59 protein-coding genes and 1 rRNA gene (1 of these 60 cut by a window edge) are annotated in these 54,286 nt (G+C 70.3%); 35 read left to right on the top strand and 25 right to left on the bottom strand.

Going from position 1 to position 54,286, the window contains the following annotated elements; translation table 11 throughout:
* The 3 genes from AB0E78_RS00300 to AB0E78_RS00290 all read left to right on the top strand — a co-directional run.
* Positions 1-125, top strand: partial view of an ABC-F family ATP-binding cassette domain-containing protein gene (locus AB0E78_RS00300; RefSeq protein ID WP_361826162.1) — the 3' portion only. Its footprint begins 1,474 nt before the window's first position; 125 of the gene's 1,599 nt are visible here — the last part of the coding sequence; its start codon lies beyond the left edge, outside the window; the stop codon is at positions 123-125.
* Positions 126-496: 371 nt separating this feature from the next.
* A complete protein-coding gene (locus tag AB0E78_RS00295; RefSeq protein WP_249590717.1) occupies positions 497-718 on the top strand; it encodes a helix-turn-helix domain-containing protein in 222 nt (73 codons plus the stop codon).
* A 134-nt stretch (positions 719-852) separates the two neighbouring features.
* On the top strand, positions 853-1,665 hold the full coding sequence (locus tag AB0E78_RS00290; RefSeq protein ID WP_361826160.1) for an enoyl-CoA hydratase/isomerase family protein: 813 nt from the start codon (positions 853-855) through the stop codon (positions 1,663-1,665).
* Between the two features lie 4 nt (positions 1,666-1,669).
* Here the strand turns inward: AB0E78_RS00290 and AB0E78_RS00285 are convergent, their stop codons facing one another.
* A complete protein-coding gene (locus tag AB0E78_RS00285; RefSeq protein ID WP_361826157.1) occupies positions 1,670-2,407 on the bottom strand; it encodes a nucleopolyhedrovirus P10 family protein in 738 nt (245 codons plus the stop codon).
* Positions 2,408-2,500: 93 nt separating this feature from the next.
* Between AB0E78_RS00285 and AB0E78_RS00280 the strand changes: the two genes are divergently transcribed.
* From AB0E78_RS00280 to amaP, 5 genes are read left to right on the top strand one after another with little or no spacing between them, the layout of a single operon-like run.
* Entirely contained in the window at positions 2,501-2,998 is a 498-nt protein-coding gene (locus tag AB0E78_RS00280; RefSeq protein ID WP_361826154.1) for an Asp23/Gls24 family envelope stress response protein, read from the top strand.
* A 54-nt stretch (positions 2,999-3,052) separates the two neighbouring features.
* On the top strand, positions 3,053-3,241 hold the full coding sequence (locus AB0E78_RS00275) for a hypothetical protein (protein WP_361826151.1): 189 nt from the start codon (positions 3,053-3,055) through the stop codon (positions 3,239-3,241).
* Between the two features lie 3 nt (positions 3,242-3,244).
* Positions 3,245-3,589 (top strand): hypothetical protein, encoded by a 345-nt coding sequence (locus AB0E78_RS00270; protein ID WP_361826149.1) that lies wholly within the window; start codon positions 3,245-3,247, stop codon positions 3,587-3,589.
* Positions 3,586-4,272, top strand: coding sequence for a DUF6286 domain-containing protein (locus tag AB0E78_RS00265; protein ID WP_361826146.1), 687 nt, complete (start codon positions 3,586-3,588; stop codon positions 4,270-4,272). Before AB0E78_RS00270 ends, AB0E78_RS00265 begins: the two co-directional genes overlap by 4 nt.
* Before the next feature lie 5 nt (positions 4,273-4,277).
* Positions 4,278-4,856, top strand: coding sequence for an alkaline shock response membrane anchor protein AmaP (gene amaP / locus AB0E78_RS00260; RefSeq protein WP_361826143.1), 579 nt, complete (start codon positions 4,278-4,280; stop codon positions 4,854-4,856).
* A 58-nt stretch (positions 4,857-4,914) separates the two neighbouring features.
* On the opposite strand, the gene AB0E78_RS00255 is transcribed toward amaP, so the two are convergent.
* The 5 genes from AB0E78_RS00255 to AB0E78_RS00235 all read right to left on the bottom strand — a co-directional run bounded on the left by AB0E78_RS00255 (position 4,915) and on the right by AB0E78_RS00235 (position 8,715).
* Positions 4,915-5,670 carry an SDR family oxidoreductase gene (locus tag AB0E78_RS00255; protein WP_361826140.1) on the bottom strand — a complete coding sequence of 252 codons (756 nt, stop codon included), beginning with the start codon at positions 5,668-5,670 and terminating at the stop codon, positions 4,915-4,917.
* Positions 5,671-5,712: 42 nt separating this feature from the next.
* Positions 5,713-6,507 carry an SURF1 family protein gene (locus tag AB0E78_RS00250; RefSeq protein ID WP_361828405.1) on the bottom strand — a complete coding sequence of 265 codons (795 nt, stop codon included), beginning with the start codon at positions 6,505-6,507 and terminating at the stop codon, positions 5,713-5,715.
* Between the two features lie 123 nt (positions 6,508-6,630).
* Entirely contained in the window at positions 6,631-6,864 is a 234-nt protein-coding gene (locus tag AB0E78_RS00245) for a hypothetical protein (RefSeq protein ID WP_361826137.1), read from the bottom strand.
* Positions 6,865-6,953: 89 nt separating this feature from the next.
* Positions 6,954-7,961 carry a DEDDh family exonuclease gene (locus AB0E78_RS00240; protein WP_361826134.1) on the bottom strand — a complete coding sequence of 336 codons (1,008 nt, stop codon included), beginning with the start codon at positions 7,959-7,961 and terminating at the stop codon, positions 6,954-6,956.
* Between the two features lie 31 nt (positions 7,962-7,992).
* Positions 7,993-8,715 (bottom strand): TetR/AcrR family transcriptional regulator, encoded by a 723-nt coding sequence (locus AB0E78_RS00235; RefSeq protein WP_361826131.1) that lies wholly within the window; start codon positions 8,713-8,715, stop codon positions 7,993-7,995.
* 71 nt (positions 8,716-8,786) lie between these two features.
* Here AB0E78_RS00235 and AB0E78_RS00230 point away from each other — a divergent pair, with 71 nt between their 5' ends.
* From AB0E78_RS00230 to AB0E78_RS00200, 7 genes are all read left to right on the top strand, one after another.
* Positions 8,787-9,584: an acetoacetate decarboxylase family protein gene (locus AB0E78_RS00230; protein WP_361826128.1), complete on the top strand. Its 798-nt coding sequence runs from the start codon at positions 8,787-8,789 to the stop codon at positions 9,582-9,584.
* Position 9,585: 1 nt separating this feature from the next.
* Positions 9,586-10,470 (top strand): SDR family NAD(P)-dependent oxidoreductase, encoded by an 885-nt coding sequence (locus AB0E78_RS00225; RefSeq protein ID WP_361826125.1) that lies wholly within the window; start codon positions 9,586-9,588, stop codon positions 10,468-10,470.
* 10 nt (positions 10,471-10,480) lie between these two features.
* A complete protein-coding gene (locus AB0E78_RS00220; protein ID WP_361826123.1) occupies positions 10,481-11,773 on the top strand; it encodes an amidohydrolase family protein in 1,293 nt (430 codons plus the stop codon).
* 26 nt (positions 11,774-11,799) lie between these two features.
* Positions 11,800-13,029 carry an amidohydrolase family protein gene (locus AB0E78_RS00215; RefSeq protein WP_361828402.1) on the top strand — a complete coding sequence of 410 codons (1,230 nt, stop codon included), beginning with the start codon at positions 11,800-11,802 and terminating at the stop codon, positions 13,027-13,029.
* Between the two features lie 49 nt (positions 13,030-13,078).
* Positions 13,079-13,795, top strand: coding sequence for a VIT family protein (locus AB0E78_RS00210; RefSeq protein ID WP_361826120.1), 717 nt, complete (start codon positions 13,079-13,081; stop codon positions 13,793-13,795).
* Between the two features lie 118 nt (positions 13,796-13,913).
* Positions 13,914-14,828: a sterol desaturase family protein gene (locus AB0E78_RS00205; RefSeq protein WP_361826118.1), complete on the top strand. Its 915-nt coding sequence runs from the start codon at positions 13,914-13,916 to the stop codon at positions 14,826-14,828.
* On the top strand, positions 14,825-15,556 hold the full coding sequence (locus AB0E78_RS00200) for a lysoplasmalogenase (RefSeq protein ID WP_361826115.1): 732 nt from the start codon (positions 14,825-14,827) through the stop codon (positions 15,554-15,556). Before AB0E78_RS00205 ends, AB0E78_RS00200 begins: the two co-directional genes overlap by 4 nt.
* Here AB0E78_RS00200 and AB0E78_RS00195 read toward each other — a convergent pair.
* From AB0E78_RS00195 to AB0E78_RS00180, 4 genes are all read right to left on the bottom strand, one after another.
* Positions 15,486-16,556 carry a CopD family protein gene (locus tag AB0E78_RS00195; RefSeq protein WP_361826113.1) on the bottom strand — a complete coding sequence of 357 codons (1,071 nt, stop codon included), beginning with the start codon at positions 16,554-16,556 and terminating at the stop codon, positions 15,486-15,488. The two genes, AB0E78_RS00200 and AB0E78_RS00195, sit on opposite strands and share 71 nt — an antisense overlap.
* 106 nt (positions 16,557-16,662) lie before the next feature.
* The gene (locus tag AB0E78_RS00190) at positions 16,663-17,214 is read right to left on the bottom strand and encodes a hypothetical protein (RefSeq protein ID WP_361826110.1); all 552 of its coding nucleotides are present in this window, start codon (positions 17,212-17,214) and stop codon (positions 16,663-16,665) included.
* A gap of 99 nt (positions 17,215-17,313) precedes the next feature.
* The gene (locus AB0E78_RS00185; protein WP_361826107.1) at positions 17,314-18,888 is read right to left on the bottom strand and encodes a S8 family serine peptidase; all 1,575 of its coding nucleotides are present in this window, start codon (positions 18,886-18,888) and stop codon (positions 17,314-17,316) included.
* Positions 18,889-18,902: 14 nt separating this feature from the next.
* Positions 18,903-20,435, bottom strand: coding sequence for a S8 family serine peptidase (locus AB0E78_RS00180; RefSeq protein WP_361826105.1), 1,533 nt, complete (start codon positions 20,433-20,435; stop codon positions 18,903-18,905).
* A 328-nt stretch (positions 20,436-20,763) separates the two neighbouring features.
* Here AB0E78_RS00180 and AB0E78_RS00175 point away from each other — a divergent pair, with 328 nt between their 5' ends.
* From AB0E78_RS00175 to moaA, 3 genes are all read left to right on the top strand, one after another.
* Positions 20,764-21,132 (top strand): DUF485 domain-containing protein, encoded by a 369-nt coding sequence (locus tag AB0E78_RS00175; protein WP_361826102.1) that lies wholly within the window; start codon positions 20,764-20,766, stop codon positions 21,130-21,132.
* Positions 21,129-22,760 carry a cation acetate symporter gene (locus AB0E78_RS00170; RefSeq protein WP_361826099.1) on the top strand — a complete coding sequence of 544 codons (1,632 nt, stop codon included), beginning with the start codon at positions 21,129-21,131 and terminating at the stop codon, positions 22,758-22,760. Before AB0E78_RS00175 ends, AB0E78_RS00170 begins: the two co-directional genes overlap by 4 nt.
* 171 nt (positions 22,761-22,931) lie before the next feature.
* Positions 22,932-23,939 (top strand): GTP 3',8-cyclase MoaA, encoded by a 1,008-nt coding sequence (moaA, locus tag AB0E78_RS00165; protein ID WP_361826096.1) that lies wholly within the window; start codon positions 22,932-22,934, stop codon positions 23,937-23,939.
* A gap of 572 nt (positions 23,940-24,511) precedes the next feature.
* On the opposite strand, the gene AB0E78_RS00160 is transcribed toward moaA, so the two are convergent.
* Together AB0E78_RS00160 and AB0E78_RS00155 are read right to left on the bottom strand one after the other, a co-directional pair.
* Complete coding sequence (locus AB0E78_RS00160; RefSeq protein ID WP_361826093.1) at positions 24,512-24,742, bottom strand: hypothetical protein; 231 nt, start codon at positions 24,740-24,742, stop codon at positions 24,512-24,514.
* Between the two features lie 189 nt (positions 24,743-24,931).
* Positions 24,932-25,321 carry a DUF3099 domain-containing protein gene (locus tag AB0E78_RS00155; protein WP_361826090.1) on the bottom strand — a complete coding sequence of 130 codons (390 nt, stop codon included), beginning with the start codon at positions 25,319-25,321 and terminating at the stop codon, positions 24,932-24,934.
* 215 nt (positions 25,322-25,536) lie between these two features.
* Here AB0E78_RS00155 and AB0E78_RS00150 point away from each other — a divergent pair, with 215 nt between their 5' ends.
* Positions 25,537-25,812, top strand: a complete 276-nt coding sequence (locus AB0E78_RS00150) for a GlsB/YeaQ/YmgE family stress response membrane protein (protein WP_361826088.1) — start codon at positions 25,537-25,539, stop codon at positions 25,810-25,812.
* A gap of 75 nt (positions 25,813-25,887) precedes the next feature.
* On the opposite strand, the gene tyrS is transcribed toward AB0E78_RS00150, so the two are convergent.
* The 3 genes from tyrS to AB0E78_RS00135 all read right to left on the bottom strand — a co-directional run bounded on the left by tyrS (position 25,888) and on the right by AB0E78_RS00135 (position 30,158).
* Positions 25,888-27,156, bottom strand: coding sequence for a tyrosine--tRNA ligase (gene tyrS, locus AB0E78_RS00145; RefSeq protein WP_361826086.1), 1,269 nt, complete (start codon positions 27,154-27,156; stop codon positions 25,888-25,890).
* 90 nt (positions 27,157-27,246) lie between these two features.
* A complete protein-coding gene (locus tag AB0E78_RS00140) occupies positions 27,247-28,638 on the bottom strand; it encodes a TldD/PmbA family protein (protein WP_361826084.1) in 1,392 nt (463 codons plus the stop codon).
* Positions 28,635-30,158, bottom strand: coding sequence for a TldD/PmbA family protein (locus AB0E78_RS00135; protein WP_361826082.1), 1,524 nt, complete (start codon positions 30,156-30,158; stop codon positions 28,635-28,637). Before AB0E78_RS00135 ends, AB0E78_RS00140 begins: the two co-directional genes overlap by 4 nt.
* A 185-nt stretch (positions 30,159-30,343) precedes the next feature.
* Here AB0E78_RS00135 and fabG point away from each other — a divergent pair, with 185 nt between their 5' ends.
* The 3 genes from fabG (at position 30,344) to AB0E78_RS00120 (ending at position 32,319) form a co-directional block, all read left to right on the top strand.
* The gene (fabG, locus tag AB0E78_RS00130) at positions 30,344-31,063 is read left to right on the top strand and encodes a 3-oxoacyl-[acyl-carrier-protein] reductase (RefSeq protein WP_361826080.1); all 720 of its coding nucleotides are present in this window, start codon (positions 30,344-30,346) and stop codon (positions 31,061-31,063) included.
* A gap of 5 nt (positions 31,064-31,068) precedes the next feature.
* Entirely contained in the window at positions 31,069-31,830 is a 762-nt protein-coding gene (fabI, locus tag AB0E78_RS00125) for an enoyl-ACP reductase FabI (RefSeq protein ID WP_361826077.1), read from the top strand.
* 135 nt (positions 31,831-31,965) lie between these two features.
* Positions 31,966-32,319, top strand: coding sequence for a hypothetical protein (locus AB0E78_RS00120; RefSeq protein ID WP_361826075.1), 354 nt, complete (start codon positions 31,966-31,968; stop codon positions 32,317-32,319).
* A 3-nt stretch (positions 32,320-32,322) separates the two neighbouring features.
* On the opposite strand, the gene AB0E78_RS00115 is transcribed toward AB0E78_RS00120, so the two are convergent.
* Positions 32,323-33,015, bottom strand: a complete 693-nt coding sequence (locus tag AB0E78_RS00115; protein WP_361826073.1) for a FadR/GntR family transcriptional regulator — start codon at positions 33,013-33,015, stop codon at positions 32,323-32,325.
* A 131-nt stretch (positions 33,016-33,146) separates the two neighbouring features.
* Between AB0E78_RS00115 and AB0E78_RS00110 the strand changes: the two genes are divergently transcribed.
* The 4 genes from AB0E78_RS00110 to AB0E78_RS00095 all read left to right on the top strand — a co-directional run bounded on the left by AB0E78_RS00110 (position 33,147) and on the right by AB0E78_RS00095 (position 35,628).
* Positions 33,147-34,457, top strand: a complete 1,311-nt coding sequence (locus AB0E78_RS00110; protein WP_361826071.1) for a CynX/NimT family MFS transporter — start codon at positions 33,147-33,149, stop codon at positions 34,455-34,457.
* Positions 34,458-34,500: 43 nt separating this feature from the next.
* On the top strand, positions 34,501-34,617 hold the full coding sequence (locus tag AB0E78_RS00105; RefSeq protein ID WP_107065829.1) for an SGM_5486 family transporter-associated protein: 117 nt from the start codon (positions 34,501-34,503) through the stop codon (positions 34,615-34,617).
* 179 nt (positions 34,618-34,796) lie between these two features.
* Complete coding sequence (locus tag AB0E78_RS00100) at positions 34,797-35,021, top strand: hypothetical protein (protein WP_361826068.1); 225 nt, start codon at positions 34,797-34,799, stop codon at positions 35,019-35,021.
* 88 nt (positions 35,022-35,109) lie between these two features.
* Positions 35,110-35,628: a histidine phosphatase family protein gene (locus tag AB0E78_RS00095; protein WP_361826066.1), complete on the top strand. Its 519-nt coding sequence runs from the start codon at positions 35,110-35,112 to the stop codon at positions 35,626-35,628.
* A gap of 125 nt (positions 35,629-35,753) precedes the next feature.
* Here the strand turns inward: AB0E78_RS00095 and serB are convergent, their stop codons facing one another.
* The gene (gene serB / locus AB0E78_RS00090; RefSeq protein ID WP_361826063.1) at positions 35,754-36,968 is read right to left on the bottom strand and encodes a phosphoserine phosphatase SerB; all 1,215 of its coding nucleotides are present in this window, start codon (positions 36,966-36,968) and stop codon (positions 35,754-35,756) included.
* Positions 36,969-37,266: 298 nt separating this feature from the next.
* Positions 37,267-39,105 (bottom strand): streptophobe family protein, encoded by a 1,839-nt coding sequence (locus AB0E78_RS00085; RefSeq protein WP_361828399.1) that lies wholly within the window; start codon positions 39,103-39,105, stop codon positions 37,267-37,269.
* 262 nt (positions 39,106-39,367) lie between these two features.
* Between AB0E78_RS00085 and AB0E78_RS00080 the strand changes: the two genes are divergently transcribed.
* Entirely contained in the window at positions 39,368-41,971 is a 2,604-nt protein-coding gene (locus tag AB0E78_RS00080) for an FHA domain-containing protein (protein WP_361826061.1), read from the top strand.
* Between the two features lie 114 nt (positions 41,972-42,085).
* Here the strand turns inward: AB0E78_RS00080 and AB0E78_RS00075 are convergent, their stop codons facing one another.
* The 3 genes from AB0E78_RS00075 to AB0E78_RS00065 form a co-directional block, all read right to left on the bottom strand.
* Positions 42,086-42,814 carry a transglycosylase SLT domain-containing protein gene (locus AB0E78_RS00075; protein ID WP_361826058.1) on the bottom strand — a complete coding sequence of 243 codons (729 nt, stop codon included), beginning with the start codon at positions 42,812-42,814 and terminating at the stop codon, positions 42,086-42,088.
* Between the two features lie 294 nt (positions 42,815-43,108).
* Entirely contained in the window at positions 43,109-44,191 is a 1,083-nt protein-coding gene (locus AB0E78_RS00070; protein WP_361826055.1) for an S-adenosylmethionine:tRNA ribosyltransferase-isomerase, read from the bottom strand.
* Complete coding sequence (locus AB0E78_RS00065; protein WP_361826052.1) at positions 44,188-44,907, bottom strand: SDR family oxidoreductase; 720 nt, start codon at positions 44,905-44,907, stop codon at positions 44,188-44,190. The genes AB0E78_RS00070 and AB0E78_RS00065 overlap by 4 nt, the downstream gene beginning before the upstream one ends.
* 193 nt (positions 44,908-45,100) lie before the next feature.
* Between AB0E78_RS00065 and AB0E78_RS00060 the strand changes: the two genes are divergently transcribed.
* The 3 genes from AB0E78_RS00060 to AB0E78_RS00050 all read left to right on the top strand — a co-directional run bounded on the left by AB0E78_RS00060 (position 45,101) and on the right by AB0E78_RS00050 (position 47,314).
* The gene (locus tag AB0E78_RS00060) at positions 45,101-46,246 is read left to right on the top strand and encodes a GAF domain-containing sensor histidine kinase (protein WP_361826049.1); all 1,146 of its coding nucleotides are present in this window, start codon (positions 45,101-45,103) and stop codon (positions 46,244-46,246) included.
* A complete protein-coding gene (locus AB0E78_RS00055; RefSeq protein WP_361826046.1) occupies positions 46,239-46,898 on the top strand; it encodes a response regulator transcription factor in 660 nt (219 codons plus the stop codon). The genes AB0E78_RS00060 and AB0E78_RS00055 overlap by 8 nt, the downstream gene beginning before the upstream one ends.
* Positions 46,899-47,068: 170 nt before the next feature.
* Positions 47,069-47,314, top strand: a complete 246-nt coding sequence (locus tag AB0E78_RS00050) for a chaplin (protein ID WP_361826043.1) — start codon at positions 47,069-47,071, stop codon at positions 47,312-47,314.
* 188 nt (positions 47,315-47,502) lie between these two features.
* Here AB0E78_RS00050 and AB0E78_RS00045 read toward each other — a convergent pair whose 3' ends face one another.
* The gene (locus AB0E78_RS00045; protein WP_361826040.1) at positions 47,503-48,282 is read right to left on the bottom strand and encodes a hypothetical protein; all 780 of its coding nucleotides are present in this window, start codon (positions 48,280-48,282) and stop codon (positions 47,503-47,505) included.
* Positions 48,283-48,405: 123 nt separating this feature from the next.
* Here AB0E78_RS00045 and AB0E78_RS00040 point away from each other — a divergent pair, with 123 nt between their 5' ends.
* The 3 genes from AB0E78_RS00040 (at position 48,406) to AB0E78_RS00030 (ending at position 50,766) form a co-directional block, all read left to right on the top strand.
* Entirely contained in the window at positions 48,406-49,203 is a 798-nt protein-coding gene (locus tag AB0E78_RS00040) for an ABC transporter ATP-binding protein (protein ID WP_361826038.1), read from the top strand.
* Positions 49,204-49,286: 83 nt separating this feature from the next.
* A complete protein-coding gene (locus AB0E78_RS00035) occupies positions 49,287-49,715 on the top strand; it encodes an NfeD family protein (protein WP_361826035.1) in 429 nt (142 codons plus the stop codon).
* 118 nt (positions 49,716-49,833) lie between these two features.
* On the top strand, positions 49,834-50,766 hold the full coding sequence (locus AB0E78_RS00030; protein WP_361826033.1) for an SPFH domain-containing protein: 933 nt from the start codon (positions 49,834-49,836) through the stop codon (positions 50,764-50,766).
* Between the two features lie 57 nt (positions 50,767-50,823).
* Here the strand turns inward: AB0E78_RS00030 and AB0E78_RS00025 are convergent, their stop codons facing one another.
* From AB0E78_RS00025 to AB0E78_RS00015, 3 genes are all read right to left on the bottom strand, one after another.
* Positions 50,824-51,330, bottom strand: a complete 507-nt coding sequence (locus AB0E78_RS00025) for an HNH endonuclease (RefSeq protein ID WP_361826030.1) — start codon at positions 51,328-51,330, stop codon at positions 50,824-50,826.
* Between the two features lie 147 nt (positions 51,331-51,477).
* A complete protein-coding gene (locus AB0E78_RS00020) occupies positions 51,478-52,017 on the bottom strand; it encodes a YbhB/YbcL family Raf kinase inhibitor-like protein (RefSeq protein ID WP_361826027.1) in 540 nt (179 codons plus the stop codon).
* A 60-nt stretch (positions 52,018-52,077) separates the two neighbouring features.
* Positions 52,078-52,860: a sporulation protein gene (locus AB0E78_RS00015; RefSeq protein ID WP_361826024.1), complete on the bottom strand. Its 783-nt coding sequence runs from the start codon at positions 52,858-52,860 to the stop codon at positions 52,078-52,080.
* Positions 52,861-53,021: 161 nt separating this feature from the next.
* Here AB0E78_RS00015 and AB0E78_RS00010 point away from each other — a divergent pair, with 161 nt between their 5' ends.
* Together AB0E78_RS00010 and AB0E78_RS00005 are read left to right on the top strand one after the other, a co-directional pair.
* On the top strand, positions 53,022-53,663 hold the full coding sequence (locus AB0E78_RS00010) for a DNA-3-methyladenine glycosylase (RefSeq protein WP_361826021.1): 642 nt from the start codon (positions 53,022-53,024) through the stop codon (positions 53,661-53,663).
* Positions 53,664-54,196: 533 nt separating this feature from the next.
* Positions 54,197-54,286, top strand: a 16S ribosomal RNA gene (locus AB0E78_RS00005); the annotation flags it as partial.

Raw genomic sequence — 54,286 nt, 5'->3', positions numbered from 1 at the left:
TCGTCCTCGTCACGCACGATGAAGGTGCCGTGGAGGCGCTCCAGCCGGAGCGGATCATCCTGCTGCCCGACGGCGTCGAGGACCTGTGGGGCCAGGACTACGCGGATCTGGTCGCTCTCGCCTGATCCCCGGGCTCCCGCCAGGGCGTCCACATTGGTTGATCGAATAACTGATCCACTGCGTATGGATCATTCGGCCGAGCCGTGATCCTTCATCTGTGTGAGGTCTCCTCGTACCGAAGTGCCGGATACACGGATTTCATCGGCGCCACGGGCGTACGACCCGATTCTCGCCCGGCACCCCGCTGACCTGGCAATTCCTCCCGCAACCCATTCGGCCGCACGGAATTCGACGAGCGGAATCGTTAATTCCGCTCGTGGTGTCGCCTTCCCTGACGGGAAAGCTCGTCGTACGGACCTTGCCGAATGGGTGGCCAGGAAGCCCGGGAGGGGTGATCATGAGAAGTCCAGAGCGCACTTCCTATGAGGAGGCACGGGTGGCCGAGACTCTGAAGAAGGGCAGCCGGGTAACCGGCGCCGCGCGTGACAAGCTCGCGGCAGACCTGAAGAAGAAGTACGACAGCGGTGCGAGCATCCGGGCGTTGGCCGAGGAGACGGGCCGTTCGTACGGTTTCGTGCACCGCATGCTCAGCGAGTCCGGAGTCACGCTGCGGGGACGCGGCGGGGCGACGCGAGGCAAGAAGGCCGCAGCCGGCTGACGGCTGCGGGCGGTTCACCGGCTTCGACGGTGGCCACCCGGTCGATCGACTGATCGGCCGGGTGGTTACTGTGCAGTCACTTACGGGCGCGTACCTGCGTCCGGACCGACTGCACACCACCATCGGAGGCTCCTATGGTTTCGCCCGGCAGTGAACTCGGCGGATCCGCACCGGTACTCGACAAGGACGGCGTACGCCTGACTGTCGACGAGGCCGTCGCCACGGTGACGTTGGCCAACCCGGCCAAGCGCAACGCCCAATCTCCCGCGCTGTGGAGGGCGTTGGCCGAGGCAGGCCGGATGTTGCCGGGCAGTGTCCGTGTCGTCGTGCTCCGCGGTGAGGGCAAGTCCTTCTCCGCGGGCCTCGACCGACAGGCGTTCACGCCCGAGGGCTTCGACGGTGAGCCGTCATTCATCGATTTGGCGCGCGGCGACGACGACGTCCTCGACGCGACGATCGCCGAATACCAGGAGGCGTTCACCTGGTGGCGGCGCAGCGACATCGTGTCCATCGCTGCCGTCCAGGGGCATGCCATCGGTGCGGGCTTCCAGCTCGCGCTCGCCTGTGACCTGCGGATCGCCGCCGACGACGTGCAGTTCGCCATGCGCGAGACCAGCCTGGGCCTGGTGCCCGACCTCACCGGCACGCACCCCCTCGTGGGTCTTGTCGGCTACGCCCGCGCGCTGGAGATCTGCGCCACCGGGCGGTTCGTCCACGCCGCCGAGGCCGAGCGCGTCGGCCTGGCCAACCTCGTCGTGCCCGCCGACCAGCTCGACGCGTCCGTGAGCGACCTCGCGGCGGCGCTCCTGACCGCCCCGCGCGACGCCGTCATCGAGACCAAGGCCCTGCTGCAGGGCGTCGCCGGTCGTACGTACGAGGAGCAGCGCACCGCCGAGCGCGCCGCGCAGGGACGCCGACTGCGCGACCTGGCGGGCCTCGGCGACTGACGCCTCACTCCACCGCGGTGACCAGGACGGTCACCGAAGGGCGGTCCGGCAGCGCCGCACCGACCGCCGTACGGACCGCGAGCGCCACGTCCAGGGCGCGGTGTTCGCGGTCCGTGGCCAGCTCCACGCGCGCGTGCCGGTGCGGCAGCGAGGCGTCCGCCGCCCGGAACTCCGCCAGGTGGACGGCGCGGCCGAAGCCGCCGAGGGCGCCGGTCAGCCGCCGCACGCCCGGCACGTCGAGCGCGGCGCTCGCCACCCGGGCCTCCTCCCCGCTCCCGGGGGCCGCCCCCGCCCCGTCCTGCGGTGCCTTCTCCGGGTCCGCCGGTACGTCGACCGGGGCCTGCCCCGCGTCCAGCAGCGTCGTCACGCTGAGGTCCACCTCGTCGACCACCAGGCCGAGCCGCTCCCCGGCGGCCGCGAACAGGGCCTCCCGGAGCCGGGCCGCCGCCGCGGGCAGCGGCTCGGCGGGCTCGGCCGCGAACTCCGCTGTGATCCGCAGCGGCCCCGGCGGCAGCGCGCTCGGCGGCGCAGGCACGCAGGGCGCGTACGCCGTCGAAGGGTCGGCGAGCGCCACCCGCAGACCGCCGAGACGCACACCGCTCACCCGATCCGCCGCATGGCGCAGCACCCCGTCCGCGCACGCCTCGGTCAGCCAGGAGCCGTCACCCGGTCCGCCCAGGGGGAGCACCCGCCCCAGGCCGAGCTGCCGCCGTACCGCCTCGGTCCATCCGTCACCGGTCATTGCCCCAGCCTGCCGCATCCCTGGCGCGCGAGGACGTAACCGCACTTAGTGTGGGCGAAGGAGTAGATCCCCTTTCGAAAGGGACAGACGGTCATGAGCGACACCGGACAGCGGAACCTGTCTCAGGAGGCCCTCACCAAGGGGTCCCCGGACGAGGCGGTGGGGAAGAGCGGCACGACCAAGAGGGGCGGCGGCGATCCCGCCACCCGGGGGCGCACGACCATCGCGGACGGCGTGGTCGAGAAGATCGCCGGGCTCGCGGCCCGCGACGTCGACGGTGTGCACGCGATGGGCGGCGGACTCGCGAGGACCTTCGGGGCCGTGCGTGACCGGGTGCCCGGCGGCTCCGGCTCCAAGTCCGTGTCACGCGGCGTGAAGGCCGAGGTCGGCGAGGTGCAGACGGCGCTCGACCTGGAGATCGTCGTCGAGTACGGGGTGTCGATCGCGGACGTCGCGCGCGATGTCCGGGAGAACGTCATCGGGGCCGTCGAGCGCATGACCGGTCTTGAGGTCGTCGAGGTCAACATCGCGGTGAGCGATGTGAAGCTCCCGGACGAGGAAGACGATGAGCCGCAAGGCCGCCTCCAGTGACACTCCCGTACGGGATCAGCCCCACCTCAGCCGCGTCTTGCTAAGGAGCGCACGATGAGCATGGCCGTGATCGGCATGGTGGCCGGAATGGCGCTCGGCTTCGCCGGGTACTTCGGCGGGTTCGGGGCCTTTTTGCTGGTGGCCGCCCTGGGAGCCATAGGGTTTGTCGCCGGCCGGTTCCTTGAGGGGGACCTCGAGGTCGGCGACTTCTTCCGTACGCGTGGCGACGACCGGCGGCGGTGAGCCGTGGCGGCTCAGGTCGGGCCCGGGGAGCGCGGCGCGACCGTGATCGCCGACCGGGTGGTCGCGAAGATCGCGGCGCAGGCGGCCCGTGAGGCGCTGACGGAGGCGCCCGCGGACTGCTCGCCGCCGCACGCGACCGTCACCGTCCGCCATGACGTCGCCCGCGTCCGGGTCAGCGTCGAGCTCGACTACCCCTCGGACATCGGCGGGCAGTGCGGTGCGGTGCGTCACCAAGTCACCCAGCGGGTAAAGGCGTTGGCGGGGATGGAAGTGCCCGAGGTCGCGGTCCAGGTCGAGCGGCTGCACTCGGCGCACGTGCGCGCCGCGAGGCAGGGGAGGACGCGATGAGCGAGGCTCAGGGGCCTCAGGGAGCGGGCGGCGGCGGTGGCACGCAGCCGCTGCCCGTCGTCGAACGCGCCGAGAGCGAACTCGACCAGTCGGCCTCCGCGGCGGCCTACGATCCGCCGCCCACGCTGGCCGACGAGACCAGGGCGACCCGCTTCTGGTCACCGCGGCGGGTGCCCGCCACCGTCCTCGCGCTGCTGGTTCTCGGCGGTGCGGGGCTGCTGCTGTACGACGTCGCGGCGGTGCGGGCCGGACACCACGCCATGGCCTGGCGGCGCGACCTCGCCCGCGAACTCTCCGAACGGCCCCTGGACGACACGGCGGTGCTCGTCGGCGCCGGGGTGGCCGTGGCCGCCGGGCTCTGGCTGCTCGTGCTCGCCGCGACACCCGGGCTCCGGGCGGTCCTCGCCATGCGGCGCGCGGACGCGGACGTACGGGCCGGGCTGCACCGGGGCGCCGCCGCCACGGTCCTGCGGGACCGTGCGATGGACGTGTCCGGGGTGCAGTCGGTGCGGGTCCGCATGACGCGCTCGAAGGTGGACGTCCGCGCGGTCTCGCACTTCCGCGAACTCGACGACGTACGAAGCGACTTGGACGCCACGCTGGCGGACGGCATCCGGGACCTGGGCCTGGCCCGTGGCCCCGCGCTCTCCGTCCGGGTGGCACGGCCGGGCAGGAAGGGCTGAGCGCGATGCTGAAGACGGTCAACCGTGTGGTGCTCGGCCTGCTCGGCCTGGTGCTCGTGATCGGGGGCGGCTCGGTCCTCGCCATCGGGCTCGGGGCGTCGCCGCCTTCGTGGTGGATCCACGACGGAAAACGTGACGTCCTGGTGAGCGACGCGGACCGGTCGCGGTGGCGGGACGAGGGCTGGTTCTGGCCCACGGTGATCGCCGTGCTCGCGGTGTGCCTGCTGCTCGCCCTGTGGTGGCTGGCGGCGCAGTTGCGGCGGCGCAGGCTGGCCGAGGTGCTCGTGGAGACCGGGGACGGCGAGGGCGCGCTGCTGCGGGGGCGCGCCCTGGAGAGCGTGCTCGTGGGCGAGGCGGAGTCCCTGGACGGCGTGCAGCGGGCCGGGGTCTCCCTGACCGGGCGCCGCAACGCGCCGGAGGCCCGGGTGTCGCTGCTCATGGAACCCCACGCGACGCCCGGTGAGGCACTGCACCGGCTCTCCACGGAGGCGCTGGCGCACGCGAGGGATTCGGCGGGCCTCGCCCGGCTGCCCGCGGTGGTGCAGCTGCGGGCCGTGAAGCACCGCGCCGAACGGGTCAGTTGAGCTTTACGGTATGGGGCATGGCTCGACCAATCGCCCCATACCGTGAGGAATCCGGCGCCTAGAACCCGTGCCGCGCCCCGCCGTCCACCGGCAGCATGATCCCCGTCAGATACGACGCCGCGGGCGACAGCAGGAACGCCGCGGTCCGCCCGAACTCCTCCGGGGTGCCGTACCGGCGCAGCGGGATGCGGGACTCGTGGCCCGCCCGCGTCGCCTCGGGGTCCGCGGAGAGTCCGTCCAGTTGCCGCACGCGGTCCGTGTCGATACGGGACGGCAGCAGTCCCACGACGCGGATGCCCCGGGGGCCGAGCTCGTCGGAGAGCGACTTCGCGAAGCCCGCGAGCCCCGGCCGCAGGCCGTTGGAGATGGTCAGCCCCGGGATCGGCTCGTGCACGGAGGCGGACAGCACGAAGCCGATGACACCTCCCTCGCCGAGCTCGGCCGCCGCGGAACGAGCCAGCCGCACCGCTCCGAGGAAGACCGACTCGAAGGCCGACTCCCACTGCTCGTCCGTGTTGTCGGCGACGAAGCCGGGCGCCGGCCCGCCGACGCTGATCAGTACGCCGTCGAAGCTCCCGAAGTGCTCACGCGCGGCGGCGATCAGCCGGCCCGCGACGGCCGGATCGGCGTTGTCGGCTGCGATGCCCCGGGCGTTGTCGCCGAGTTCGGCCGCCGCCTCGGCGACCGTCTTCTCGTCCCGGCCGGTGATCAGTACCTTCGCGCCGTCCGCGACCAGCGCACGCGCGGCGGCGTTGCCCAGGCCACGGGTGGCACCGGTGATGACGTAGACGCGGTCCTTCAGTCCAAGATCCATGGCTCTATCCTGCCGCCTCGCGACAGCGGAACGCGAGGCCCGCTAGACGGCGGCCGGCGTCGACTCCGTCGCGGGCGCCGCCTCCGCGGCAGCCGCGCGGCGGTCGCGGACCTCCCTGCGCACCAGGACCACCCAGCCGATGGGCACGCCCGTGCAGAACAGCCACCACTGCACCGCGTACGCCATGTGCGGGCCGATGTCGCCGTGCTCGGGCTCGCCGATCAGCTGGGGGGAGCCGCCCGGGGGCTCCGGCGAGGTCAGCTCGACGTATCCGCCGAGCACCTCCTTGCCGAGGCTGTGCGCCTGCTGGCCGCTGCTGATCAGCATGATCTGACGGTCCGGCAGCCCCTGGAGGTCCTTGATGCCGCTCTGCGCGGACGTCTCGTCGGCCATCAGCCGGCCGGTGACGGTGATCTTGCCCTTGGGTGCGGCGGGGATCTTGGGGAAGGCGGTCTGCGGTCCGTTCGCCGGGATCCAGCCCCGGTTGACCAGCAGGACCTTGCCGTCGTCGAGGACGAACGGGGTCAGGACGTGGAAGCCGATCTCTTCGTCGGCGTTCGTGCGGCGCCGCACGACGACCTCGTCCTTCGTGTCGTACGTCCCGTGCGCGCTCACCCGGCGGTAGCGCTCGGTGGGTGTGACGGAGTGCCCGGGGGAGGTCAGCCGCTCGGCCGGCACCGGCTTCGCGTCGAGCGCCTTGGCGATCTCGGCGTTCTGCGCGACGCGGTGCTCGTGGCGGTGCAACTGCCAGAAGCCCAGCTCGATCATCGTGGGGATGAGAACGAGGGCGATGAGGGTGAGGATCACCCACTGCCGGGACAACAGGAAGCGGTACACCCCACGAAGGTACAACTCGGTCGTGGGGTGCACGGGGGTGGGGTACTCCGGAACGGGTCCGCGAGGGACGGCACGGGCCGTGCGGGGCCGTGGGGGCCCTCGGGATCCCGGGGAGGAGCCGGGTCACACCCTGTCGACGATGCCCACCTGCCCCTCCGCCCGCGAGCAGTGCGCACCGCAGTACCACTTCCCGTCGGCTTCCACGCCCTGGCCGATGATCCGGCAGCGGCAGTGCTCACAGATGGGCGCCATGCGGTGAATGGCGCAGGAGAAACAGTCGAAGACGTGCACGGCCCCTTGGGCGTGCACTTCGAACGACATGCCGTAGTCGTTTCCGCAGACCTCGCAACGTGCCATGCGCCACAGGGTGGGACGCGAGGCGCCCGCATGCGAGCAAGCAGGCGGGCGCCGGGCCGACAATTCACCCGTCTGACGCTGCGGGCGGCTCAGCCCTCCGCCGCCGGAGCGACGTCCTGGAGGAGCTGGCCGAACGCGGCCTCGTCGATGACGGGCGTCCCGAAGGACCGCGCCTTCACGGTCTTGGAGGTGCCCGAGTCCGGGTCGTTCGTGACGAGCAGGCTGGTCAGCCGCGACACGCTCGTCGCGATGTGCAGCCCGGCCTCGACCGCGCGGTCCTCCAGCAGCTCGCGCTCGGTGGAGGTGTCGCCGGAGAAGGCGACGCGCATGCCCTGCTGGAGCATTTTGCCCGGTTCGTACCGACCCGGGTTGGGGTAAGGGCAGGCGGGCCGCTTGCGCGAGGGACGCCAACTCGACGGACCGAACGAGGAGTACGAGGAAGCCGCGGAGCCCGGGCCGGTGGGCTGACGGACGATCCGGGGCGCGCCGTCGGACCACTCGGTGAGCGGACGGCACTCCAGGAGCGGCAGCCGCACCCCGCCGCCGGCCGCGGCCTGGAGGCTGGGGCGGAAGGCCTCGGCGAGCACGCGCGCGTCGTCGAGCGCGTTGTGCGCGTTGCGCTGTTCGACACCGAAGTGCGCGGCGAGCGACTCCAGCTTGTGGTTGGGCAGCGGGAGCCGCAGCTCCTTGGAGAGGGCGATGGTGCACAGGCGCTGGCGCACGGGGGCGGTCAGCTCGGCCCGTGCGTACTCCCTGGCGATCATCGACCAGTCGAAGACGGCGTTGTGCGCGACCAGGACGCGGTCGGCCAGACGCGCGGCGAACTCCCCGGCGATGTCCTTGAAGAGCGGCGCGTCCGCGAGGAGCTCACTGGTGAGGCCGTGGATCCAGACGGGCCCGGGGTCGCGCTGGGGATTGACCAGCGTGTACCAGTGGTCCTCCACCTCCCCCTGGGCGTCCACGCGGTAGACGGCAGCCGACACTATGCGGTCGTCGCGGGCGAGACCTGTGGTCTCGACGTCGACGACCGCGTACCCCGATGGGTACGCGGCCGGCCAGGAGGCTGCGGACGCTGCGGTCGTCTGGTCTTCGAGCATGGTCCCTGAGGATACGGGCCACGACTGACAGTCAGGTCCCCGGTCCGCCGCGCGGGTCGGTCGCGTGGCCGATTCGGTCGCCGTCGGGTGTGCTTCCGTCGGCCCTGGGACCCAGAAGTCCGGACACCAGTGCCTTCACCGAGAGGGTGAACAGCGCCTCGGGGTCGACGGGTCGGGCGAGCGCGCGGGCGAGTGCCGGATCCTGTTCGGCCGTCCGCGCGCCCCACAGTTCTTCCTCGCCGGGGCTCTGGACAGGAGCGCGTTCGCGGTTGCGCTCGACCAGGACGTGGCCGACGACGTGCACCTGGACGGCGCGTACGGCGTCGGCGGCGCGGGTGCCGCGCAGGCCCGCCGCGTGCACTTCGTGGACCAGGACCTGCTGGGCGGGCAGGAACATCCGCTCGGTGAGGCCGCGTTCGTGCACCATCGCGACGAGATGCGGATGGTCGCGCAGCCGTCGGCGCAGGGCGCGCGCGACGGAGACGATGCGCCCGTCGGGCGTGCGGCCGGCGGGACGGATGTCGCCCAGGTCGGCGAGGGTGCGGTCGACGAGGGCGTCCAGGAGCGACTCGCGGTTGCCGACGTGCCAGTAGATCGAGGTGACGGCGGTGCCGAGCTCGGCGGCGAGCCTGCGCATCGTCAGGGCCTGCGGGCCGTGCTGCTTGACGAGCGCCGTGGCGGCGGCGAGCACCTGTTCCCGGTCGAGATGACCGCGTTCCCGGTCCGGATGCGTACGCGTCTCTTCACTCTTCACGAGTCCTGTTGTAACTGTGTTACAGAACCGCCCGCAAGACCTCATGCAGTCCTGACGAAGGGTGGTACGACATGGCACGCGTACGGTACGGAGCGCGCACCGAGGCGGAGATCGCCGCGGCGCGCACCGCGAGTTCGAAGCTTCCCGACATCTGGTCCACCGGTGTGGTGGCGGTCTGGGAGAGCGATCCGGACGCGGTGGCGGCCGTTCTGCCGCCTCCGCTGAAGCCCACGGCCCGGCCGCTGGTGCGGGCCAACATCAGCAAGGTCGACCTGCCGGGCTACCCGCTCGGCGCGGGCTCGGTGGCCGTGGCCGCCGAGCACGACGGGGTGGCGGGCTGGTATCCGCTCGTCATGCCGATGACCCACGAGCGGGCCCTGATCGGCGGGCGTGAGGTCTTCGGGGAGCCGAAGAAGCTGGGCGAGGTCGAGGTGGAGCGCGACGGCCTGGTCGTCCGCGCCTCGCTGGCCCGGCACGGCATCGCCTTCGTGGAGGTGCGCGGCGCGGTCAGCGGCGACCTGCCGATCCCGGAGCCGGTGCGGAAGACGGACTTCTACTTCAAGTTCCTTCCCGCGGTGGACGGTTCGGGCTTCGACGCCGATCCGGTGCTCGTGCACTGCGTGCGCAACGAGAAGGTCCGCAAGCTGGAGGGCATCACCGGGGACGTCGTCCTGCGCGAGTCGATGTACGACCCGGTCGCGGACCTCCCGGTGCGCGCGGTCGTCGAGATCACCATCGGCGAGAAGACCACCGACCAGAAGGGCCGGGTGGCCGAGCGGGTCAGCGCGCAGGCGCTGCTGCCCTACATCCACCAGCGCTACGACGACCCGCAGCAGATCCTCGACGGCCCGCCCGAGGGGAGCCTCTGAGATGGAGCTGCGGGAAGGGCAGGTCGCCGTCGTCACGGGCGCGGCCAGTGGCATCGGCCTCGCCATGGCGCGCCGGTTCGCGGCGGACGGCCTCAAGGTGGTCCTCGCGGATGTCGAGGAGGGCGCCCTGGAGAAGGCGGCGGCCGGGCTGCGCGAGGACGGGGCGAGCGTGCACGCGCGCGTGGTCGACGTCGGCTCGCGCGAACAGGTCTTCGCGCTCGCCGAAGCGGCGTACGAGACGTTCGGCGCCGTCCATGTGCTCTGCAACAACGCGGGCGTCGGCTCGGGGGCCGAGGGCCGCATGTGGGAGCACGAGCCGAACGACTGGAAGTGGGCCTTCGAGGTCAACGTGTGGGGCGTCTTCCACGGCATCCAGGCCTTCGTGCCCCGGATGATCGCGGGCGGCGAACCCGGCCACGTCGTCAACACCTCGTCCGGCGACGGCGGCATCGCGCCCCTGCCGACCGCGTCGGTGTACGCGGTCACCAAGGCGGCCGTGGTGACGATGACGGAGTCGCTGTACGCGCATCTGAAGGCGGAGCACGCGCGCGTGGGCGCCTCCGTGCTCTTCCCGGGGCCGCACATGCTGCGCACCGGACTGTGGGAGTCGCACCGCAACCGCCCTGAGCGGTACGCCAAGTCCCGCCCCCGCAAGACCCCTTACCGCAGCCTCGACCAGTGGGAGTCCGCGATGAAGGACGCCGGCCAGGAGGTGGAGTTCACGCCCGTCGAGCAGGTCGCGGACTTCGTGGCGGAGGGGATCGCGGCCGACCGCTTCTGGCTGCTCCCTCAGAGCGAGCACAGCGACCGGCAGATCAAGGCCAGGTCGCGGTCGATGCTGGACCGCGCGAACCCGGCGTATCTGGAGAGCTTCATTCTGGACTGAAGGGCACGTGATGACCGACCAGGACCCTTACCTGATCATCTCCTCCGACTGCCACGCCGGGCTCCCCACCGAGGAGTACCGGCCCTATCTCGACAGCCGCTTCCACCGGGACTTCGATCAGTTCCTGGGGGAGCGCGACGCCCGCCGCGCGGAGGCGACCCGGCTTGGCATCCGCAACGACGCGTTCGCCGCCAAGTGGTTCCAGGACAACGAGGAGGGCCTGCGCGGCGGTTGGGAGACCGCACAGCGCCTCAAGGAGCTCGACGGCGACGGGGTGGCCGCCGAGGTCGTCTTCCCCGACGCGGACGCCGTGGACAGCCAGACGGCAGCGCCCTTCGGGGTGGGCCTCGGCCTCTCCGGGGACCAGGACCCGGAGCTCGGCATGGCGGGCGCGCAGGCGCACAACCGCTGGCTCGCCGACTTCGTGTCCGAACACCCCGAACGGCACTGCGGGGTCGCCCTGTTGCCCATCACCGGAGAGGTCCACCGGGTCGTCGCGGAGGTCCACCGGGCCAAGGAGTCCGGACTCGGCGCACTGATGATCCCCTCCATGTGGGTCGACAAGGCGCCCTACCACGACCGCCGTTACGACCCCGTGTGGGCGGCGGCGGCCGAGTGCGCGATGCCCGTGGTGACCCACTCCGGGGCGGCGCCCCGGCACGAGTACGGCGACCACCTGGGGATCTACGTCTCCGAAGTGACCTGGTGGCCCGCGCGGCCCCTGTGGTTCATGCTCTGGTCGGGCGTCTTCGAACGTCACCCGGGGCTGAAGTTCGGCGTCGCGGAGTCCGGCTGCTGGTGGCTGCCGAACCTCCTGTGGTTCATGGACCGCCTCTACCTGGGCGCGCACGGCGGCAAGAAGCTCTCCCCGTTCGCCGAGCTCAAGCGGCCTCCGCACGAGTACCTGGACCGGCAGCTCTTCATCTGCGCCACCAACACCAAGCGCCGCGAACTCGCCCAGCGCTACGAGATCGGCGTCGACAACATCCTCTGGGGCAGCGACTTCCCGCACCCCGAAGGGACCTGGCCCGACACGCGCGCGTGGCTGAGGAAGACCTTCCACGACATCCCGGTGGGGGAGACCCGCCGGATGCTGGGTCTCGCCGCGGCCGAGGTCTTCGGCTTCGACACCCAGAAGCTGGCGCCGCTGGCCCGCAGGATCGGCCCGACGCCCGCCGAACTCGGTCAGGCCACCGACGACGCGGGCCGGGCGGCCGTCGAGGCGTCCTGGGCGCGCTCACGCGACGTGGGCCGCCACTGGCTGACCGACCACGACTTCCCGGTACTGGGGGCGGACACATGAGTCCAGAGCGCATGACCGAAGAGAACATGACCGAGGAGCGCTACACCGTCATCTCGGCGGACTGCCACGCGGGCGCCGATCTCCTCGACTACCGGCCCTACCTGGAGTCCCGCCACCACGACGCGTTCGACGCGTGGGCGGCCACCTACGTCAATCCGTACGAGGACCTGCTCGCCGACACCGCGGACCGCAACTGGAACTCGGACCGCCGCGTCAGCGAGCTGGAGCAGGACGGCATCGTCGCCGAGGTCGTCTTCCCGAACACCATCCCGCCCTTCTTCCCGAGCGCTTCCCTGATGGCGCCGGCGCCCACCCGGGTGGAGTTCGAGCAGCGCTGGGCCGGTCTGCGCGCCCACAACCGCTGGCTCGCCGACTTCTGCGCGGCGGCGCCGGGGCGCAGGGCGGGCGTCTTCCAGATCCTTTTGAACGACGTGGACGCGGCTGTCAAGGAGATCCACTGGGCCGCGGACGCGGGCCTGCACGGGGGCCTCCTGCTGCCCGGGACACCACCGGGCAGCGGGCTCCCGGAGCTCTACTCGGCGGCGTACGACCCGATCTGGGCGGCCTGCGCCGAGCGCGGTGTGCCGGTCAACCACCATGCGGGGTCGGCGTCCCCGCCGCTGGGCGACGAGCCGGCCGCGCGGGCCGTCTTCATGGTGGAGACGACGTGGTTCTCGCACCGGGCGCTGTGGCACATGGTGTTCGGCGGTGCGTTCCGCCGCCACCCCGAGCTGCGGCTCGTGCTCACCGAGCAGGGCTCGGGGTGGATCCCGGGCGTCCTCGACATGCTGGACTACTACCACGGGCGCCTGGTCGCGGCGGCGTCGAGGACGGGCACCGCCGAGTCGAAGTTCGGTGCCGGCCTCGCCGATTCGATGGGCAAGGGGCCCTCCGAGATCTGGCGCGAGAACTGCTTCGTCGGGGCGAGCTTCATGCGGCCGCACGAGGCGCGGATGAGGGACCGGATCGGCCTCGACAAGATCATGTGGGGCAGCGACTACCCGCACGACGAAGGCACGCACCCGTTCTCGCGCGAAGGCCTCCGCATCGCCTACGCGGGCCTCCCGAAGGACGAGATAGCCGCCATGGTCGGCGGCAACGCGGCCCGGGTCTACGGCTTCGACCTGGAGCGGCTGGGGGCGGTGGCCGCGCGCGTGGGACCGACGGTCCGGGAAGTGGACGAACCCCTCAAGGAGACACCGGCAGGCGCGACGAGCCCCGTCTTCGCCTCCGGGGGGTCGGTACGCGTCTGGTGACGGCGTGCCCCTGCCGGATTCGCTCACCCGGGGGTGAGACCCTCCCCGGGTGAGCGATCAGGTGGCTGGACACGACGAAGCACACGGCGGCGCGCTCGCCTCCCGCCTCAACTGGCTGCGGGCGGCCGTGCTCGGGGCCAACGACGGCATCGTCTCGACAGCGGGCCTGGTCGTCGGCGTGGCGGGCGCCACGGGCGACCGCAGCACGCTGCTCACGGCCGGACTCGCCGGGCTGCTCGCCGGTTCGATGTCCATGGCCGCGGGCGAGTACGTCTCCGTGTCCACCCAGCGCGACTCCGAGAAGGCCGCGCTCGCCATGGAGAGGCGCGAGCTGCGGGAGCAGCCCGAGGCGGAACTGGCCGAGCTGACCGGCCTGTTGGAGCAGCGCGGCCTGAGCCGTGAGGTGGCGCGCGAGGCGGCGGAGCAGCTCACCGAGCGGGACGCGCTGCGGGCGCACGCGCGCGTGGAGCTCGGCATCGACCCCGACCAGCTCACCAACCCCTGGCACGCCGCCTGGGCCAGTTTCGTGGCCTTCACGGTGGGTGCGCTCCTCCCGCTGCTCGCGATCATCCTGCCGCCCGCCGACTGGCGCCTCGGGGTCACCGTCGTCTCGGTGCTCGGCGCGCTCGCCCTCACGGGGTGGAGCAGCGCGCGGCTCGGCTCGGCGCTGGTGCGGCCCGCCATCCTGCGCAACATGGCGGGAGGAGCGCTCGCCATGGCGGTGACATATGGGGCGGGTGCGCTGCTCGGGGCGGTCGGTGTCTAGCCGGTGTTCAAGCGTCCGCTTTTGGCGGAGATCGCCAACAAGTACTTCCTTACCCCAGGTAATACTTGTCGGTAACTACGTCTAGCGGCGGTCGGCCGGGGGCCTTTACGGTGCACGCATGCCGCCGAACCTGCCCGATGTCGTGCTGTGGTCCATACCTGCATTCGTACTGCTCACCGTCGTGGAGATCGTGAGCCACCGGATCCATCCTGCCGCCGACGGGGATGAAGCCGGGTACGAGACGAAGGACGCCGCCACCTCCGTCACCATGGGGCTGGGCAGCCTCGTCTTCGACCTCCTGTGGAAGATCCCCATCGTCGCGATCTACACGGCGGTGTACGCGCTGACGCCGCTGCGCATCCCCGTCCTGTGGTGGACGATCCCGCTGATGCTGCTCGCGCAGGACTTCTTCTACTACTGGTCGCACCGCGGGCACCACGTCATCCGCATCCTGTGGGCCTGCCACGTCGTGCACCACTCCAGCCGTAAGTTCAACCTCACGACGGCGCTGCGCCAGCCCTGGACGAGCCTGACGGTCTGGCCGTTCTACGTCCCGCTGATCGCGCTCGGCGTGCATCCGGCGGCGCTCGCGTTCTGCTCGTCGGCGAACCTCGTCTACCAGTTCTGGATCCACACCGAGCGCATCGGGAAGCTCCCGCGCCCCTTCGAGTTCGTCTTCAACACCCCCTCGCACCACCGCGTCCACCACGCGTCGCAGGGCGGCTACCTGGACCGCAACTTCGGCGGCATCCTGATCATCTGGGACCGCGTGTTCGGCTCCTGGGTCGCCGAGACGGACCGCCCCGTCTACGGCCTCACGAAGAACATCGCCACGTACAACCCGCTGCGGGTCGCCACGCACGAGTACGCGGCGATAGCCAAGGACCTCAGGAAGGCGACCAGTTGGCGCGAGCGGGGCGGCAGGCTGTTCCGGGGACCCGGCTGGCAGCCGCAGGCGCCGGTGGCGCCACAGGGGGCACCCGAGCCGGTGACGGAGCCTGTGACGGAGCCGGTCCCGGAGAGCGCGGTATGACGGCTGCGGGCAGGGCGAGGCTGCTTCTCGTGGCATTCGGCCTGGTGGCACTGGGCGACCTGACGGCGCTTCTCGCGGATTCCGGGGCCGCCCACACCGTCTTCAAGCCCCTCCTCATGCCGCTCCTGGCGGCGTACGTGCTCACCGTCGAAGGCCCGCGCCTCCTGACCGCCGCGCTCCTCTTCGGCTGGGGAGGCGACGTCCTGCTGCTCTTCGACGCCGACCTCGCGTTCCTCGCCGGAATGGGCTCCTTCGCGGCGGGCCACGTCTGCTACCTCGTCCTCTTCAAGCGCCACGGCACCTCACGCGCGCGTGGCGCCTGGCTGGTGGCCGCGTACGCCACGGCCCTCGTCGGCACGGTCGCCCTGCTCTGGCCGGACCTCCCGCCGGACATGCGCGGCCCCGTGGCGGGCTACAGCCTGCTGCTCACCGCGATGGCGTTCGGCGCGACGAGGCTGGGCCTCACGGCGGCGGCAGGTGGCGCGCTCTTCCTGCTCTCGGACACCCTCATCGCGACCGGCGTCGCCGAGTGGCCGCAGGCCCCGCGCCCCGACTTCTGGATCATGCTCACTTATGTCGCCGCGCAGTTCCTGCTGGTCAAGGGCGTACTGGCCGCGCAGCCCGAACAGGCTCAACCGCCCCGGCAGCCCGCGCGGCTCACCAGCGAATCGGCAGCGGCAACGCGGTCAGCAGAGCCGACACCGCCACCACGACCCCGAGCGCGATGACCTCACCGCGTGCGGGGGAGTACGCCGACACCGGATCGGCGGACCTGCGCAGCCGCCGCCGCGCGAGCAGCGCGAGGACGGCCACGGCCACCACGATGAGCACCTTGGCGAGCAGCGTGCGCCCGTAGGCCGTCTCCGCCAGCTGGTCGATGACCGTGCTCGGCGGCATCCGTCGCAGAGTGCTGCACACTCCCGTCACCGTGATCGCGGCCAACAGCACGGCCGCCACGCGCGCGTAGAGCCCCAGTACGGCCGCGCCCGCCTCCGGAGCCGACGTCCGCCACAGGCGCAGCATGCGAAGCACCTGCAACAGGCCACCCGCCCACAGCACCCCGCAGGTCAGATGGACCAGCGTCAGCCCCGAGCCGACGAGCGGGGTGTCCTCCACCGGAGGATGGGCCCGCAGCGCCTCCGCCACGATCACCGCGGCCAGCGGAAGGGCCGCGGTGGACGGGCGGCGCGAACGCGAGCAGAGCAGCGCCACGATGAAGGCGTTGACCTCAAGGAGCGCCAGCCTGCCGTCCCGTGACGCGTAGAGACCGCCGATGTCCATGTCGGACAGCTGGTGCGGCACCAGATTGCCGGTGGCCACCACCGAGGCGAGGCCGAGCGCGGCGACGGTCCCCGCCACCGCCGCGTACGTGGACCAGCTCCGCGGCGCACGGTCCAGCGGCGCCCCCGGCACCCGGCGGGCCAGCCGCGTCGCGTACACCTCGCCCAACTGCACGCAGAGCGCGGCGAACATGACCGCCCGCAGGAACGTGATCCCGGCCGTGCCGGGCGCCTCGGCCTCCCCGGTGCCGCTCAGCGCCGCCGACGGGCCGAGCAGCGGGACGGCGGCGGCGACGGCCACCAGGACGAGCACGGCGACGGCACGGGCCGTCGAGGGGCGGCGGCGCGGGGCGCGATGCGAGGTGCCCGGCGTGCCGAGGGGCGTGCCGGCGCCCGCGCCCGCCGTGGCCTCGCCGCCGGGGTCGGCGGACGGTTGTATGGAGCTCACCACATGATCTTCACCAGGTACGCCCTTATCGGGCAAGTCCTGGCAAACAACTGGCGGAACCGCATTCCGCCCGGCATGAGCCCCGCGGGCAGCGCCCCGGTTCGCGTTACTCCGTGGCGGCGGCGGCCGCCCACCCGAGCTTGATCTCCTTCTCGGGCTCGGACGGCTGGAGGTCCCAGCCCAGCGGGGTCGCCGTCCGCACCACGTACGCACCGCCCACACCGCGGTAGAACCGCAGCGGGACCACGCACTCGGTGGGCAGCTCGGGGGTCTTGGGGTCCTTCGGGGCCGACAGCTTCCTCGTCCACTTGTCGAGGTGCTGGTCCACCCGTGCGCGGTAGAAGTCCGCGTCCCCTTCGTGCCGCAGCTCGGGCCAGGTCACGGCCCACAGCGGCCACAGCTCCATGCGGCCGAGGGTCGCGTCCATGACCTTCTCGAAGCCGCGCTCGTAGCCGGGAATGATGTACGTGAAGATCTCCGTGATCGTGGCGAACGCGATGAGGACGATCGCGAACGCGAGCCACAGCACCCACCACACGGGCAGCACGATCACCGTGGCGACGAACTGCAGCGCCAGCTGCCAGGCGGGACGGGCCGGCCGGGGCACCCAGCTCTCCGTGTCGACGGATCCGAACGCGGGGTTCCGATACTCATACATGGGACGAGATCCTCTCGCGAAGGGCCGGGCGGCACGCAACCGCCCGGCCCGGCTCGCCTCGCGAACCCGTTACTTCCGTACGACTTGCTTCCGTACCGCCTACTTCCGAACGGCGTCGAGCGCGTCGATCATGCCCACGCCGTAGAAGCCGTTCTTGTTCTTGCCGCCCTCGCAGACCGCGTCGACCTTGCCGTCACCGTCGATGTCGTACGGATCGGTGCACTTCATGGCGTCGGCCTCGCCGTAGAGCAGCGCCTTCACCATCGCCGACGACGCGTGCGGATGGGCCGACTTGACGAGCGCGGCGACCCCCGCGGCGTGCGGTGACGCCATCGACGTACCCGCCTTGTAGCCGAACTTGCCGCCCGGGAGCGTCGACAGGATGCGGCCGTCGGTGGCCGGCGCGTCCGGCGTCTGGTACTTCGTCGAGTCGCCGCCCGGCGCCGCGATGTCGATGACACCCTTGCCGTAGTTCGAGTACGAGGACTTGATGCCCTTCGCGCCCGTGGCCGAGACGGTCACGACGCCCGGAAGCTGCGACGGCAGGTCGAAGCAGTCCTTCGTCTTGATCGTCCGGGGCACCGGAGTCGTGTCGTCCGGGCTGGAGTCGTCGAGGATCTCGTCCTGCGCGAGGTCCGTCTCGGCGTTACCGGCCGCCGCGACGTTCACCGCACCCTTGCGCTCCGCGTACCGCGTGGCCCGCCCGACGGCGTCGACCAGGGCCTTCTGGTCGTCGTCCGTCTTGCAGTTGAACAGCCACGGGTCGGTGTAGTAGCTGGAGTTGGTGACGTCGACGCCGTGATCGGCCGCCCACATGAAGCCGCAGACCACGGCCTCCGTGTAGTACATGCCGGTCGCGGGCTCGGCCACCTTCAGGCTCGCCACCTTCACGCCCGGAGCGACACCGGTGACACCGGTGCCGTTCTTCGCGGCGGCGATCGTGCCCGCCACGTGCATGCCGTGGTCGCTCTCCCCGCTCACCGGACGCCACGCGTTGTCCTTCTGCACGGGCACACCGCCCAGGCAGCTCGCGGACGCCTTCGCGTCGAAGTTCGGCGCGATGTCCGGGTGCGTGTCGTCCACGCCCGAGTCCAGGACGCCGACGGTGACCCTGGAGCTGCCGAGCGACACCTTGTGGGCCTTGTCCGCCTTGATGGCGGGCAGGTCCCACTGGAGCGGCTCCAGCTCGTCCTGGCCCGCGCCCGCCTGCCCGGCCGCCTGCTTCGCCTCGGCGGCGGTCAGTGGCCGCTCGGACTCGAGCGCGTCGTCGGACTGCGCGGACAGCGGCGCGGTGCGGGTCGCCCCGGCCGACGCGACGCCCTTCGCCCCGCGGATCTTCTTGGCGAAGTCCGCGTCCGACGAGTGGACGACGATCACGCCGATCCTGTCGTACGCGATGACGACGGTGCCGCCCGCCTTGGCGATGGCCTTCTTGACGTCCGCCGACGTCTTGCCCGACGGCGAACCACCGTGCCCGGCGCGGACGTTGACGACGTAGCTCATCGACGTGCCGTCCGCGAGGGCGGAGACGGCGGACGACACCGGGGAGTTCTGCTGAGCCGCGGCGTCGGGCTGAGCCGACGCCGTGCCCGGCAGGAAGGCGACGGCCGAGGCCACCGCCATGCCGAGCGGGAGCGCGAGCACGCGACGGGAGCGCGTGAACGGTGCGGTCATGGTGTGAGTGCCCTTCACTTCTTCACGGCGTCGAGCGCGTCGACGATCCCGTTGCCGTAGAAGCCGTTCTTGTTCTTGCCGCCCTCGCAGACCGCGTCGACCTTGCCGTCACCGTCCGGGTCGTACGGCACCGTCGGGCAGCCCGGGTTGTCGGCCTGCTTCTTGAGGAGCCGCTGGAGCTCGGCGGGGCTCGCCTTGGGGTGCGTCGACTTCAGGAGCGCGGCGACGCCCGCGGCGTGCGGTGACGCCATCGAGGTGCCCTGCAGCCAGCCGTACTCGTTGCCCGGCATCGTGGAGAGGATGCGGCCGTTCTTGGACGGGGTGTCGGCCGGGATCTGGTACTTGTCGCCGCCGGGGGCCGCGATGTCGATGACGCCCTTGCCGTACGTGGAGTAGTACGACTTGAGGTTCTGCACGCCCGTCGCGCTGACCGTGACGACGCCCGGCAGCTGGGTCGGGATGTCGAAGCACTCGGAGGGATCGATGGTGCGCGGCACCGGCGTCGAGTCGTCGGGGCTCGAGTCGTCCAGGATCTCGTCGGAGGCGAGGTCGTGGTTGGAGTTGCCCGCCGACGCGAGGTTCAGGGTGCCCTTCTTCTGGGCGTACAGCTGGGCGCGGTTGACCGCGTCGACGATGGCCCGCTGGTCCGGGTCGTCCATGCAGTTGTAGAGCCACGGGTCCACGTAGTAGCTGTTGTTCGTAACCTCGATGCCCTTGTCGGCCGCGAACACGAAGGCGCAGACGACGCTCTCCGGGTAGAACAGCTCACTGACGGGGTCGGCCACCTTGATGCCCGCGACCTGCACGCCGGGCGCGACGCCCGCGACGCCCACGCCGTTACGGGCGGCGGCTATCTCACCGGCCACGTGCGTGCCGTGGTAGTGGTCCGGCTTCGCCGGGCGCCAGGCGCCGGGCGAGGTGTCCGCCTTGCCGCCGACACAGCTCGCCGACTGCGAGGCCGAGAAGTTGGGCGCGAGGTCCGGGTGGGTGTCGTCGACTCCGGTGTCGATGACGCCGACGGTGACCTTCTTGCTGCCCGGGTTGATCTTGGCTGCCTTGTCGGCGCCTATCGCGCGCAGATCCCACTGGTCGGCCTCGAGCGGCTCGGCCGCCGGACCGGCCTGCGCCTTGAGCGCCTTCGCCTCGGACTTCGACAGGAGGGTCGGTGCGCCCTCCTCCGTGGTGCCCGCCGCCGTCAGGGGCGAGGTGCGGGTCGCGCCCGCGGACTGGACGCCCTTGACCTTGCGCAGCTGCTTGCCGAAGTCGGGGTTGGCCGAGTGCGCCACGATGACGCCGATCTTCGGGTACGCGACGACTACGGTGCCGTCCGCCCTGGCGATCGCCTTCTTGACGTAGGCGATCGTCTTGGAGTCCGTGCGGGTGTTGACGACGTACGCGAGCTTCGGGGACTCGGCCTTCGCCGACGCGGTGGCAGGGGCGTCGGGGGCCGCAGTCGCGATGCCCGGAGCGAAGCCGACCGATGCCGCCAGCGCGATGCCGAGGGGCACGGTGAGCGCGATTCGGCGTCTGGAACGCAGATGAGCCATGGGGTCTCCACATCATCCGGATACGTGAACTGCCCGAACACATCTAGTGATCGGGCAGGTACATGACGGGGCGTGCAGAGTGAAGCTATCCCCAGAACTCCCAGGCCAGCAACGGATTCCGGAAGAAAGCAGTGCGTAGTGCCGCGCCGGACGCGCCGCCGAGACGTTGAACAGGTAACGGAAGCAACATCGACCCCTGTCGGATCACGTCCCGTGGCCTTAGCATCGCCATCCGTGGCTTGAGTGATCCGCGTCACTGCCGGATCGAAGAGAGTCAATGGACCAGCTGTCCGTCCCCACCGCACCCGCACCACGAGGAGAAGACTCCGTGGCCCCCGAAGCATCCCCACCGTCCAAGGACGGAGAAGCCCCCGCTCGCCATGCACCGTCCACGGAAGAATTCCTCCAGGAGCAAGCGAGTCCCGAGTTCGGTGAACTCCGCAAGGCGCACCGCTCGTTCGCCTTCCCGCTGACCATCGCCTTCATCGTCTGGTACCTGGCCTACGTGCTGCTCTCGAACTACGCGGGCGACTTCATGGGCACCCAGCTGTTCGGCAACATCAACGTCGCCCTGGTCCTCGGCCTCGCACAGTTCCTGACCACGTTCCTCATCGCCTGGTGGTACTCCCGCCACGCGGCCACCCAGCTCGACCCCAAGGCCGAGGCGATCAAGTCCCGTATGGAGGGCGGCGCATGAGCCCCGCGCTGAACACCACAGTCCTGGCCGCGGGTGAGGCGAGCGAGCACCGGCCGCTGATCATCTCCCTGTTCGCCGTCTTCGTCCTGGCCACCCTGGTCATCACCGTCTGGGCAGGACGCCAGACCAAGAGCGCCGCGGACTTCTACGCGGGCGGCCGCCAGTTCACCGCCTTCCAGAACGGCCTCGCGGTCTCCGGCGACTACATGTCGGCCGCGTCGTTCCTCGGCATCGCGGGCGCCATCGCGCTCTTCGGATACGACGGCTTCCTGTACTCCATCGGGTTCCTGGTCGCCTGGCTCGTGGCGCTCCTCCTGGTCGCCGAACCGCTGCGCAACTCCGGCCGCTACACGATGGGCGACGTCCTCGCCTACCGGATGCGCCAGCGCCCAGTGCGCACCGCCGCGGGCACCTCCACGATCATCGTGTCGATCTTCTACCTGCTCGCCCAGATGGCGGGCGCGGGCGTCCTCGTCTCGCTCCTGCTCGGCATCACGTCCGACGCGGGCAAGGTCGGCATCGTCGCCCTGGTCGGCGTCCTGATGATCGTGTACGTCACCATCGGCGGCATGAAGGGCACCACCTGGGTCCAGATGGTCAAGGCGGTGCTGCTCATCGCGGGCACGCTGCTCCTCACCTTCCTGGTCCTGTTGAAGTTCGACTTCAACGTCTCGGACCTGCTCGGCACCGCCGCCTCCAACAGCGGCCAGGGCACCAAGTTCCTCGAGCCGGGGCTGAAGTACGGCGCCACATCGACCTCGAAGCTGGACTTCATCTCGCTCGGCATCGCCCTGGTGCTCGGCACCGCGGGCCTGCCGCACATCCTGATCCGCTTCTACACGGTGCCGACCGCCAAGGCCGCGCGTAAGTCCGTGAACTGGGCGATCGGCATCATCGGCGCCTTCTACCTGATGACGATCGCGCTCGGCTTCGGCGCCGCGGCACTCATCAAGCCGGCCGAGATCATCGCGTCCAACCCGGCGGGCAACACGGCGGCGCCACTCCTTGCCCTGCATCTGGGCGGCGTCGACTCCTCGTGGGGCGCGATCCTGCTCGCCACGATCTCGGCGGTCGCCTTCGCCACGATCCTCGCGGTCGTCGCCGGCCTGACGCTGGCCTCGTCCTCGTCGTTCGCGCACGACATCTACGCCAACGTCATCAAGAAGGGCAAGGCCACCGAGAAGCAGGAGATGAAGGCGGCCCGCTGGGCGACGGTCTTCATCGGCATCGTCTCCATCGCGCTCGGCGCGCTCGCCCGCGACCTGAACGTGGCCGGTCTGGTCGCGCTCGCCTTCGCCGTCGCGGCGTCCGCCAACCTGCCGACGATCCTCTACAGCCTCTTCTGGAAGCGCTTCACCACCCAGGGCGCGCTGTGGTCGATCTACGGCGGCCTCTTCACCGCCGTGTTCCTGGTGCTGTTCTCGCCGGTCGTCTCGGGCAACCCGAAGACGTCGATGTTCAAGGGCGTCGACTTCCACTGGTTCCCGCTGGAGAACCCGGGCCTCATCTCGATCCCGGTCGGCTTCCTGCTCGGCTGGCTCGGCACGATGCTGTCCAAGGAAGAGCCGGACAAGGGAAAATACGCGGAACTCGAGGTGCGCTCCCTCACGGGTACCGGAGCCCACTGAGCCCCTCTGAACACGCAGGTCAGCGGCCGCGTCGTAGATCGTTGGTAGATCTCTACGACGCGGCCGTACCGCTCCTCGTGGGATCGGGCCCCCCGTCGTTGTCGGTCCCGTCACGTAGGCTCGTGATATCTGAACCGAACCGGCTGAACCAGGATCAGGGAGGGGGCCCACGTGCTCATCGACACCTACGGCCGAGTGGCCACCGATCTGCGGGTTTCGCTGACCGACAAATGCAACCTGCGGTGCACGTACTGCATGCCCGAGGAGGGCCTGCAGTGGCTGTCCAAGTCGGAGCTCCTCAGCGATGACGAGATCGTCCGCCTCATCCGCATCGCCGTGACCCGGCTCGGCATCACCGAGGTCCGCTTCACCGGCGGCGAGCCGCTCCTGCGCCCCGGCCTCGTCGGCATCATCGAGCGCTGCGCCCAGCTGGAGCCGCGCCCCAGGATGTCCCTGACGACGAACGGCATCGGCCTCAAGCGCACCGCCGCCGCCCTCAAGGCCGCGGGCCTCGACCGGGTGAACGTCTCCCTGGACACGCTGCGCCCCGACGCCTTCAAGACCCTCACCCGCCGCGACCGCCACAAGGACGTCCTGGAAGGCCTCGAAGCCGCCCGTGACGCCGGCCTGACCCCGGTCAAGGTCAACACGGTCCTGATGCCGGGCCTGAACGACGACGAGGCCCCCGACCTGCTCGCCTGGGCCGTGGAGAACGACTACGAACTCCGTTTCATCGAGCAGATGCCGCTGGACGCCCAGCACGGCTGGAAGCGCGACGGAATGATCACCGCCGGTGACATCCTCACCTCGCTGCGTACGCGCTTCGAGCTCACCGAGGAAGGCTCCGGCGAGCGCGGCTCCGCGCCGGCCGAGCGCTGGGTCGTGGACGGCGGCCCGCACCGCGTCGGCGTCATCGCCTCCGTGACCCGCCCCTTCTGCTCGGCCTGCGACCGCACCCGGCTGACCGCCGACGGCCAGGTCCGCACCTGCCTGTTCGCCAGGGAGGAGACCGACCTCCGGGCGGCCCTGCGGGCGAACGACGAGGACAGCACCGAGGGCTCGGACGAGGAGATCGCCCGCATCTGGAAGCTCGCGATGTGGGGCAAGAAGGCAGGCTCGGGCCTGGACGACCCGAAGTTCCTCCAGCCGGACCGCCCGATGTCGGCGATCGGCGGCTGAGCTGCTCGAAGCGGGGGCAATGACCCTTATGACTTAACCCAGAGGCGCCGGGCCCTGTACTATTTCCAGGGTCGTGAACGGTTGTCTCCGGGCACGACGAAGGGCCCGGCTCCTGCCAGAGCGAGGCCCTCCGCGCAGTAGTTCACGAGCCCGGTCGCCTAAGACTCGACCGGGCTCGCTGCGTGTAGCAGCGCCGGTCGCGACCGTCTCATGGGTGGGCGCCCTAGCGGACGAACTGCCCCACACATCCGGTGATCGTTACGAGTAAGCCGAGCAGTCCGGTCCAGACCTGCCACTTCTCAGGGCCGGTCCAGTGCTTGCGCGACTCCCACTGATGATCATTCACTTGTTCACCCCCCTCCAGCACGGAAAAGGCCGCACGGAACCACACGCAGGAGTTTGGTGTTGGTCCGTCGCTCCGACGGGGGACGCGGAGCACGTACGAAGTATCCCACGGGGCACTTGGCGACTGGCACCGGAACTTCATGATTGATCTGAGCTTTTCTTGAGCTCTCCACACCAGGTAGGCCCTCAACGGGCCCTGTGTCGTGCGTAGTTGCCCGGGTTCTCGCTCAGCTCTCCGCGGGGCCGGTCTCGCGGGACTCCCATTCGGCGAGCGGCACGACATCCTTCAACATGCCGCGTACGTCGAGGAATTGGGAGAGGTGCTCGCGGTGTTCACCACATGCGAGCCACGTCTTGCGGCGCTCAGGAGTATGGATCTTCGGGTTGTTCCAGGCGAGCACCCAGACCGCGGCGGCGCGGCAGCCCTTGGCGGAACAGATCGGTGTTTCGTCGCTCACGAGTTACGTCCAAGTGCGTTCAAAACAAGGCGACGCCGAGCAGCCACGGGGGGAGCTGCCCGGCGTCGGTCTGTCGCTCCGACGGGGGATGCGGAGCGCGTACGAAGTATGCCATGGGGGACCCTGTACCCGGGACCTGAACTACATGATTCATCTGAGGATTTCTTGAGCTTGGCGCAACGTCGACGGTCAGTTCTGGTGGCCTGACGGAGCGTTGGGCTCGCCCGGCGAGGAGCCCGCGCCGGCTTCCGGGACGGGTTCCGCGGCCTCGGCGCGCAGGGGTGGTGGCGCGAGCACCGGCCGGGACGGCGCCGGTACGAAGGTCGACGGCAGCGAAGGGGCGTTCTCCCGGCCCGCGTTGGCGATCACCACGGAGATGTACGGGAGGAGAATGCCGAGCACCAGTGCGACGAGGGCGACATGCCGCTCTACGTTCCACAGCACCGCCGCGGCAATGACCGAAAGAGTACGGATCGACATCGAGATCACGTACCGCCGCTGCCGGCCGCGCACGTCGTCCGCGAGTCCCTGCCGGGCCCCTGTGATCCGGAAGACCTGGGCGCCGCTCTGCTTCCGCATCACATTCCACCGCCTGCTCACAAGAAGCCGGGCACTCCCCGGCCCGGACCAGGTCCACGTTACGCCGGGGCTGCGCAGCCTTCGAGACCGGGGCGGGCCTCTTCTCGGTGTCCTGTCTGCGTCATGCCACGTATGGGGGTGCCCGACATGCGCCGTATGGAGGATCGGTCGAGACTTGCCGTAATGCTCATGTTGAGCCGAATGAGGAGGCAGCTATGAGCTGGTTGTGGGCCATCGTCGTGGGATTCGTGCTGGGGCTGATCGCCAAGGCGATCCTGCCCGGGAAGCAGCACAGTCCGCTCTGGCTGACCACGATCTTCGGCATCATCGGCGCGATCATCGGCAACTCGCTTGCCTCCGCGTTCGGCATCGATGACACCCGGGGCATCGACTGGGGCCGACACGCCCTGCAGCTCGTGGCGGCGCTCGTCGTCGTGGGCATCGGAGACATGGCGTACAAGATGATCAAGGGCAACAGGCAGCGCGCCTGACCTGCGAGTACGTGCCATGCGAGAGGGGCCGGCCCCTGAGGACCGGCCCCTCTCGCACGCTTACGGGAACGCGGGTCAGCCCGCCGTGACCTCGACCGCGGCCAGGTTCTTCTTGCCCCGGCGCAGCACGAGCCAGCGTCCGTGCAGCAGCTCGTCGCGGGACGGGACGGCGTCCTCGGCGGTGACCTTGACGTTGTTCACGTAGGCCCCGCCCTCCTTGACCGTGCGCCGGGCCGCGGACTTGCTCGCCACCAGGCCGACCTCCGCGAGGAGGTCCACCACCGGGCCGAGCTCCGAGACCTGGACGCGCGGCAGCTCGGAGAGGGCCGCGCTCAGCGTCGCCTCGTCGAGGTCGCCGAGCTCGCCCTGGCCGAAGAGCGCCTTGGACGCGGCGATGACCGCGGCGCACTGGTCGGCGCCGTGCACCAGCGTCGTCAGCTCCTCGGCGAGCGCGCGCTGGGCCGCGCGGGCCTGCGGGCGCTCCTCGGTGAGCTTCTCGATCTCCTCGAGCTCCTCGCGGGACTTGAAACTGAGGATGCGCATGTACGTCGAGACGTCCCGGTCGTCCACGTTCAGCCAGAACTGGTAGAACGCGTACGGCGTGGTCATCTCGGGGTCGAGCCAGACGGCGCCGCTCTCGGACTTGCCGAACTTGGTGCCGTCCGCCTTGACCATCAGCGGCGTGCCGACGGCGTGCACCGCGGCGTCCGGCTCCAGGCGGTGGATCAGGTCGATGCCCGCCGTGAGGTTGCCCCACTGGTCGCTGCCGCCGGTCTGCAGCGTGCAGCCGTAGCGGCGGTACAGCTCCAGGAAGTCCATGCCCTGGAGGAGCTGGTAGCTGAACTCGGTGTACGAGATGCCCTCCTGGGACTCCAGGCGGCGGGCCACGGAGTCCTTGGTCAGCATCTTGTTCACGCGGAAGTGCTTGCCGATGTCCCGCAGGAACTCGATCGCGGACATCCCCGCGGTCCAGTCCAGGTTGTTGACCATGACCGCGGCGTTCTCGCCCTCGAAGGACAGGAACGGCTCGATCTGCCCGCGCAGCCGGGACACCCAGTTCGCGACCGTCTCCGGGTCGTTCAGGGTGCGCTCGGCGGTCGGCCGCGGGTCACCGATCTGGCCCGTGGCGCCACCGACCAGCGCGAGCGGGCGGTGCCCGGCCTTCTGGAGTCGGCTGACGGTGAGGACCTGCACCAGGTGCCCGACGTGCAGGCTGGCCGCGGTCGGGTCGAAGCCGCAATAGAACGTGACGGGACCGTCCGCGAGCGCCTTGCGCAGTGCATCTTCGTCAGTGGACAGGGCGAAGAGACCCCGCCACTTCAGCTCGTCGACGATGTCCGTCACGGTCGTGTGTCTCCTTGAAAGGTTCTGCGAAGGGTTTCTGGCCGGTACCGCTTGGTACCGGCCAGTCTATGGGCGTCACATCCATGGGCGTCACACGCCTTGGCTGACCGAGCTCATGTTGAAGTCGGGGATGCGCAGGCCAGGCATCGCGGCCCGGGTGAACCAGTCGCCCCACTCCCTGGGCAGCGTCTTCTCCGTGCGCCCGGCCTCCGACGCCCGCGACAGCAGGTCCACCGGCGACTCGTTGAAGCGGAAGTTGTTCACCTCGCCCACGACCTCGCCGTTCTCGACGAGATAGACGCCGTCCCGGGTGAGCCCGGTGAGCAGCAGGGTGGCCGGGTCGACCTCGCGGATGTACCAGAGGCAGGTCAGGAGCAGCCCCCGCTCCGTGCTCGCCACCATCTCCTCCAGGGAGCGGTCGGTGCCGCCGTCCAGGATGAGGTTGTCGATGGCGGGGGCCACCGGCAGGCCGGTCAGGCCCGCGCTGTGCCGGGTGCTGGTCAGATGCGTGAGCTCGCCCGCACGCACCCAGTCGGTGGCGGCCAGCGGAAGCCCGTTGTCGAAGACGGAGGAGTCGCCGCCCGAGGCGTGCGCGAGCACGAAGGGCGCGGACTCCAGACCCGGCTCGTTCGGGTCGCTGCGCAGCGTCAGGGGCAGCTCGGCGAGCCGGTCGCCGACGCGGGTGCCGCCGCCCGGCCTGGAGAACACCGTCCGGCCCTCGGCCGCGTCCCTGGCCGACGCCGACCACAGCTGGTAGATCAGCAGGTCGGCCACGGCGGTCGGCGGGAGCAGCGTCTCGTACCGCCCCGCGGGCAGGTCGACGCGCCGCCGGGCCCAGCCCAGCCGCTTGGCGAGCTCCGCGTCGAGCTCCGCCGGGTCGACGTCCTGGAAGTCCCGGGTCGCACGGCCCGCCCACGCGGACTTCGTGCGGTCGGGGGACTTGGCGTTGAGCTCCAGGGTCCCGTTGGGCTGGTCGTGCCGCAGGCGCAGGCCAGTCGACGTACCGAGGTAGCTCGACACGAGCTCGTGGTTCGCGAAGCCGTACAGCTCGCGTCCGCCCGCGCGGGCCCTGGCGAAGGCCTCCCCGAGCGCGGGAGCGAAGTCGTCGAAGACAGCGGAGGACGTCTCGGCGGGCGCGTCCCTGAAGTCCGCGGACTCCTTGCCCCCGGTGACCAGCGGCTGCGCGTCCTCGGCGGGCCCCGCCCCGCGCGCGGCGTGCTCGGCGGCGCGGACCAGGGGCTCCAGCTCGGCGGCGGTCACGGCCGAGCGCGAGACGACGCCCGAGGCGGTGCCCTCCTTGCCGTCGACGGTCGCGATGACGGTGAGGGTGCGGCCACGGGTGACGCCGTTCGTGGTCAGGGCGTTGCCCGCCCAGCGCAGGTTCGCGGTCGAGTGCTCGTCGGCGATGACGACACAGCCGTCGGCGGTGGACAGTCCGAGGGCGCGCTCGACGATCTCGTACGGCTTGCTGTTACGGCTCATCGACCCGCCTCCTGCGTCGTATTAAGGATGTTCACGCCTCGGAACAGGGCCGAGGGGCAGCCGTGCGAGACCGCCGCGACCTGGCCCGGCTGGGCCTTGCCGCAGTTGAAGGCGCCACCGAGCACGTACGTCTGCGGGCCGCCGACCGCCGTCATCGACCCCCAGAAGTCGGTGGTCGTCGCCTGGTACGCGACATCGCGCAGCTGACCGGTGAGGCGGCCGTTCTCGATGCGGTAGAAGCGCTGCCCCGTGAACTGGAAGTTGTACCTTTGCATGTCAATTGACCATGAACGGTCACCAACGACGTAAATGCCCCGATCCACACTCCCGATGAGATCCTCGGTGGAGAGCCCGCCCGGATCCGGCTGGAGCGACACGTTCGCCATGCGCTGCACCGGAACGTGCCCGGGGGAGTCCGCGTAGGCGCAGCCGTTGGAGCGCTCGAAGCCGGTGAGCTTCGCGATGCGGCGGTCCAGCTGATAGCCGACCAGGGTGCCGTCCTTCACCAGGTCCCAGGACTGCCCGGCCACGCCCTCGTCGTCGTACCCGATGGTCGCCAGGCCGTGCTCGGCCGTCCTGTCGCCCGTCACATTCATGATCGACGAGCCGTACGCGAGCTTGCCGAGCTGGTCGAAGGTGGCGAACGACGTCCCCGCGTACGCCGCTTCGTAGCCGAGCGCGCGGTCCAGCTCGGTGGCGTGGCCGATGGACTCGTGGATGGTCAGCCAGAGGTTGGAGGGATCGACGACCAGGTCGTACGAGCCGGCCTCCACGCTCGGCGCCCGCATCTTCTCGGCGAGGTGCTCCGGGATGCGCGCGAGCTCCGCGTCCCAGTCCCAGCCCGTCCCGGTGAGGTACTCCCAGCCGCGTCCGACCGGCGGCGCGACGGTCCGCATCGAGTCGAACTCGCCGCTCGACTCGTCGACCGCGACCGCGGTGAGCTGCGGGTGGAGACGGACCCGCTGCTGCGTGGTCACCGTCCCCGCCGTGTCCGCGTAGAACTTGTTCTCGTGCACGGTGAGCAGCGAGGCGTCGACGTGCGAGACGCCGTCGGCGGCGAGGAGGCGCGCGCTCCACTCGGCGAGGAGACCGCTCTTCTCCTCGTCCGGCACGGAGAAGGGATCGATCTCGTACGCCGAGATCCACGTCTTGTCGGCGTGCACGGGCTCGTCCGCGAGCTCCACGCGCTCGTCGGAGCCCGCCGCCCTGATGACCTTGGCCGAAAGCTTCGCCATCGCCACGGCCTGGGACGCGACCTTCGCCGCCGCGTCCATCGTCAGGTCGACGCCCGAGGCGAACCCCCAGGTGCCGCCGTGCACGACGCGGACCGCGTAGCCGAGGTCCGTGGTGTCCGAGGTGCCGGCCGGCTTGGCGTCCCGCAGCCGCCAGGACGCGCTGCGCACCCGCTCGAAGCGGAAGTCCGCGTGGTCGGCGCCCAGGGCACGCGCGCGGGCCAGTGCCGCGTCGGCGAGGGCCCTGAGCGGCAGTGCCGTGAAGGCTTCATCGATGGAATGAGGCACGGGTGTCTCCCTGCTGTCGGCACCGGTCGCTCAGATCATGTCGCGCGTGAGGGCCCGGCGGCCAGAGTTTTCTGTAGGGACCCGACAGCGAGTCCGGTACGCCACTGTCGGTCGTCGATTCTCCGTATGGAGCACCGTACCGATAGGTTTTCGAGGTACCAGACCGCTATCGAAAGGGTGATCCGTTGAGCCGCTCGGTTCTCGTCACCGGAGGAAACCGGGGCATCGGCCTCGCCATCGCCCGCGTCTTCGCCGACACCGGCGACAAGGTCGCGATCACCTACCGCTCGGGTGAGCCGCCTCAGGTCCTCACTGAGCTCGGAGTCCTCGCCGTCAAGTGCGACATCACTGACGCCGAGCAGGTGGAGCAGGCCTACAAGGAGATCGAGGAGAAGCACGGTCCGGTCGAGATCCTGGTCGCCAACGCCGGGATCACCAAGGACCAGCTCCTCATGCGGATGTCCGAGGAGGACTTCACGTCCGTCCTCGACACCAACCTCACCGGCACCTTTCGTGTCGTGAAGCGCGCCAACCGCGGCATGCTGCGTGCCAAGAAGGGCCGCGTCGTGCTGATCTCCTCCGTCGTCGGCCTGATGGGCGGCCCGGGGCAGGCGAACTACGCCGCCTCCAAGGCGGGCCTGGTCGGCTTCGCGCGCTCGCTCGCCCGTGAGCTCGGGTCGCGCAACCTCACTTTCAACGTCGTCGCGCCCGGTTTTGTCGACACCGACATGACCAAGGCGCTGACGGACGAGCAGCGGTCGAACATCATGGCCCAGGTCCCGCTCGGCCGTTACGCGCAGCCCGAGGAGATCGCCGCCGCGGTGAAGTTCCTCGCCTCGGACGACGCCTCGTACATCACTGGAGCCGTCATCCCGGTTGACGGCGGATTGGGCATGGGTCACTGATCACCATGAGCGGAATTCTCGACGGCAAGAAGATCCTGATCACGGGCGTTCTGATGGAGTCCTCCATCGCGTTCCACGCGGCGAAGGTCGCGCAGGAGCAGGGCGCCGAGGTCATCCTCACCGCCTTCCCGCGCCCCACGCTCACCGAGCGCATCGCCAAGAAGCTGCCCAAGCCCGCCAAGGTCATCGAGCTCGACGTGACCAACCAGGAGCACCTGGACCGGCTCGCGGGCCTGGTCAAGGACGAGCTCGGCGGCCTCGACGGCGTCGTGCACTCCATCGGCTTCGCGCCGCAGGGCGCCTTCAACTTCCTCGAGGCGACCTTCGAGGACGTCGCGACGGCGATGCACGTCTCGGCGTTCTCCCTGAAGTCGCTCACCATGGCCTGCCGCCCCCTGATGCCGAACGGCGGCTCTGTCGTGGGGCTGACCTTCGACGCGCAGTTCGCCTGGCCGAAGTACGACTGGATGGGCCCGGCCAAGGCCGCCCTCGAGGCGACCTCGCGCTACCTCGCCCGCGACCTGGGCAAGGAGAACATCCGCTGCAACATGATCTCGGCGGGTCCGATCGGCTCCATGGCCGCCAAGTCCATCCCGGGCTTCGCCGACCTCGCGGACGTCTGGAACACCCGCTCCCCGCTGGACTGGGACATGGCCGACCCGGAGCCCGCGGGCCGCGGCATCGTCGCGCTGCTCTCGGACTTCTTCCCGAAGACGACGGGCGAGATCATCCACGTCGACGGCGGCGTGCACATGATGGGTGCCTGAGCAGGCATTCCGTACGTTTTTGACGCCCCGTCCCCGCGCTGCGCGGGAGGCGGGGCGTCACCCGTCCGGCCCACCGGCCGGGCGGGGGAGGGGCAGTGGCGCGCACCCTGAGGTGTGCGCCCGTCATCTCCTGCGGTGCTCGCCGCTCTCACCCTGCTGATCGCCCTGCCGTACGGCGCCGCGTCGCATGCCGCCGGAGAGGCGAAGCAGCCCCACGCGCGCGTGGAGGCCGCCGAACGTGCGGAGGCCGCCGAACCCCGGCCGTTCGGCTCGGAGTGCCGTACCAGCGTCGAGGGCTCGGACGCGGTCGCCTACTGCCACAACCCGTTCCCCGAGACGGACCGGGTCCGGCTGCACGTGGAGTGCGACCAGTGGTGGGACATCGACAGCGACGGCGTCTCCGTGGAGGCCGGTCCCGCCCAGACCGTGCGGCTGACCGGCCGCTGCTGGAAGGGCGTCCGCTCGGCCTGGGTCAGCCACCAGAAGTGAGGATCACGGCCGTGCGGGGTCCTCGAAGAGTTCACGGCGGCACATGAAGGGGTAACCGGCGGCCTCCTTGGCCGCCGCCTCCGCGTCGTTCTCCCGGATCGCGTCGACGAGCCGGGCGTGGTCCATGTGGCTCTCGGGGGTGAGTTCCTCGCCGATGTCCTCGCGCAGCCAGTCGATCATGACCTCGCCGAGGTCCGCGTACATCGCCGTCATCGCGTCGTTGTGGGACGCGGCCACGACGGCCAGGTGGAAGGTCGCGTCGGCCGCGACGAAAGCCTCCGCGTCACCCGATGCCCAGGCCTCCTCGCGGCGCTCCAGAAGGACGTCCAGCTGTTTGAGGTCGCGCTCCGTGCGCCGCTGCGCCGCCAGTTTCGCCGCGCTCGACTCCAGCGTGGAGCGCAGCTCCGCGATGTGCCGCGGATCCGTCTCGGCGAACCTGCGCTGCATCACGCCTGCCAGCTCGCTCGTCGCGACCACGTAGGTGCCCGAGCCCTGGCGGATGTCGAGGAGGCCGTTGTGCGCGAGGGCGCGGACCGCCTCCCGGACGGTGTTGCGCGCCACCCCCAGCTGCTCGACCAGCTCGGGCTCGGTGGGGATACGGGATCCGACCGGCCACTCTCCCGAAGAGATCTGGTTACGCAGCTCGGCGATGACCTGTTCGGAGAGCGCTGAGCGGTGAGGGGTGGTCAGCGGCATGACGTTCCTTCGTGCGCGAGGTGACGGGCGGGGCGGTGTGGTGCGGTGCGGTGCCGTGCGGGACGAGGTTACGGAAGATGTGACGCGTTCGGATTGGACAGCCAATCATCCCATGATTCTATGATGGCCCCATGGCTAGTGAGGAAACCAGGACGATGACACCGACACCGACTCCGACGACACCGGTACGTACCGAAGCGGCGCACGGGGCAGCGGAGAAACAGCCCCCCACGCGCGCGTGGGCGACGCGTCTCGTCATGGTCGGCATCGTCCTCGCCGCCCTCAACCTCCGGCCGGGCATCACCAGCCTCGGCTCCCTCCTCGAAGAGGTGCGTGACGGCCTCGGCATGAGCGGCACGCTCGCCGGGCTCCTCACCTCCGTCCCGCCGCTCTGCTTCGCGGTCTTCGGAGTGATGGCACCGCGGCTCGCCCGCCGGTTCGGCCCCAGCGCGGTGGTCTGCGCGGGCATGGTCGCCATCGCCACGGGCCTGGCGATCCGCCCCTTCCTGGGCGGCACCGTCGGCTTCCTCGCCGCGAGCGCGCTCGCCCTGATGGGCATCGCGGTCAGCAACGTCCTGATGCCGGTGATCGTCAAGCGCTGGTTCCCCGACCGGGTCGGCTCGATGACCGGGCTCTACTCGATGGCGCTCGCGCTCGGCACGTCGCTGGCCGCGGCCGTCACGGTGCCCATGACCGACGCGCTGGGCGGCAGTTGGCAGTCCGGGCTCGCGGTGTGGGCGGCGCTCGCCGTCGCCGCCGTCGTGCCGTGGGTGCCGCTCGTGCGGGACCGCGGCGTGGCCTCGGCCGCCCCGGAGCACGTCAGCTCCGAGGTGCGCCAGGAGGACGCGGGGCTGCGCATCACGCGCAGCCGTACGGCGTGGGCGCTCGCCGTCTTCTTCGGCCTCCAGGCCACCGCCGCGTACATCACGATGGGCTGGATGCCGCAGATCTTCCGTGACGCCGGGGTCCCCGCGGGGGAGGCCGGCGTGCTCCTCGCCGTCATCATGGCGATGGGCGTGCCGCTGGCCTTCGTCATCCCCCGGGTCGCCACCCGGCTGCCGAACCAGGGCCCCGTGGTGGTCGTGCTCGGCGCCTGCGGTCTCGCCGGATACGCGGGTCTCTACCTCGCCCCGGCGGGCGGCGCCTGGGTGTGGGCCGTGCTGCTCGGCGTCTCCAACTGTGCCTTCCCGCTGGCCCTCACGATGGTCGGCATGCGGGCCAAGAGCAGCGTGGGCGTCGCCAAGCTGTCGGCCTTCGCGCAGAGCACGGGCTACCTGATCTCGATCCCGGGCCCGCTCCTGGTGGGCGTGCTCTACCAGCACAGCGGCGGCTGGGGGCTGCCGATCGCGCTCATGGCGGGCCTGATGGTGCCGCAGATCGTGGTGGGCATCCTGGCGGGCCGCAACCGCACGGTGGAGGACGAGGTCGCGGCGGCTGCCTGACCCCGGCGGAGAGCCCTCGGACAAAGGGTGCGAGACTCTCCCCATGCCAGTGCTCGACCCGAACCCCCAGAACGGCCAGAAGAAGCTGCTCATCGTGCTCGGCGCGATGCTGGCCATCACCGTGATCATCGGCATCATCGCCTCCGTCGCCTCGCCGTGAACTGACCCCGGCGGGGCCGATGGTGGGCCCATGGTGGGGTTAGCACCACCATCCCCTAGGGGGTCAGTGTCAGGGTCAAGTGGGTGGATCACCGGATGTGCTGAGGGTCGCCGGATCCGTACCTTCGAGATGTGGCCGCGAGGACGCGGCACGGAGGACTCGAAGACCACGGAGGCGGCATGTCGGCCCGTTCGCACACCCGGCACGACCTGGGAGCCACCAAGCACTCCGCGAGCGTCGAGATCCAGCTTCCGTGGTGGGCGATCGCCCTTCCCGCCATCGCCTTCGCGGCCCTGCTCCTGCTGATACTGAACCCGGCCGACGCGCACGCGACGACCGGCGAGCCGGTGGTCACGCACCTGCTCGAGCGCATCCAGGAGACCGTGTTCCGTACGACCCCGTGACCTGCCCCGGATGGACGCCGTCACCCATGGCGGGGGAGCGGGCCAACTCCCTGCGCCCGCTGGCGGGTTTCATGCGAAGCTGGGATGCATGAGCGTCGCAGAACCCCGCAGGATTGTCCTTTTCCGGCATGCGAAGGCCGACTGGCCGCAGGTGACCGACCATGAGCGGCCCCTCGCGGAGCGCGGCCGCAAGGATGCCCCCGTCGCCGGGCGCAAGCTGGCCGACAGTGGCATCCCCTTCGATCTGGCCCTCTGCTCGACCGCCGCCAGGACCCGCGAGACATGGAAGCTCGCCGTCCATGAGCTGCCGCAGAGGCCCAAGACCATTTACGAGGAGCGGCTGTACGAAGCCTCTCCGGGCGAGCTGATCGCCGTGCTCAACGAAACCCCGGACGATGTGCAGGACATCGTGCTGATCGGCCACAACCCCGGAGTGCAGGGGCTCGCCGACGTCCTCGCGGGTGACGCCGAGGGCGACGCGCGTACGCGGATGAACCGCCGCGGCTTCCCGACCTCGGCCTTCGCCATCCTGACGTACTCCGGCTCGTGGAAGGCCCTGGAGCCGGGGGTCGGCACGCTCGTCGACTACTGGGCACCTTCCGAGTAGACCCTGACGCGGACACACCGATGGCCCCCGTACCGCTGCGGTACGGGGGCCATCGGTGTATGACATGCGGTGGAGGACGTGCCGTGTGTGTGCGACGCGGCGAAGAAGCCGTCGGGCCGGGCTGCTCAGTCGGTGTGCGTGTCCGCTGCCTCGACCTCTTCGCGGGTGACACCGAGGAGGTAGAGGACGGTGTCGAGGAAGGGGACGTTCACCGCGGTGTGCGCGGCCTCCCGGACGACGGGCTTGGCATTGAAGGCCACACCGAGGCCGGCCGCGTTCAGCATGTCGAGGTCATTGGCGCCGTCACCGATCGCGACGGTCTGCTCCAGCGGGACCCCGGCCTCCTCGGCGAAGCGGCGCAGCAGCCGGGCTTTGCCCGCGCGGTCCACGATCTCGCCGGTCACCTTGCCGGTGAGCTTGCCGTCGACGATCTCCAGGGTGTTGGCCTGGGCGAAGTCGAGGCCGAGACGTTCCTTCAGATCATCGGTCACCTGGGTGAACCCACCCGATACGACGCCCACTTGGTAGCCGAGGCGCTTGAGCGTACGGATGAGGGTGCGGGCGCCCGGGGTGAGGCGTACCTCGGTGCGGACCTTCTCGACGACCGAGGCGTCGAGCCCCGCGAGGAGTTCCACGCGGGCGTGCAGCGACTGCTCGAAGTCCAGTTCGCCGCGCATCGCGGCCTCGGTCACCTCGGCGACCTTGTCCTCGCAGCCGGCGTGCGCCGCGAAGAGTTCGATCACCTCGTCCTGGATGAGGGTCGAGTCGACGTCCATCACGATGAGCCGCTGGGCACGGCGGTGCAGACCCGCGGCGACGACGGCCACGTCCACGCCGAGCTTCGCCGCCTCCAGGGCGAGGGCGGTGCGCAGCGGCTCGGTCTCCGTGCCGGACACGGCGAACTCCACCGCGGTGACCGGGTACTTGGCGAGCCGGAAGATACGGTCGATGTTGCCGCCGGTCGCGGTGATGCTGGCGGCGATGGCGGCGGTCGACTCGGCGGTCAGAGGGTGACCGAGCACGGTGACGTGGGAACGGCCGAGGCCACGCGGGCGGTTGTCGCCGATGCCCGAGATGATCTCGGCCTGCATCTTCAGGGACTCGGCCCAGCTGTGCACGGTGGACCGCAGGTCGCCCTCAAGGCCGGCCGGCGGCTCGGTCACGAGCGCGCACAGCACTATGCGGCCACGGGTGACGACCTGCTCGATGTCGACGACGTCGACGGAGTAGGCGGCAAGGGTGTCGAAGAGGCCTGCGGTGATTCCGGGACGGTCCTTGCCGAAGATCTTGACGAGGAGCGTGGGGACATCGACGGGCTGCGGGGGCTGCGAAGCGCTCATGGTGTGCCCACCGTATCCGGCGTCCCCGCGCGGGCGGCGGGGTGGTCCGCGTGCCGGACACGGGGTTGGGGTGCGCTCCGTCCGCCGGCGCACGGGGTGCGTTCTCCCTGCCGACCGGTGGGGCGTGTTCCGTCCGGTGGGGCGTGTTCCGTGCGCCTACCGGTGGGGCGCGCTCCGTGCACGGACCTGTAGGGCGCGCTCCGTGCGCCGCCCGATGGGTGTCCCTGGCCCGCCGCTTCGCGGCGGATCTTTCCCACCCACACGATCGCCCCGCGGAATCCCGTGGGAGACGCGCCCCCTACCGCCCGTTCCCTCCCCGAGGCCCCCGCCCCGGCGGCGGCGGTGGTGGCGGAGGAGGCGGTGGTGGTGGCCAGTCGCCTCCGTCGCCCGAGGAGCGGGGGCGCGGCTTCGGCTTCGAGTTCGGGGGAGGAGTGACCGGTCCGACCACCGTCGGCGCACCGGACACATCCCGCGGCGGCCGGAGGTAGGGGTTGGTGTCAGGGTTCGTGGGCCGGAAGGGCGCGCTGGGACTGTACGGCCCCGCAGCACCGGGCTGTCCCGCAGTATCGGGCCTCCCCGCCCCGCCAGGCTGCCCCGGAGCACTCGCCCCGCCAGGCTGCCCCGGAGCACCCGGAGCACCCGGAGCACCCGGAGCACCCGGAGCACCCGCAGTCCCAGGCACCCCCGCGCGCCCCTCAGGCGATGCCGTCCCCCCAGCCGCCCCCACAGCGCGGGCCAGCGGTGACACCCGTCCCCCCGCGGCCCCGCTCGCCACCGCGAGTAGCGCCCCCACCGCTCCCGCCCCGGCACCCCAGGCCGCACCGAGGAGCACGGCCATCCCCAGCTGTCCGTGCAGCTCGATCCCCGCGCCGAACGCGTCGAAGCCGAGTACCGACAGCGAGGCGTCCGCGGAGACCCCCGTCAGCCACACCATCAACGGCAGCGCGAGCGCCGTCACCACGCCGAGCCGCACCGCGCACTGCCCCGCGAACCTCAGGGCGCCCGTTTCGCCACGTAAATAGGGAGTGCGGACAGCCGTGAGCACCCCCGCGAACAGGATCATCAGCGCCGCCGCGACACCGAGGAGCCACACCCTGCTGTCGAGCTCCGCGAGCCGCCCCAGCGTCACCGCCTCGTTCCCCGAGCCGCCCGACCCGGTCAGAAGGTCGTCCAGCGGATCCGGCAGGAGCTTCGCCAGCTCACCCGTCGCCTCGCCGTCCCACGGCACGAAGAGCCCGATCGGCACCCCGAGCCACACCCCGTTCGGCGCCCCGAGCAGCGCGGCGCCCGCGATCCGCTTGGGGTGGGCGTCGCCGATCATCGCGTACAGCGCCGCCGCGAGCCCGGCGAGCACCGCCACGAGCGCCACCGCGACCATCGCGGACGCGGCAGGACGCACCACGCGATGCACGGCGTCCCACCCGCGCGGCAGCGGCGTACGACGCGAGGCGAGCAGCGCGATCAGCAGCACGCCGATCACCCACACCGCGCCCCCGAGTAGCGTCGGACCCGTGTCCACGGTGAAGCCGACCGCGGCCTTCGCCTTGGCGAGATCGCCGAGCCGGTCCGGCAGCAGCCCGCCGATGTCACCGAGCCCGCCGGGAAGTTTGTCCGTGATGCCGTCCGGGAGCTGGTCGAGCCCCTTGTCGATGCCCTTGTCGATCCCCAGCTGGTCACCGTCGATCGTGATGATGTCGTGACCCGCCCACGCGAGCCCGCCGAGCATCGCCAGAAAGAGGACGATCACCGCACCCGCGCGCGCCGCCAGTTCGGCGGGCGAGATCACAACTCCCGCCGCGCGCAAGGAGCGTAGGAAAAAATACGCAAGGAGGATCGCCCCCGCGAGCCCGACGCCCAGCGGCGCGATGTCGATCGCGGTGGTCGCCTCGGCGCCATCGAGCCCGAACGCAGACACGTCACCGGACGGCGTGACCGAGCCGCCCGCGCCGAGCGCCACCACGGCGGCCGTCATCGGCCCCAGCGACGCCGCCGCGTCCGCGCCGAGAAGGTGCAGGCCGAGCGCCGCCGTGCCGGCCATGCCGACCAGGGCCCAGCTCACGGCGGCGATGGCGGAGAGCAGCACATCGCCCCACCGCACGCCGCCCCGGCCTTCGACACTTTTCCCGCCGGTCTCCATCAGGCCCCCCGACTCGCACAGCGTCGCCCGTTTCATACGGGATGTGCGCAATGAGCATGATCCGTATGCACTCATGCGCGGTTACTACTCTCCGGGGCGGTTTCTGCCCCGTCAACGGGGCGGTCATGGAGGCCCGTACGCAGTCTTCACAAGGCCCGACTTTCGGTCAGAGGCCTCCGCCTGAAATAGTTCCTCCCGATGTTCGACATCCCTAGACTCCCCATATGGGGGCTAGCTCGGGGGACAACTCAGTGGGGCTGGAGTGCCGGAACTCGTACTGGAATTGAATGGAAGGACCTGGACGCTCGATCCATCCAGGTCATACACCCTCGGACGTGATCCGCAGGGAGATCTCGCGCTTGACGACGCCAGGGTGTCCTGGCGTCATGCCACGATCAGCTGGAGCGGCCGCAGTTGGGTCATCGAGGACCACGGCAGCACCAATGGCACCTTTGTGCAGGGCCAGCGGATCCACCAGATGGAAATCGGCCCCGGCTCGGCGGTGAACCTCGGCAACGCGACCGACGGCCCGCGGCTGAACGTGTCCGGCAGCGCGTCCGGTGCCGCCGTGTCCGCACCGCAGCAGGCCGCCCAGCAGGCACCGGCCCATCAGGCGCCGCAACACCAGGCACCGCAGCACCACGCGCAGCAGCAGGGTGGTCCCGGCTGGGCCGCCAAGCCTCCTCAGCAGCAGGCGCCGCAGTACCAGGCGCAGCAGCAGATGCCCCAGCAGCAGGGCTGGCCGCAGCCGCAGCAGGCCGCTCAGCACCAGCACCCGCAGCAGCCGCAGGTCCCGCAGCAGCAGGGTCCCGGTGCGGGTTCCGGCGGTGTCGCGGGGGCCCCGCCGGTCTACGGTGACCGCAGCCCGACGACGTTCCACCAGCTCTCGCTCGGCCGCAAGATGCGCATCGGCCGTGCCCTGGAGAACGAACTGGTCGTCTCCGACCTCCAGGTGTCGCGGCACCACGCCGAGTTCACGGCCACTCCGGACGGCCGCTTCGAGATCCACGACCTGGGCTCGCACAACGGCACGTACATCAACGGTCAGCCGGTCGCGAAGTCGGGCACGGCCCTCATCGGCCCGAACGACATCGTCAGCGTCGGCCACTCGACGTTCCGGCTCGTCGGCGACCGGCTCGAGGAGTTCGTCGACACCGGTGAGATCTCCTTCTCCGCCCGCCACCTGACGGTGACGGTCGACGGCGGCAAGGACATCCTCAAGGACGTCTCCTTCGGCGTCCCGGAGAAGTCGCTCATCGCGGTCATCGGCCCCTCGGGCTCCGGAAAGTCCACCCTGCTCAAGGCGCTCACCGGCTACCGGCCCGCCAACAAGGGTGACGTCCTCTACGACAACCGGAACCTCTACAAGCAGTTCGCCGAGCTGCGCCAGCGCATCGGTCTGGTCCCGCAGGACGACATCCTGCACAAGGAACTGACCGTCAAGAAGGCCCTCAAGTACGCGGCCAAGCTCCGCTTCCCCTCGGACACCAGCGAGCAGGAGCGCGAGCAGCGCATAGACGAGGTCCTGCGGGAGCTGAAGCTGGACATCCACAAGGAGAAGAAGGTCACCTCCCTCTCCGGTGGCCAGCGCAAGCGCGTCTCGGTGGCCCTCGAGCTCCTCACCAAGCCGTCGCTGATCTTCCTGGACGAGCCCACCTCGGGCCTCGACCCGGGCATGGACCGCGACGTCATGCAGCTCCTGCGCGGCCTCGCCGACGACGGCCGTACGGTCCTGGTCGTCACGCACTCGGTCGCCGAGCTGGCGATCTGCGACAAGCTCCTGGTGATGGCGCCGGGCGGTTCGGTCGCGTACTTCGGTCCGCCGGAGGAAGCGCTCAACTTCTTCGGCTACCAGACGTGGGCGGACGTCTTCTCGGCGTTCGAGAACTACCGCGACTACGACTGGGCGGGCCGCTGGAAGGGCTCGCAGCACTACCAGATGTACGCCGCCGACATCGACGCAGTGGCCGCACAGTCGGTCCACATGCCGCCGCCGCAGGCGATCAGGCCGCCCAAGCCGCAGGGCTGGGGCTCGCAGCTGTGGACCCTGATCCGCCGCTACACCTCGGTGATCGCCTCCGACAAGGGCTTCCTCGGCCTGATGGTGATCCTGCCCGCGGTCCTCGGCATCGTCAGCGTCGTCATCCCGGCCGACTTCGGGCTCGGCCCGCCCAAGCCGCCGGTCAAGTTCAACGGCGACGCGGGCACGATCATGCTGATCCTCGCGGTCGGCATGTGCTTCTCGGGCGCGGCCAACTCCGTACGTGAGCTGATCAAGGAACGGGTCATCTACGAACGGGAGCGGGCCACCGGCCTCTCCCGCTCGGCGTACCTGATGTCCAAGGTCATCGTCCTCGGCCTGATCACGGCCTTCCAGGGCGTCATCATCTGCGGCATCGGCTTCGCCACGCGTGATCTCCCGGCAGAGGGCCTGATCATGCCTCCGGCCGTCGAGATCTGCCTGGTCATCATCGCCCTGGGCTTCACCTCGATGATGTTCGGCCTGGTCATCTCCTCGCTGGTGAAGACCGCCGAGAAGACCATGCCGCTCCTGGTGATGTTCGCGATCGTCCAGGTCGTCTTCACCGGCGTGCTCTTCCAGGTCTACGGCTCGCCGGGCCTGGAGCAGTTCGCCTGGCTGATGCCGTCGCGCTGGGCCATCGCCGGTGCGGGCTCCACGCTGGACCTCGCGCACCTCATGCCGCCGTGGGACCCGAAGAAGCCGGGCGACCTCGACCCGCTGTGGGAGCACTCGGCCGGGCAGTGGGGCATGAACATCACGATCCTGCTCCTGATCGGTGTCGCCTGCGGCTTCGCGGTCGCACGGCTGCTTCGCCGTCACGAGCCGGAGGTCATGCGCAAGTAAGCGGGCCGGCACCACCGGCTGAGCACGACGAGAAGGGCGGCACCCCGTGCGGGGTGCCGCCCTTCGGCGTCTGGAGAGCCTCGGTGAAGAGGTCCGTTGATCAGGAGATCAGGCTCAGTAGGCGCTGTTCACGTTGTCCATCGAGCCGTAGCGGTCGGCCGCGTAGTTGGCCGCGGCCGTGATGTTGGCGACCGGGTCGTAGATGTTCGTGGACGTGCCCTCGACGTGGTACGCGTTGAACGTCGGCTGGATGACCTGGAGCAGGCCCACGGACGGGGTGCCGTTGATGGCGTTGATGTCCCAGCCGTTCTTGGCGTTCGGGTCGCCCGCGGACTCACGGATGATGTTGCGGTGCAGGCCCTCGTAGGAGCCGGGGATGCCCTTGGACTTCATGATGTCCAGGGACTGGCGGATCCAGCCGTCGAGGTTGTTGGCGTAGACCGGCTTGCGCGCGGCGGCACGGCTCGCGGCTTCCTTGGCCTTGCGCTCGTCCTCGGCCTTCTTCTTGGCCGCGGCCTCCTCGTCGGCCCGCTTCTTCGCGGCGGCGTCGGCCTCGGCCTTAGCCTTCGCGGCGGCTGCGTCCTTGGCGGCCTTGGCCTGCTTGTCGGCGGTGTCCCGCTGCTTGATGACACCGGCGTGGACGGCCTGCTGGGCGTCCACGTTCTGCTTGAAGGCCACCGGGGCGGCCTCCAGGCTCTGGGTCTCGGTTCCTGCATCGGCGCTGCCCGGCACGAGGGAGAACGCGAGGGCGGCGGCACCGAGCGTGGCGACACCGGCGATCGAGAACTTCTGGGTCTTGGTCGGCGCGGGGCGACTATGACCAGGGGTGCTGTGCTTGGACATGCGGATGGACCTCTTCGAAATCGCGGAGGTCGCTCTGGCCGGCGGGGACATGTGCATATCCGGCACAAACGCCGCGGTGCGAGACCGCGGCGCCGAGCGACGGGTGCAATTCTTAGCGGCCGCAAAATTCTGAGGCAAAGGTGTGACATACGATGCCGGGTAGTGGATCAGGGGGCGCGCCACATGCTCCGACGGCGACGCATCCCATGCCCATAAAGGACTTTCTTATCCACTAGGGGCCTTCGTACGTGATGCACGTCCTATGCGCGGGCTCACATCGACCACGTAACAACCTCACCGGCAGTTGCCACCGCAATTCTCTGCGTGAGCAAACTCCTCCGGAAGTAGGAGATGCGTGTCGCCGAACTCGTGCCAGAGGTAGAGACGGCGTACCGCCTCCGTATAACCCCGGTCCACGGCGGCCCGGCCCGCGACCGCCTCCAGCATCAGCAGATGTGAGGCCTGCGGCTCGTGCAGCCCCGTGAGCAGCCCGTCCACCACGCGCACGCCCCGCTCCGGCGTCACCACGAGCTCCGTACGGCCCGCTGCCGCCCGGACCACCCCGTCGGGGCCCGCGGCCGACTCGACGGCCCGCACGGCCGTCGTACCGACCGCGATGACCCGTCCGCCGCCCGCCCGTGCGGCATTGATCAGCCGCGCCGACGCCTCGGGTACCGCGAAGAGCTCGGGATACGGCGGCTCGTGCGCCTCGGGTGATGCCACCCCCGTATGCAGGATGACCGGCGCGAACTGCACCCCCTGGCTCACCAGGCGTGCCACCAGGCCCGCGGTGAACGGCCGCGCCGCACTCGGCATCTCCGCACTGCCCGCCTCGTCGGCCGACGGCAGCGCGAACACGGTCTGGTGGGCGGAGAGCGGCTGGTCCCTCTCTGTATAGGAGTAACGGATGGGGCGCCCGTGCCGCCGCAGCAGCGCCGGAACGTCGGCCGGCACCCGGGCCCACCACAACCGCCCGCTCCCGGGGGCCAGTGGCTCCTCCAGGACGAGGCGTACGTCTCCGGGGAGCCGCACGACTGAATCCGCGGGCCCGCCCGCTCGCGCGCGCGTGGTGCCCCTGCCGTCCGGGTCCCGCAACTCGACGGCCCACCGCCCGTCGTCACCCCGCGTCGAGAAATGCACCACCACGCGCGCGTGCCCGGCGATTCCGTCGACCGCGGCGGGCAGCGTCTGCGAGGTGTTCACGATCAGCAGGTCCCCGGCCCGCAGCAGCGTGAGCAGGTCGGCGAAGGCGTGGTGCGAGACCGCCGTCCCGTGCGACACGAGCAGCCGCACCGCGTCCCTGCCGAGCCCGGGGCCGCGCTGCTCGGCGGGGACGCGCGCCGCCAGCTCATCGGGCACCCGCACGGCCAGCGTCATCGGGCGTCCAGCGGAACGGAAGCCGCATCCAGCAGGGAAGCCGCCACATACCGCCCGCTGGCCGGCCCCTCGTCGAGCAGCCGCAGGAAGGCGGGCACCACCGTCCCCGGATCCGGCCGCCCCGAGCCGTCGTCGTCCGGGACGGCCGCCTCATAGAGGCCGGTCCGCATGTCACCGGGATCGACCGCCCACACCCTGATCCCCGGTTCCTCCACGGCGAGGACCGCCGAGAGCTGATCGAGGGCGGCCTTGGACGCCCCGTACCCGCCCCACGTCTCGTACGCCTCGACGGCCGCGTCGGAGCTGACGTCGATCACCGTGCCCGCCCCCGAGGCGCGCAACAGGGGCAGTGCCTCGCGGATCAGACCCAGAGCCGCCACCACATTGGTCTCCAGCGCCTGCCGCAGCCCGTCGAGCGCGAGCTCGTCGAGCCGTACGAGAGGCTCCGCGCCCAGCGCGCTCGCGTTGTTCACCAGCAGATCGAGACCGCCGAGATCGCGCGCCGCGGCCACCAGCGCCGCCCGGTGCCCGGCCTCCGTCACATCCCCGGCGACGGCCTCCACGCGCGCGCCCCGCCCTGTCAGCTCCCGTGCGGACTCCTTCAGCGCGTCGGCCGTTCTCGCGTCGAGCACCAGATCCCAGCCCCGCTCGGCGAGCGCCGCCCCCAGCGCGCGCCCCAGCCCTTTCGAAGCCCCCGTGATGATCGCTACCGGCATGACATCCGTCCCCTCGGGTCGCCCTGGCAGCCGCTTCGCCAGCGGATGACCCCACGGTAGGAACGCACCCGCCCCCGGCGCCTCGTGCGCGGGCCGCAACGGCTCAGGGCCCTTCGGCCTACGCCCACGGCCCTAGGCGGTGGCCGACACAGGTCCGATACGCACTGTCACACCCCGCCGGTACGGTGAGGCCATGAGTCAAGGTCCCCGGTCCGGCCTGAACGCGGTGAGTTCCGCGCTTCTCGCCATGAGCAGGCAGCTGGAGGTGCGTGACGTCCTCAAGACGATCGTCGCCTCGGCCCGTGAGCTGCTCGACGCGGAGTATGCGGCGCTCGGCGTTCCGGACGACCACGGTGGGTTCGCCCAGTTCGTCGTCGACGGTGTGAGCGAGGAGCAGTGGCGTGCCATCGGCCCGCTGCCCCGCCAGCACGGCATCCTCGCCGCGATGCTGCACAAGGCCGAGCCCGAGCGCCTCGCCGACGTGCGCAAGGACCCGCGTTTCGAGGGCTGGCCGTCCGCCCACCCGGACATGTCCGACTTCCTCGGCCTGCCGATCAGGTACGGGGACGAGACGCTCGGCGCGCTCTTCCTCGCCAACAAGAACTGCCCGAAGCCCGAAGGCGGTTGCGGCTTCACCGCCGACGACGAAGAGCTGCTGTCGATCCTCGCCCAGCACGCCGCGATCGCCCTCACGAACGCCCGCCTCTACGAACGCAGCCGCGAGCTGACCATCGCCGAGGAGCGCTCGCGCCTTGCCCACGAACTGCATGACGCCGTGAGCCAGAAGCTGTTCTCGCTGCGCCTGACGGCCCAGGCCGCGGCCGCCCTGGTGGACCGCGATCCCACGCGCGCCAAGGGCGAACTCCAGCAGGTGGCCGTGCTCGCGGCCGAGGCGGCGGACGAACTGCGCGCCGCCGTCGTGGAGTTGCGCCCCGCGGCCCTGGACGAGGACGGCCTGGTGGCCACCTTGCGCACGCACACGCAGGTCCTGGACCGCGCGCACTCCGCCGAAGTCACCTTCGAGAGCCACGCGGTCCGCGCCCTGCCCGCGGCCCAGGAGGAAGCGATGCTGCGCGTCGCCCAGGAAGCGCTGCACAATGCCTTGCGCCACTCCGGCGCCGAGCACGTCCGCGTGACCCTGGCGCGGTGCGGAGCCGGAGCGGTGCTGCGCGTCTCGGACGACGGCAGCGGCTTCGACCCGCGCGTGATCCGGCGCGCGGGGCGGCACTTGGGCCTGGTCTCCATGCGGGACAGGGCCGGCGGGGTCGGCGGACGGCTGACCGTGGAATCGGAGCCCGGAAAGGGCACGACGATCGAGATGGAGGTTCCCGGTGGCTGACGCTGTGTTCCATCCGAAGACGGGGATCCGGGTGCTGCTGGTCGACGACCACCAGGTGGTCCGCCGCGGCCTGCGCACGTTCCTCGAGGTGCAGGACGACATCGAGGTCGTGGGCGAGGCGTCGGACGGCGCCGAAGGGGTCGAGCAGGCCGAGAAGCTGAAGCCCGACGTGGTCCTCATGGACGTCAAGATGCCGGGCATGGACGGGGTCGAGGCGCTGCGCAAGCTCCGCGAACTGGCCAACCCCGCGCGCGTGCTCATCGTCACCAGCTTCACCGAACAGCGCACGGTCGTCCCGGCCCTGCGCGCGGGCGCCGCCGGGTATGTCTACAAGGACGTGGACCCGGACGCCCTGGCGGGCGCCATCCGCTCCGTGCACGCGGGCCATGTGCTGCTTCAGCCCGAGGTGGCCGGGGCGCTGCTCTCCCAGGAGGTCAACACCGGCCAGGGGAGGGGCGGTTCGCTCACGGAGCGGGAGCGCGAGGTCCTGGGGCTCATTGCCGACGGCCGCTCGAACCGCGAGATCGCGCGCGCCCTCGTGCTCTCCGAGAAGACCGTCAAGACCCACGTCTCGAACATCCTGATGAAGCTGGACCTCGCCGATCGCACCCAGGCCGCCCTGTGGGCCGTACGACATGGTGTGACCGGCTGATTAGCGTTTCTGCACACTCCGTCAACCGGCGGACCAGAACGTCGTGTTCCGGGCTGAGATTCATACCGTCGTGTCAATGTCCCCCGTTTGGCGCAACCTGCGCGCCGCCGGGCCGTTCTCCAGTGCACGCTGCGGCGGCTGGCCGCGGCGATCGCTAGGAGGATCCAGAAGTGAAGAACCTGAAGAAGGCCGCTGCTGTCACGATGGTGGCGGGTGGCCTCGTCGTCGCCGGTGCCGGTCTCGCCTCCGCCACGGACGGTGCGCACGCGGACGGCAAGGCCGTGAAGTCGCCGGGCGTCGGCTCGGGCAACCTCGTCCAGGCGCCGGTGCACATCCCCGTGAACGCCGTGGGCAACACCGTGTCCGTCATCGGTGCCCTCAACCCGGCCTTCGCGAACAACGGCCTCAACGCCTGAGTCACACCCCAGGCGCAGCAGTGACTACCGGCCTCCCGGGTGCTTCCCGGGGGGCCGGTCTGCCGTGCCCCGTGAGGGGCGCGGGGAACTGCGCGACAAGCCACGACGCACCCGCAGTCAAACAAAGTGCCCCCGGCCGCGAAGCGGCAGCCGTCGGGCGCCCCGGGACTGCTCAGGCGCCCCCAGGGCTACCGCTCCCGCTCCTCCACGTAAGCGTTGTACGCGGCCACCTGCGCCCGCCGGGCCGTCCGTTCCACCGGCCGCAGCGCCGCACCCCGCGCGGCCATCTCCGAGGCGCTCACGGCCCCGCCATGGCCGTTCTCGTACGCCACCGAGATCAGCAGGCCGACCCGCTGGGCCAGCTCCAACACCCGTACGGCACGCGGCGGGTATCCGGGCGCCAGAGCCTCGCGCCCCCGCTCGGCCCGCGCCCGGTACGCGTCCACCGCTGCCTCGGCGACCGGACCCGAGCCCGCGACGTCGAGCCGCGACAGCACCTCCGTCGCATCCCGCAGCGCCTCGGCAAGCTCGCGCTCCGCCTCGCCCAGCGAGGGCACATCGGCGGGCGGCGCCTCCCGTACGGGCAGGCAGTGCCAGAGGACCTCCACGTGCACATCACCGGCGGGCCCCGCCTCGGACACCTCGGGCACCAGGCCGTACGGCGCTCCGTGGGCGACGACCGCCTCCTCCGCGTCCAGGGCCCGTGCGTTGAAGGCGGGCGGCCCGCTCAGACCGAGCGGATGTCCCGGCGCGGGCAGCGCGACCCGCAGCCCGGTCACCCCGAGCGTGCGCAATCGCCCGAGGGCGAGCGTGAGACCGACGGGCCCCGACTCGCCCGGGAGACCTTCGACGCGGTGCACGGCGTCGTCGCCGACCATCGCGAGCACCGCGTCATCCGGCGAGACAAGTCCGGCAAGAAGGGCATTTCCCCATGCTGCCAAGCGTCCTGAGCGTGGTTCCGAGAGCATGCGTACAGCCTAAGGACCGGGCTAAGGACTGGAGCGCTCGGCCGGTGGCGTAGGTTTTCTCCCAGGGGACTGCGTCCACAGGCGCAAGCGACAGCCGAGACTGCAATGGGAGACAACGCGCTCATGAGCGATGTACTGGAGCTGGAGGACGTATCCGTGGTCCGCGAGGGCCGGGCTCTGGTGGACCAGGTCTCCTGGTCGGTCAAGGAGGGTGAGCGCTGGGTCATCCTCGGACCGAACGGCGCGGGAAAGACCACCCTCCTGAACGTCGCGTCCAGCTACCTCTACCCGAGCACCGGAACCGCCACCATCCTCGGCGAGACCCTCGGCAGGCCCGGCACCGACGTCTTCGAACTGCGCCCGCGCATCGGCGTCGCCGGCATCGCCATGGCCGAGAAGCTGCCCAAGGGTCAGACGGTTCTCCAGACGGTGCTCACGGCCGCGTACGGCATGACCGCCGGCTGGCACGAGGACTACGAGGACGTCGACGAGCAGCGCGCCCGCGCCTTCCTCGACCGCCTCGGCATGACCGACTACCTGGACCGCAAGTTCGGCACCCTCTCCGAGGGAGAGCGCAAGCGCACCCTGATCGCGCGCGCCCTGATGACCGACCCCGAGCTGCTCCTCCTGGACGAGCCCGCCGCGGGCCTTGACCTCGGCGGCCGCGAAGACCTCGTACGCCGCCTCGGCCGCCTCGCCCGCGACCCGATCGCCCCCTCGATGATCATGGTCACGCACCACGTCGAGGAGATCGCCCCCGGCTTCACCCACGTCCTCATGATCCGCCAGGGCAAGATCATGGCCGCGGGCCCGCTGGAGCTCGAACTGACCTCCCGCAACCTCTCCCTCTGCTTCGGACTGCCCCTGGTGGTCGAGGAGCGCGGCGAGCGCTGGAGCGCGCAGGGCCTCCCGCTCGGCTGACACCGGCGCGAACGGCCGGTTCCGCGCCCGCCGGTAGATCACGTGCCCTGTGCGGGACGGTCCCGCGGTCCTACCATGACCGTGTGGACATCGACGCATGGGTGTGGTGGCTGATCGGCGCCGCCGCGCTCGGAATCCCGCTCGTACTGACCGCCATGCCGGAGCTCGGCATGCTCTCCGTGGGGGCCGTGGCGGGCGCCGTGACCGCGGGCCTCGGCGGCGACTCGGTGCTCCAAGTCGTCGTCTTCGCCGCGGTGTCGGTCGCGCTCATCGCGGTCGTCCGCCCGGTGGCGGCGAGACAGCGCGCCCAACGCCCCGAACTGGTCTCGGGAGTCGAGGCGCTCAAGGGCAGGACAGCCGTCGTCCTGGAACGGGTCGACGCCTCCGGCGGCCGGATCAAGCTCGCCGGCGAGATCTGGTCGGCCCGCGCGCTCGACACCGACCAGAGCTACGAGGCGGGGCGCGAGGTGGATGTGGTCGAGATCGACGGAGCGACCGCCATCGTCATGTGAATGCACCACGGGCTGTGCGGCGGTCTGTCAGACTCGACGAGCAAGATCTTCGCCGACCGCGTTCTGGCTCTGCGGATCTTCCGGGAACACTGAGGCAAGAGGGGTACGGGGAACAACGATGCAGCCAATCATCATCGTCCTGATCATTCTGGTGGTGCTGGTCTTCATCGCCCTGATCAAGACGATCCAGGTGATCCCACAGGCCAGCGCGGCGATCGTCGAACGCTTCGGCCGCTACACCCGCACACTGAACGCGGGCCTGAACATCGTCGTCCCGTTCATCGACTCGATCCGCAACCGCATCGACCTCCGTGAACAGGTCGTCCCGTTCCCGCCCCAGCCGGTGATCACCCAGGACAACCTCGTGGTGAACATCGACACCGTCATCTACTACCAGGTGACCGACGCCCGCGCCGCGACGTACGAAGTCGCCAGCTACATCCAGGCGATCGAGCAGCTCACCGTCACCACCCTGCGCAACATCATCGGTGGCATGGACCTGGAGCGGACCCTGACCTCCCGCGAGGAGATCAACGCCGCGCTGCGCGGCGTCCTCGACGAGGCCACCGGCAAGTGGGGCATCCGCGTCAACCGCGTCGAGCTCAAGGCGATCGAGCCGCCGACCTCCATCCAGGACTCGATGGAGAAGCAGATGCGCGCCGACCGCGACAAGCGCGCCGCGATCCTCCAGGCCGAAGGTGTACGGCAGTCGGAGATCCTGCGCGCCGAGGGCGAGAAGCAGTCCGCGATCCTGCGCGCCGAAGGTGAGGCCAAGGCCGCGGCCCTGCGCGCCGAGGGCGAGGCCCAGGCGATCCGCACGGTCTTCGAGTCCATCCACGCCGGAGACCCGGACCAGAAGCTCCTCTCGTACCAGTACCTCCAGATGCTCCCGAAGATCGCCGAGGGCGACGCGAACAAGCTCTGGATCGTGCCCAGCGAGATCGGCGACGCCCTCAAGGGCCTCGGCGGCGCGCTCGGCAACTTCAACCCCATGGGCGGCGGTTCGGGCAGCGCCCCCAAGGAGCGCCGCGAGCAGCCCCCGATCGACTGACGACTGACGCGAGAAACCCGCGCCCCCCAGGGGCGCGGGGAACCGCGCGCTCAGCGGCTAAGCGGCCGGCGTCGCCAACCACTCCGGCAGGGCCGCCCATTCCTCCCGGCCGAGCGCCAGCAACATCGCGTCCGCGGGCGTCGGCTCGAACGGCTGCCGCAGCAACGGCATCCCGGCCTCCTCCGGCGTACGGTCCGCCTTGCGGTGATTGTCCATCGCGCACGAAGCGACCGTGTTCAGCCACGAGTCCCTGCCGCCCTGCGCCCGCGGCACCACGTGGTCCACGGTCGTCGCCCGCCTCCCGCAGTACGCGCACCTGTGCTGGTCCCGCACGAGAACACCCCTCCGCGACCACGGAGCCTGTCTTCGGAAGGGCACCCGTACATACCTGCAGAGCCTGATCACCCGCGGCACCGGTATCTCGACCGCCGCCGCACGCACACGGAGTCCGGGGTGGGCCTGCTCAACGACGGCCTTGTCGTTGAGGACCAGCACGACGGCACGGTTGAGCGTCACCGTCGACAGGGGCTCGAAGCTCGCGTTCAGCACCAGCGTGTCCCGCATTTCGCCCACCTCCCGTATGCACACCGACCCACCCCCTGGCGGGCTGGGATCAACTCTGGCCGGGCACGCCGAGATGGACAACGCAATAAAAAATGCCCGCCCCTGATCACTTCCATGACCAGGGGCGGGCAAACGTTCAGTGAACGCTCAGCTACCCGCGGGAGCCGCGTACTCGGCGAGCACCTGCGCGCGCCCGAGCGTGTGGAACCGGAGATTGAATCCGATGACGGCGGGCGAAGCATCGGAGTCAGGACCCAGCTTCTCCGTGTCCACCGCGTACACGGTGAACACATAACGGTGCGCCGGGTCACCGGGCGGCGGCGCGGCACCGCCGAACTCCTTCGTCCCGTAGTCGTTGCGCACCTGCACGGCACCCTCGGGCAGCCCCTCGAACTTGCCGCTGCCCGCACCGGTGGGCAGTTCGGTCACCGACACCGGGATGTCGATGACGGACCAGTGCCAGAACCCGCTGCCCGTGGGCGCGTCCGGGTCGAAGCACGTCACGGCGAAGCTCTTGGTCTCCGGCGGAAAGCCTTCCCACCGCAGGTGCGGTGAGGTGTTCCCGGCCGCATGGACCTGAGCGTCCTTAAGGACCGCACCCGGCTCGAAGTCCTCGCTCACGACCGTGAACGACGGCACGGGCGGATGGAAGTCATGGGGAAGCGGCGGCCTCTTGAGCTCGGTCACGTCGGCACCTCCTGGTTGGTTCCTGCTCGGTGGCAGCTCTACAGCTCTGCTCTCCCGAGCCTAGAACCAGTTGCGCTTGCTGCCGACCTGGGACAGCCACTCATTGAGGTACGCCGCCCAGTCCGTGCCCTGGAAGTCGTTCAGCCCCACCTTGAACGACCGGAACGAGTCGCTGCCCTCACTGAAGAGGCCCGGCTTCTTGTCCATCTCCAGGATGACGTCCATCTCCCGGTCGTCGGCCACGAAGCTCAGCTCGACCTGGTTGAGCCCGCGGTACTGCTGCGGCGGGAAGAACTCGATCTCCTGGTAGAACGGCAGCTTCTGCCGCGTGCCGCGGATGTGACCGCGCTCCATGTCCGCGCTCTTGAAGCGGAAGCCCAGCTGGATGAAGGCGTCCAGGATGGCCTGCTGCGCCGGCAGCGGGTGCACGTTGATCGGGTCCAGGTCACCGGAGTCCACGGCCCGCGCGATCTCGAGCTCCGTGGTCACCCCGATGTTCATCCCGCGCAGCTGCTGCCCGTCGATGGAGGTGACCGGCGTCTCCCAGGGGATCTCGAGCCCGAACGGCACCGCGTGCACCTGGCCCGCCTGCAGCGTGAAGGCCCCACCGAGCCGCAGCTTGGTGAACTCGATGTCCTGCTTCGTCTCCTGGTCGTTGCCCTCGACCTCGACCCGCGCCTGCAGACCGACGGACAGGCCCTCGATCTCCTGGTCCACGGACCCGCCCTGGATCCGCACCTCACCCTGGACGACACCACCCGGTACGACGTTGACCTCGGTCAGCACCGTCTCCACCGACGCACCGCCGGCCCCCAGGCTCGCAAGCAGCTTCTTGAACCCCATGACTCTCCTCCCCAGGCCCCGCCTGTGGTTCGACTCGACTTGAATCCTTGATCCATACAAACGCGGTGAACCCACGTCCGGTTCCGCGTCCTCACCCTGGCAATCCGTCCGGCAGGTGACCACCCCACCGGTCCGGACCGTCTCCAGTACGCTCGGACGCCATGATCGAAGGCCCTGACCGTACGCCCCTCAGCCATGACTTCTTCGAGCGCCCTGTCCTCGAAGTCGCCCCTGATCTGCTGGGCCGTGTGCTCGTACGCACCTCGCCCGACGGTCCGATCGAGCTCCGCCTTACAGAGGTCGAGGCCTACGCGGGCGAGGCCGACCCGGGATCACACGCCTATCGCGGCCGCACCGCCCGCAACAGCGTGATGTTCGGTCCGCCCGGATACGCGTACGTCTACTTCACCTACGGCATGTGGCACTGCCTGAACGTGGTGTGCGGCCCGGAAGGCACGGCGAGCGGAGTCCTGCTGCGGGCGGGCGAGATCATCACCGGCGCCGAGATCGCCCGCAAACGCCGACTCTCGGCCCGCAACGACAAGGAACTGGCCAAAGGCCCTGCCCGCCTGGCCACGGCCCTCGACGTGGACCGCGGCCTGAACGGCGCCGACCTCTGCACGGGCGGGGACGAGCCCCTCACCCTCCTTACGGGTACTCCCATCAGCCCCGACCAGGTCAGCAGCGGCCCGCGCACGGGAGTCGGCGGCGAGGGCGCCGTCCACCCCTGGCGCTTCTGGACCCCCAACGACCCGACGGTGAGCCCTTATCGGGCCCATACGCCCCGACGCCGCCGAACTTGACGCTGCCCTGGGCGGACCGTAATGTAGTCCGAGCCGCTTGACCCGGTGACGGCAATCTGCCGACAGCTGGAAGCGGCCAACCACTACCTACGACTTCCCCTCAGCGGGGGCGCATTTCGCATGCTCGCATGCCGGAATTCGAACTCGCGGAACTCGATTATGAGTTGCAGAGGGAATCCGCTAACGTAGTGAACACGCCGAAAGGCAAAGGCCCTCCAACGGCCATTGGAAATGAAATCCGAACCGGGAACGGAACGGAAAACGGATCTGGTAGAGTTGGAAACACGAAATACCGAAGGGAAGCGCCCGGAGGAAAGCCCGAGAGGGTGAGTACAAAGGAAGCGTCCGTTCCTTGAGAACTCAACAGTGTGCCAAAAGTCAACGCCAGATATGTTGATACCCCGTCTACTGGAACATTGTTCTGGTGGCGAGGTTCCTTTGAAGAAAACATCAGCGAGGACGCTGTGAACCGGAAGATTATTCCTCTTCCTGGTTCCGCTCAACGCGGATGTAGTCCCGATTACGGGAAAACATTCACGGAGAGTTTGATCCTGGCTCAGGACGAACGCTGGCGGCGTGCTTAACACATGCAAGTCGAACGATGAAGCCCTTCGGGGTGGATT

The organism is Streptomyces sp. NPDC032198 (assembly GCF_040636975.1).
In the GTDB taxonomy this organism is placed as follows: Bacteria; Actinomycetota; Actinomycetes; order Streptomycetales; family Streptomycetaceae; genus Streptomyces.
The sequence above is the reverse complement of the archived record's forward strand: the minus strand, read 5'-3'. Positions and strand labels throughout refer to the sequence as shown.

Excerpts from the sequence above, each read along its gene's own strand:
- AB0E78_RS00290 (WP_361826160.1), top strand. The coding sequence starts at position 853 with ATGGTTTCGCCCGGCAGTGAACTCGGCGGATCCGCACCGGTACTCGAC.
- AB0E78_RS00285 (WP_361826157.1), bottom strand. The coding sequence starts at position 2,407 with ATGACCGGTGACGGATGGACCGAGGCGGTACGGCGGCAGCTCGGCCTG.
- AB0E78_RS00280 (WP_361826154.1), top strand. The coding sequence starts at position 2,501 with ATGAGCGACACCGGACAGCGGAACCTGTCTCAGGAGGCCCTCACCAAG.
- AB0E78_RS00275 (WP_361826151.1), top strand. The coding sequence starts at position 3,053 with ATGAGCATGGCCGTGATCGGCATGGTGGCCGGAATGGCGCTCGGCTTC.
- AB0E78_RS00265 (WP_361826146.1), top strand. The coding sequence starts at position 3,586 with ATGAGCGAGGCTCAGGGGCCTCAGGGAGCGGGCGGCGGCGGTGGCACG.
- amaP (WP_361826143.1), top strand. The coding sequence starts at position 4,278 with ATGCTGAAGACGGTCAACCGTGTGGTGCTCGGCCTGCTCGGCCTGGTG.
- AB0E78_RS00255 (WP_361826140.1), bottom strand. The coding sequence starts at position 5,670 with ATGGATCTTGGACTGAAGGACCGCGTCTACGTCATCACCGGTGCCACC.
- AB0E78_RS00245 (WP_361826137.1), bottom strand. The coding sequence starts at position 6,864 with ATGGCACGTTGCGAGGTCTGCGGAAACGACTACGGCATGTCGTTCGAA.
- AB0E78_RS00240 (WP_361826134.1), bottom strand. The coding sequence starts at position 7,961 with ATGCTCGAAGACCAGACGACCGCAGCGTCCGCAGCCTCCTGGCCGGCC.
- AB0E78_RS00230 (WP_361826128.1), top strand. The coding sequence starts at position 8,787 with ATGGCACGCGTACGGTACGGAGCGCGCACCGAGGCGGAGATCGCCGCG.
- AB0E78_RS00225 (WP_361826125.1), top strand. The coding sequence starts at position 9,586 with ATGGAGCTGCGGGAAGGGCAGGTCGCCGTCGTCACGGGCGCGGCCAGT.
- AB0E78_RS00220 (WP_361826123.1), top strand. The coding sequence starts at position 10,481 with ATGACCGACCAGGACCCTTACCTGATCATCTCCTCCGACTGCCACGCC.
- AB0E78_RS00215 (WP_361828402.1), top strand. The coding sequence starts at position 11,800 with ATGACCGAGGAGCGCTACACCGTCATCTCGGCGGACTGCCACGCGGGC.
- AB0E78_RS00205 (WP_361826118.1), top strand. The coding sequence starts at position 13,914 with ATGCCGCCGAACCTGCCCGATGTCGTGCTGTGGTCCATACCTGCATTC.
- AB0E78_RS00200 (WP_361826115.1), top strand. The coding sequence starts at position 14,825 with ATGACGGCTGCGGGCAGGGCGAGGCTGCTTCTCGTGGCATTCGGCCTG.
- AB0E78_RS00190 (WP_361826110.1), bottom strand. The coding sequence starts at position 17,214 with ATGTATGAGTATCGGAACCCCGCGTTCGGATCCGTCGACACGGAGAGC.
- AB0E78_RS00185 (WP_361826107.1), bottom strand. The coding sequence starts at position 18,888 with ATGACCGCACCGTTCACGCGCTCCCGTCGCGTGCTCGCGCTCCCGCTC.
- AB0E78_RS00180 (WP_361826105.1), bottom strand. The coding sequence starts at position 20,435 with ATGGCTCATCTGCGTTCCAGACGCCGAATCGCGCTCACCGTGCCCCTC.
- AB0E78_RS00170 (WP_361826099.1), top strand. The coding sequence starts at position 21,129 with ATGAGCCCCGCGCTGAACACCACAGTCCTGGCCGCGGGTGAGGCGAGC.
- AB0E78_RS00155 (WP_361826090.1), bottom strand. The coding sequence starts at position 25,321 with ATGCGGAAGCAGAGCGGCGCCCAGGTCTTCCGGATCACAGGGGCCCGG.
- AB0E78_RS00150 (WP_361826088.1), top strand. The coding sequence starts at position 25,537 with ATGAGCTGGTTGTGGGCCATCGTCGTGGGATTCGTGCTGGGGCTGATC.
- AB0E78_RS00140 (WP_361826084.1), bottom strand. The coding sequence starts at position 28,638 with ATGAGCCGTAACAGCAAGCCGTACGAGATCGTCGAGCGCGCCCTCGGA.
- fabI (WP_361826077.1), top strand. The coding sequence starts at position 31,069 with ATGAGCGGAATTCTCGACGGCAAGAAGATCCTGATCACGGGCGTTCTG.
- AB0E78_RS00115 (WP_361826073.1), bottom strand. The coding sequence starts at position 33,015 with ATGCCGCTGACCACCCCTCACCGCTCAGCGCTCTCCGAACAGGTCATC.
- AB0E78_RS00110 (WP_361826071.1), top strand. The coding sequence starts at position 33,147 with ATGGCTAGTGAGGAAACCAGGACGATGACACCGACACCGACTCCGACG.
- AB0E78_RS00105 (WP_107065829.1), top strand. The coding sequence starts at position 34,501 with ATGCCAGTGCTCGACCCGAACCCCCAGAACGGCCAGAAGAAGCTGCTC.
- AB0E78_RS00100 (WP_361826068.1), top strand. The coding sequence starts at position 34,797 with ATGTCGGCCCGTTCGCACACCCGGCACGACCTGGGAGCCACCAAGCAC.
- AB0E78_RS00095 (WP_361826066.1), top strand. The coding sequence starts at position 35,110 with ATGAGCGTCGCAGAACCCCGCAGGATTGTCCTTTTCCGGCATGCGAAG.
- serB (WP_361826063.1), bottom strand. The coding sequence starts at position 36,968 with ATGAGCGCTTCGCAGCCCCCGCAGCCCGTCGATGTCCCCACGCTCCTC.
- AB0E78_RS00085 (WP_361828399.1), bottom strand. The coding sequence starts at position 39,105 with ATGGAGACCGGCGGGAAAAGTGTCGAAGGCCGGGGCGGCGTGCGGTGG.
- AB0E78_RS00075 (WP_361826058.1), bottom strand. The coding sequence starts at position 42,814 with ATGTCCAAGCACAGCACCCCTGGTCATAGTCGCCCCGCGCCGACCAAG.
- AB0E78_RS00070 (WP_361826055.1), bottom strand. The coding sequence starts at position 44,191 with ATGACGCTGGCCGTGCGGGTGCCCGATGAGCTGGCGGCGCGCGTCCCC.
- AB0E78_RS00065 (WP_361826052.1), bottom strand. The coding sequence starts at position 44,907 with ATGCCGGTAGCGATCATCACGGGGGCTTCGAAAGGGCTGGGGCGCGCG.
- AB0E78_RS00060 (WP_361826049.1), top strand. The coding sequence starts at position 45,101 with ATGAGTCAAGGTCCCCGGTCCGGCCTGAACGCGGTGAGTTCCGCGCTT.
- AB0E78_RS00045 (WP_361826040.1), bottom strand. The coding sequence starts at position 48,282 with ATGCTCTCGGAACCACGCTCAGGACGCTTGGCAGCATGGGGAAATGCC.
- AB0E78_RS00040 (WP_361826038.1), top strand. The coding sequence starts at position 48,406 with ATGAGCGATGTACTGGAGCTGGAGGACGTATCCGTGGTCCGCGAGGGC.
- AB0E78_RS00030 (WP_361826033.1), top strand. The coding sequence starts at position 49,834 with ATGCAGCCAATCATCATCGTCCTGATCATTCTGGTGGTGCTGGTCTTC.
- AB0E78_RS00025 (WP_361826030.1), bottom strand. The coding sequence starts at position 51,330 with ATGCGGGACACGCTGGTGCTGAACGCGAGCTTCGAGCCCCTGTCGACG.
- AB0E78_RS00015 (WP_361826024.1), bottom strand. The coding sequence starts at position 52,860 with ATGGGGTTCAAGAAGCTGCTTGCGAGCCTGGGGGCCGGCGGTGCGTCG.
- AB0E78_RS00010 (WP_361826021.1), top strand. The coding sequence starts at position 53,022 with ATGATCGAAGGCCCTGACCGTACGCCCCTCAGCCATGACTTCTTCGAG.